General features: G+C 64.5%; 43 protein-coding genes and 1 tRNA gene. 19 read left to right on the top strand and 25 right to left on the bottom strand.

What is annotated here, in order from left to right:
* Both V5A20_RS01610 and V5A20_RS01605 read left to right on the top strand, forming a co-directional pair.
* Positions 1-465 (top strand): gamma carbonic anhydrase family protein (locus V5A20_RS01610; RefSeq protein WP_332314717.1); only part of this gene is annotated, 465 nt, incomplete at its 5' end.
* A 98-nt stretch (positions 466-563) separates the two neighbouring features.
* The gene (locus tag V5A20_RS01605; protein ID WP_332326585.1) at positions 564-1,415 is read left to right on the top strand and encodes an alpha/beta hydrolase; all 852 of its coding nucleotides are present in this window, start codon (positions 564-566) and stop codon (positions 1,413-1,415) included.
* A 26-nt stretch (positions 1,416-1,441) separates the two neighbouring features.
* On the opposite strand, the gene V5A20_RS01600 is transcribed toward V5A20_RS01605, so the two are convergent.
* From V5A20_RS01600 to V5A20_RS01560, 9 genes are all read right to left on the bottom strand, one after another.
* Positions 1,442-1,801, bottom strand: a complete 360-nt coding sequence (locus tag V5A20_RS01600) for a phosphoribosylaminoimidazole carboxylase (RefSeq protein ID WP_332314719.1) — start codon at positions 1,799-1,801, stop codon at positions 1,442-1,444.
* A 24-nt stretch (positions 1,802-1,825) separates the two neighbouring features.
* Positions 1,826-3,271, bottom strand: coding sequence for an ATP-dependent protease ATPase subunit HslU (gene hslU, locus V5A20_RS01595; protein ID WP_332314720.1), 1,446 nt, complete (start codon positions 3,269-3,271; stop codon positions 1,826-1,828).
* Positions 3,272-3,323: 52 nt separating this feature from the next.
* On the bottom strand, positions 3,324-4,412 hold the full coding sequence (locus V5A20_RS01590) for an NYN domain-containing protein (RefSeq protein ID WP_332314721.1): 1,089 nt from the start codon (positions 4,410-4,412) through the stop codon (positions 3,324-3,326).
* Between the two features lie 103 nt (positions 4,413-4,515).
* Positions 4,516-5,079: an ATP-dependent protease subunit HslV gene (gene hslV / locus V5A20_RS01585; protein WP_332314722.1), complete on the bottom strand. Its 564-nt coding sequence runs from the start codon at positions 5,077-5,079 to the stop codon at positions 4,516-4,518.
* A gap of 301 nt (positions 5,080-5,380) precedes the next feature.
* Positions 5,381-6,202, bottom strand: coding sequence for a rod shape-determining protein MreC (gene mreC / locus V5A20_RS01580; RefSeq protein WP_332326584.1), 822 nt, complete (start codon positions 6,200-6,202; stop codon positions 5,381-5,383).
* Positions 6,203-6,256: 54 nt separating this feature from the next.
* Positions 6,257-7,264 (bottom strand): rod shape-determining protein, encoded by a 1,008-nt coding sequence (locus tag V5A20_RS01575; RefSeq protein ID WP_332314724.1) that lies wholly within the window; start codon positions 7,262-7,264, stop codon positions 6,257-6,259.
* A gap of 156 nt (positions 7,265-7,420) precedes the next feature.
* Positions 7,421-9,007 carry a bifunctional phosphoribosylaminoimidazolecarboxamide formyltransferase/IMP cyclohydrolase gene (gene purH / locus V5A20_RS01570; RefSeq protein ID WP_332326583.1) on the bottom strand — a complete coding sequence of 529 codons (1,587 nt, stop codon included), beginning with the start codon at positions 9,005-9,007 and terminating at the stop codon, positions 7,421-7,423.
* A gap of 7 nt (positions 9,008-9,014) precedes the next feature.
* Positions 9,015-9,665 carry a phosphoribosylglycinamide formyltransferase gene (purN, locus tag V5A20_RS01565; RefSeq protein ID WP_332314726.1) on the bottom strand — a complete coding sequence of 217 codons (651 nt, stop codon included), beginning with the start codon at positions 9,663-9,665 and terminating at the stop codon, positions 9,015-9,017.
* A gap of 323 nt (positions 9,666-9,988) precedes the next feature.
* Positions 9,989-10,666 (bottom strand): HAD hydrolase-like protein, encoded by a 678-nt coding sequence (locus tag V5A20_RS01560; RefSeq protein ID WP_332314727.1) that lies wholly within the window; start codon positions 10,664-10,666, stop codon positions 9,989-9,991.
* A 259-nt stretch (positions 10,667-10,925) separates the two neighbouring features.
* On the opposite strand from V5A20_RS01560, the gene polA reads away from it, so the two are divergent.
* From polA to V5A20_RS01545, 3 genes are all read left to right on the top strand, one after another.
* Positions 10,926-13,706, top strand: coding sequence for a DNA polymerase I (gene polA / locus V5A20_RS01555; RefSeq protein ID WP_332326582.1), 2,781 nt, complete (start codon positions 10,926-10,928; stop codon positions 13,704-13,706).
* A gap of 120 nt (positions 13,707-13,826) precedes the next feature.
* Positions 13,827-15,140, top strand: a complete 1,314-nt coding sequence (locus V5A20_RS01550) for a M16 family metallopeptidase (RefSeq protein ID WP_332326581.1) — start codon at positions 13,827-13,829, stop codon at positions 15,138-15,140.
* 82 nt (positions 15,141-15,222) lie between these two features.
* Positions 15,223-16,536: a M16 family metallopeptidase gene (locus V5A20_RS01545; protein WP_332314730.1), complete on the top strand. Its 1,314-nt coding sequence runs from the start codon at positions 15,223-15,225 to the stop codon at positions 16,534-16,536.
* A 10-nt stretch (positions 16,537-16,546) separates the two neighbouring features.
* On the opposite strand, the gene V5A20_RS01540 is transcribed toward V5A20_RS01545, so the two are convergent.
* The gene (locus V5A20_RS01540) at positions 16,547-17,221 is read right to left on the bottom strand and encodes a PspC domain-containing protein (protein ID WP_332314731.1); all 675 of its coding nucleotides are present in this window, start codon (positions 17,219-17,221) and stop codon (positions 16,547-16,549) included.
* A gap of 43 nt (positions 17,222-17,264) precedes the next feature.
* Entirely contained in the window at positions 17,265-17,843 is a 579-nt protein-coding gene (locus V5A20_RS01535; RefSeq protein WP_332314732.1) for a 5-formyltetrahydrofolate cyclo-ligase, read from the bottom strand.
* A gap of 372 nt (positions 17,844-18,215) precedes the next feature.
* Here V5A20_RS01535 and ffh point away from each other — a divergent pair, with 372 nt between their 5' ends.
* The 8 genes from ffh to tyrS all read left to right on the top strand — a co-directional run bounded on the left by ffh (position 18,216) and on the right by tyrS (position 24,937).
* Positions 18,216-19,601 (top strand): signal recognition particle protein, encoded by a 1,386-nt coding sequence (ffh, locus tag V5A20_RS01530; protein WP_332314733.1) that lies wholly within the window; start codon positions 18,216-18,218, stop codon positions 19,599-19,601.
* A gap of 71 nt (positions 19,602-19,672) precedes the next feature.
* Positions 19,673-20,296: a 30S ribosomal protein S16 gene (gene rpsP, locus V5A20_RS01525; RefSeq protein WP_332314734.1), complete on the top strand. Its 624-nt coding sequence runs from the start codon at positions 19,673-19,675 to the stop codon at positions 20,294-20,296.
* A 33-nt stretch (positions 20,297-20,329) separates the two neighbouring features.
* A complete protein-coding gene (rimM, locus tag V5A20_RS01520; protein WP_332314735.1) occupies positions 20,330-20,926 on the top strand; it encodes a ribosome maturation factor RimM in 597 nt (198 codons plus the stop codon).
* Between the two features lie 48 nt (positions 20,927-20,974).
* A complete protein-coding gene (gene trmD / locus V5A20_RS01515; RefSeq protein ID WP_332314736.1) occupies positions 20,975-21,694 on the top strand; it encodes a tRNA (guanosine(37)-N1)-methyltransferase TrmD in 720 nt (239 codons plus the stop codon).
* A gap of 60 nt (positions 21,695-21,754) precedes the next feature.
* Entirely contained in the window at positions 21,755-22,111 is a 357-nt protein-coding gene (gene rplS, locus V5A20_RS01510; protein WP_332314737.1) for a 50S ribosomal protein L19, read from the top strand.
* A 65-nt stretch (positions 22,112-22,176) separates the two neighbouring features.
* Positions 22,177-22,989: an MqnA/MqnD/SBP family protein gene (locus tag V5A20_RS01505; RefSeq protein WP_332314738.1), complete on the top strand. Its 813-nt coding sequence runs from the start codon at positions 22,177-22,179 to the stop codon at positions 22,987-22,989.
* A gap of 177 nt (positions 22,990-23,166) precedes the next feature.
* Positions 23,167-23,631 carry an SsrA-binding protein SmpB gene (gene smpB / locus V5A20_RS01500; RefSeq protein ID WP_332314739.1) on the top strand — a complete coding sequence of 155 codons (465 nt, stop codon included), beginning with the start codon at positions 23,167-23,169 and terminating at the stop codon, positions 23,629-23,631.
* Between the two features lie 70 nt (positions 23,632-23,701).
* Complete coding sequence (tyrS, locus tag V5A20_RS01495; protein WP_332326580.1) at positions 23,702-24,937, top strand: tyrosine--tRNA ligase; 1,236 nt, start codon at positions 23,702-23,704, stop codon at positions 24,935-24,937.
* Positions 24,938-24,961: 24 nt separating this feature from the next.
* Here tyrS and V5A20_RS01490 read toward each other — a convergent pair whose 3' ends face one another.
* From V5A20_RS01490 to V5A20_RS01460, 7 genes are all read right to left on the bottom strand, one after another.
* On the bottom strand, positions 24,962-26,977 hold the full coding sequence (locus V5A20_RS01490) for a trypsin-like peptidase domain-containing protein (RefSeq protein WP_332326579.1): 2,016 nt from the start codon (positions 26,975-26,977) through the stop codon (positions 24,962-24,964).
* A gap of 83 nt (positions 26,978-27,060) precedes the next feature.
* Positions 27,061-27,570: a 5-(carboxyamino)imidazole ribonucleotide mutase gene (purE, locus tag V5A20_RS01485; protein WP_332314742.1), complete on the bottom strand. Its 510-nt coding sequence runs from the start codon at positions 27,568-27,570 to the stop codon at positions 27,061-27,063.
* Between the two features lie 123 nt (positions 27,571-27,693).
* Positions 27,694-28,833 (bottom strand): 5-(carboxyamino)imidazole ribonucleotide synthase, encoded by a 1,140-nt coding sequence (locus tag V5A20_RS01480; protein WP_332314743.1) that lies wholly within the window; start codon positions 28,831-28,833, stop codon positions 27,694-27,696.
* Positions 28,834-28,896: 63 nt separating this feature from the next.
* Positions 28,897-31,611 (bottom strand): FtsK/SpoIIIE family DNA translocase, encoded by a 2,715-nt coding sequence (locus tag V5A20_RS01475; protein WP_332314744.1) that lies wholly within the window; start codon positions 31,609-31,611, stop codon positions 28,897-28,899.
* Positions 31,612-31,790: 179 nt separating this feature from the next.
* The gene (locus V5A20_RS01470) at positions 31,791-32,528 is read right to left on the bottom strand and encodes a 2-phosphosulfolactate phosphatase (protein ID WP_332314745.1); all 738 of its coding nucleotides are present in this window, start codon (positions 32,526-32,528) and stop codon (positions 31,791-31,793) included.
* A 48-nt stretch (positions 32,529-32,576) separates the two neighbouring features.
* Positions 32,577-33,701: a glycine cleavage system aminomethyltransferase GcvT gene (gcvT, locus tag V5A20_RS01465; RefSeq protein WP_332314746.1), complete on the bottom strand. Its 1,125-nt coding sequence runs from the start codon at positions 33,699-33,701 to the stop codon at positions 32,577-32,579.
* Positions 33,702-33,827: 126 nt separating this feature from the next.
* Positions 33,828-34,940: a prephenate dehydrogenase/arogenate dehydrogenase family protein gene (locus V5A20_RS01460; RefSeq protein ID WP_332314747.1), complete on the bottom strand. Its 1,113-nt coding sequence runs from the start codon at positions 34,938-34,940 to the stop codon at positions 33,828-33,830.
* Between the two features lie 347 nt (positions 34,941-35,287).
* Between V5A20_RS01460 and V5A20_RS01455 the strand changes: the two genes are divergently transcribed.
* Positions 35,288-35,587, top strand: a complete 300-nt coding sequence (locus V5A20_RS01455) for an isoamylase early set domain-containing protein (protein ID WP_332314748.1) — start codon at positions 35,288-35,290, stop codon at positions 35,585-35,587.
* A 45-nt stretch (positions 35,588-35,632) separates the two neighbouring features.
* Here the strand turns inward: V5A20_RS01455 and V5A20_RS01450 are convergent, their stop codons facing one another.
* The 4 genes from V5A20_RS01450 to V5A20_RS01435 all read right to left on the bottom strand — a co-directional run bounded on the left by V5A20_RS01450 (position 35,633) and on the right by V5A20_RS01435 (position 39,955).
* Positions 35,633-35,872 (bottom strand): hypothetical protein, encoded by a 240-nt coding sequence (locus V5A20_RS01450; protein ID WP_332314749.1) that lies wholly within the window; start codon positions 35,870-35,872, stop codon positions 35,633-35,635.
* Between the two features lie 108 nt (positions 35,873-35,980).
* On the bottom strand, positions 35,981-37,543 hold the full coding sequence (locus V5A20_RS01445) for a Do family serine endopeptidase (protein ID WP_332314750.1): 1,563 nt from the start codon (positions 37,541-37,543) through the stop codon (positions 35,981-35,983).
* Positions 37,544-37,744: 201 nt separating this feature from the next.
* Positions 37,745-39,151 carry a class II fumarate hydratase gene (locus tag V5A20_RS01440; protein WP_332314751.1) on the bottom strand — a complete coding sequence of 469 codons (1,407 nt, stop codon included), beginning with the start codon at positions 39,149-39,151 and terminating at the stop codon, positions 37,745-37,747.
* Between the two features lie 528 nt (positions 39,152-39,679).
* Positions 39,680-39,955 (bottom strand): hypothetical protein, encoded by a 276-nt coding sequence (locus V5A20_RS01435; protein ID WP_332326578.1) that lies wholly within the window; start codon positions 39,953-39,955, stop codon positions 39,680-39,682.
* 875 nt (positions 39,956-40,830) lie between these two features.
* Here V5A20_RS01435 and V5A20_RS01430 point away from each other — a divergent pair.
* Complete coding sequence (locus V5A20_RS01430) at positions 40,831-41,685, top strand: hypothetical protein (RefSeq protein ID WP_332314753.1); 855 nt, start codon at positions 40,831-40,833, stop codon at positions 41,683-41,685.
* A gap of 201 nt (positions 41,686-41,886) precedes the next feature.
* Here the strand turns inward: V5A20_RS01430 and V5A20_RS01425 are convergent.
* From V5A20_RS01425 to V5A20_RS01415, 3 genes are all read right to left on the bottom strand, one after another.
* Positions 41,887-41,959, bottom strand: a tRNA-Phe gene (locus tag V5A20_RS01425).
* Positions 41,960-42,018: 59 nt separating this feature from the next.
* Positions 42,019-42,963: an NAD(+)/NADH kinase gene (locus V5A20_RS01420; RefSeq protein ID WP_332326577.1), complete on the bottom strand. Its 945-nt coding sequence runs from the start codon at positions 42,961-42,963 to the stop codon at positions 42,019-42,021.
* Between the two features lie 313 nt (positions 42,964-43,276).
* Positions 43,277-43,699, bottom strand: coding sequence for a universal stress protein (locus V5A20_RS01415; RefSeq protein WP_332314755.1), 423 nt, complete (start codon positions 43,697-43,699; stop codon positions 43,277-43,279).
* Positions 43,700-43,841: 142 nt separating this feature from the next.
* Here V5A20_RS01415 and V5A20_RS01410 point away from each other — a divergent pair, with 142 nt between their 5' ends.
* The 4 genes from V5A20_RS01410 to V5A20_RS01395 all read left to right on the top strand — a co-directional run bounded on the left by V5A20_RS01410 (position 43,842) and on the right by V5A20_RS01395 (position 49,796).
* On the top strand, positions 43,842-44,531 hold the full coding sequence (locus V5A20_RS01410) for a hypothetical protein (protein WP_332314756.1): 690 nt from the start codon (positions 43,842-43,844) through the stop codon (positions 44,529-44,531).
* A 197-nt stretch (positions 44,532-44,728) separates the two neighbouring features.
* Positions 44,729-47,446, top strand: a complete 2,718-nt coding sequence (gene mutS / locus V5A20_RS01405; protein ID WP_332326576.1) for a DNA mismatch repair protein MutS — start codon at positions 44,729-44,731, stop codon at positions 47,444-47,446.
* Positions 47,447-47,533: 87 nt separating this feature from the next.
* A complete protein-coding gene (locus V5A20_RS01400; RefSeq protein ID WP_332314758.1) occupies positions 47,534-48,094 on the top strand; it encodes a J domain-containing protein in 561 nt (186 codons plus the stop codon).
* Positions 48,095-48,143: 49 nt separating this feature from the next.
* Entirely contained in the window at positions 48,144-49,796 is a 1,653-nt protein-coding gene (locus V5A20_RS01395) for a M1 family metallopeptidase (protein WP_332326575.1), read from the top strand.
* Positions 49,797-49,803: the final 7 nt, after the last annotated feature.

Below are 49,803 nucleotides of genomic sequence, written 5' to 3'. Positions count from 1 at the left end.
CTGGGGCGCGACGCGAGCATCTGGCACCACTGCACCCTCCGGGGGGACGTGCACTGGATTCGCGTGGGGGCCGAGACCAACGTGCAGGACCACACGGTCGTCCACGTCACGCACGGCACGGCCCCGACCGACATCGGGGCGCGGGTCACAATTGGGCACGGGGCCATTGTACACGGGTGTACGGTCCAGAATGAGGTGCTGGTGGGGATGGGCGCCACCATCCTGGACCACGCCGTGATTGGCCGCCACAGCATCGTGGGGGCCCAGGCGCTCGTGACGAAGGGCACCCGGGTGCCGCCCCGGTCGCTCGTCTTGGGCCAGCCCGCTGAGGTGGTGCGGTCGCTCACCGACGAAGAGGTGGCGGGCATTCGGGACGGCGCCGACAACTATCTGCGCTACAGTGCCGTCCACGCCGGCACGGAGGCCCCGTCCGAAAATCCATGGTACGATTCGGCCTTGTCGTAGAAGAATTACGGCGGGGTTGCATCGACGGGGACCCCCTCCGGACGCATGCCATTCCCCGGGTGCTTCCCTCTCGTCCTTCTGTCGAGCGTCCCAAATCCATGCGTTCCACCCTGCTTCTTCTGGCCGTGTCGGTTGTGCTCGGAGGATGCTCCGCGATCACGATCGATGAGGAGACGGTTTTCCAACCCAAGCCGTCGGTCACGCCCGAAACGTTTTCGGTCGACGACGTTGACCTTTCGGTCCGCAACATTCCGGTCACGGACAGTGCTTCCGTCAATGCCTGGCACCTCACGCAGACCGACGCCGAGACGACTGTGCTCTTTTTCGGGGGCAACGGGTTTTATCTCGTCCAGTCGCAGGGGTATCTGCGGGCCCTGACGCGCCCCCCGGTGAACGCGTTTCTCTGGGACTACCGGGGGTACGGACGGAGCGACGGGACGCCCAGTGCTGCGGCCGTCCGCAACGACGCGCTTGCGGTCTACGACTCTCTGGTCGCGCGTCCGGAGGTCTCGCCGGACGAACTTCTGGTCTGGGGGCATTCGCTGGGCAGCTTCCTCGCCACGCACGTCGCGTCCGAACGCACAGTGGGGGGCGTCGTGCTCGAAAACCCGGCCACCAACGTCGACGACTGGAAGAGCTACCTCTTTCCGTGGTACGTCCGGCTCTTCCTCGGCGTTGAGGTGGATCCGGCCCTGCAGCAGGACGACAACCTGGAGCGGGTTCGGTCCCTGGAGGTGCCCCTACTCGTCGTGGGCGGGAGTGAGGATCAGGTGACGAACCCGGCCATGGCCCGGCGCCTGCACGCCGAGGCGGCGAGCGAGAACCGCCGGCTCGTCATCGTAGACGGAGGGGGCCACAATGACCTTTATGAGGACCCGGACGTGCGGGCGGCGTATCGCGCCCTGGTCGAGGACGTTACGACGGGCGTTCCGGTGTCGTCCACCCCGTAAATCGAGACAATCGGGGGAGAGAAGTGTTAGGTCTCGTCCTCGGGGGACGAGGGCAGTTTCTCGGACGAGGACCGCCAGAACGTGTTGAGCCCGCTAAGGGCAAGGATGCCACCGCCCACCGCCGTTCCGGCGATGGGGAGGGGCAGGCCCACCGCAATTCCGGCCACGAGCCCCTTCCCAATGGCCACCCCTAGGCCGTCCGCGCCGGAGCGACGTTGAATCATGCCGACGCCGAGGCCCGCCACGCTGAACCCGACGATTGCCACGAGGGCCGTGGAGAGGCCGAGGGTCATCGCGTTCTCCGAAAACAGAAGCCAGTCGAGCCCCAGAATGAGCGCCCCACTGGCGGGCTGGAGAATGGTCGAGGAGCCGTCCGTGTCCGACATGCTTGAGGGGCGGCAGGGGACGCGTTACAGAATGTACTGGCTGAGGTCGCGGCTCGAGGCGATCGAGCTGAGGCGGTCCCGCACCCTGTCGGCATCGATGACGACCTTGGAGCCGGGCGAGATTTCTTCGGGGACGTCGAAGAGCAAGTCCTCCAGAAGCGTCGTCAGAACGGTGTGGAGGCGCCGCGCGCCGATGTTTTCCACGTCGGCGTTCACCTCGGCGGCGATCCGAGCGAGCTCACTCACCCCTTCCTTCTCAAATTCGATGGTTACATTTTCGGAGCGAAAGAGGGCGCGGTACTGCTTGACGAGCGCGTTTTTTGGCTTGGTGAGGATCTCGTAGAAGTCGTCCTCGTCGAGGTTGTTGAGCTCCACCCGGATCGGAAACCGACCCTGCAGCTCGGGAATGAGGTCGCTCGGCTTGGCGGCGTGGAAGGCCCCGCTGGCAATAAAGAGGATGTGGTCGGTCTCCACCATGCCGTGCTTGGTGGTCACGGTCGAGCCTTCCACGATGGGAAGGAGGTCTCGCTGCACGCCCTGCCGCGATACGCCGGCGCCCTGGCCGCCCTCGTCGCGGGTGCGGGTGCCGGAGGCGACCTTGTCAATCTCGTCAACGAACACGATGCCGGCCTGCTGCACCCGCTCCAAAGCGTCCTCCTTCACCTGATCCATGTCGATCAGTTTCTGGGCCTCCTCCTGGGTGAGAATTTCGCGGGCCTCCTCCACAGTCACGCGCCGTGTCTTTTGGCTTTGTCCGCCCCCGAGGTTGCCGAAGAGCTCCTCTAGGTTGACGCCCATCTCCTCCATGCCCATGGGGCCGAACATCTGCATCATCGACTGCGAGTCGGACGTCACTTCGATCTCGATCTCCCGGTCGTCGAGGTCGCCCCGCTGGAGCTTGTCCCGAAATTTCTGGCGGGTTCGTTGCCGGAGGCTCGTGTCGTCGCCCTCGGGCCCCGTCTCGTCGGTCTCACGGACCGTGAAGCCCGGTTCGTCGGAGGCTCCATCGCCGGATTGGGACTGTCGGTCGTCTTCCGGCGGGATGAGAATGTCCAGGATGCGCTCCTCGGCCAGCTCCTGCGCCCGGTCTTGAACCGCCTCCTTGTGCTCTTTCTCGACCATGTTCACCGCGATGTCGGTGAGGTCGCGGATCATGCTGTCCACGTCGCGCCCCACGTAGCCGACCTCTGTAAACTTGGAGGCCTCCACCTTGATGAATGGCGCCCGGGCGAGGCGGGCCAGACGGCGGGCGATTTCTGTTTTGCCCACGCCGGTGGGCCCAATCATAATGATGTTGTTCGGCATGATTTCGTCCCGCATCTCTTCCGGCGCGTTTTGACGGCGCCAGCGGTTGCGGAGGGCAATGGCGACGTTCTTCTTCGCGTCGTCCTGCCCGATGATGTACTTGTCAAGCTCCTCGACGATCTGGCGAGGCGTGAGGTCTTCAACGTGCTGGGTGACGTCAGGCATACAGGGGCGGAATCAGCAGTGATCGAAAGGGTGCAAAGGGCGTGGCGCAGGGCTACTCTTCGGCGTTCGCGCGGGACGTCGACTCTTCCTCAGCTTCGTGGGTGACACTGGAGGCCGGGGCGGTGGGGGATTGGACGGCCCCATCCATGTCGTAGGCATCGCCGGTCGCGTCTTCGTCGCCGTCCGGACCGGTGGACGCATCGGCGGCGTCCGAGGGAGCAGTTGCGTCTGAAGAAGACGCGCGGTCGGCCGTTTGGGGAAGGTCTTGAACGTCGGGGTGGTCGTCGTTGACGATGAGGACCGTATAGTTGTACGGGTATCCGTTTCGTTTTTCTAGGCGGGCAGCCCCGGCGGCCTCCAGATCGCTCACGAGGGACTTGGGGTCCGCGTCCGGCCCCATAAGGTCGGAGAGTTTGCGCAGCAGGGGGGTCAGGTAGACCTCGTCGTACTGCCCAAAGTGCTCCTCCGTAATCTTGATGGCCCGGCGGGCCGCAGGGTTGTCGAGCGAGTGAAGCTGCTGCGGGGGCGGCGTGTCGGGCGTTTGGGCCTGGGTGTAGGCGGCGCCGCTCGTGGGGGTGTTCGCCAGTAGGTCCTCTCGCGACTCTTGACTGAGGAGGTTGCGGGCATCGAGGTAGCGACTGTCCTCGGCAAACGAGGGCGTGTCCGCAGTTTGTGGGGGATTGACGGCGGCCACCAAGGGGCGACAGCCCTGCTCCCGAATCCAGCGGACGAGGGGCAGGTACGGGCGATTCCCCGTGACGAGAACCACGGTTTGAAGGTCCGACCGCCGCGTGAGTAGCTGCGTGACATCCAGCGTGAGTCGCACCTCAGAGGAATTGTCTTGCAGGCCTGCAGGTACGTGGACCGGGTGGATGCCTTCCCGATGCAGGGCCGAGGGGACCTGTGCATCCTCATCGTCGAGGAGCGAGTCGAAAGTGCCGTACGCACGACCGTAGATGGTGGGCGTGTCGTCGCCTTCTTCGAGATACCGACGGACTTCTTCAAAAATCTCCTCCGCGTATGCGCTGGCCGAGCGGTCCCGCTCGCTCTGAGACTGCAGGATGGTGTACAGGTTGTCGTAGTCGACAAACATGGCGGCTTGCCGGGGCGCGCCGCCATCGGTCAGAGGCTCGTGGGACATAACTGATTTATGTATGAGGACAATTTATGGGACCATGATGGGGGTTCGGAGACGACCAATCATCAATACGGTCTCCGAAGACAGAAAGAGAGTGGTGGCAGAATTAAGAAGCCTCCGCTTCGATGTCCAAAATGGTGCGTTCGTGATTCGTGTAGATGCAAATGTCTGCCGCGATGGAGAGTCCGTTTTCGACGATGTCACGAGCCGTGAGTCCCTCCGCGTTCTGAAGGAGTGCGCGACTTGCGGCGAGGGCAAACGAGCCGCCGGACCCAATCGCGACGAGGTCGTCGTCGGGCTCGATCACGTCGCCGGCCCCGCTGATGAGAAGCAGCTCACCGGGGGAGGCCACTGCCAGCAAGGCTTCGAGGCGGCGGAGGTACTTGTCGGTGCGCCACTCTTTTGCTAGCTCCACGGCCGCCCTCTTTACGTTGCCCCCGTACTCCTGCAGCTTTTCTTCAAAGCGTTCAAACAAGGTAAACGCATCGGCGGTCGACCCGGCGAAGCCAGCCAGAATGTCTCCATCGTACAGGGATCGAACCTTCTCGGCCTTGTGCTTAACGACCGTCTCGTTCATGGTGGCTTGGCCGTCCGAGCCAAGGGCAATTTGCCCGTCGTGGCGGACGCCAAGGACGGTCGTTCCGTGTGGGGAGTCGGTGTCGGCGGTCATATACGAGGGGGAAATCGGGGTGCGGCGGGTCAGTGAGAGGGCCTCGGGACAACATCTCTGAGCAGGAGGCGTGCTAGGCCCCGGACCGGATCCAAACGTCGAACCGCTCGGCCGGTTGGGGGGAGTCGTTTTCCTCCGCTCACACAGTGCGCTCTGAAAAGACTGTACGACCCACGCCGGAGGCAGTTCGAGTCTGGCCGGCCAGATCGGCACACAGGACGGTTTTCGCCAAACTTTAGACGGCGTGTCCCGGAGCGCAGTGCACGGGACGTGGCAAACCGCCCGGCCTTGGGGGGCAGCGTCAGCGAGCGGGTGGGGACTCCAGGGTGCGTTGCTCCGAAGTGGGCTCCTGAAGAATGACAACTGCGTGGCTAATCTCGTACAGCGACACGGCGGGACGGAGAAAGATGGCAAGTTCACTCCGGCCGGCCGGGGCGGTCACGGAGTCGACAGTGCCAATGCGACGGCCTGGAGGAAAGATGCCACTGTGGCCGCTCGTGACGACCTGCTGGCCCACCTCGACAGGCTCGGTCTCCACGACGTGATCGAGTTGAAGGCGGTCGAGGTGCTCGCCGTCCCACCGCACGATTCCTTCGGCACGGAGGGGCAGGACCGTGCCGGGCACCCGGAAGTCCGTGTTGAGAAATGGCATGACCCGCGCGTAGTGCTCGTTCGTCATCACGACGGTGCCCACAATGCCCCGTTCGTGGACCACCGGCATGCCTTTTTCCACCCCGTCGGCGGCGCCAACATTGAGGACGAGGACGTTGTCCTTCTGAAAGATGTCTTTCGTGACGATGCGAGCGGGACGGAGGGCGGCGTCGCTCGTATCGGTGAGGTTGAGCAGGCGCCGTAGCTCTTCGTTTCGCTGACGTACGGCACGAGTGCGGGCAACCTGGCTGGAGAGTTGAATGTTTTCGCGCCGCAGCTCATTGTTGCGCTCGAGGACCCGGAGATAGCGACCCATCCAGGCGAAGGTGCCTTCGACCTGGGCGGTCCAACTCATCGCCTGCGCCCGCACAGTGCGCACGAGGGGCTGGTTTTGGGTGAGCATGAGGGCCGCCGCCACCAGCAGTACGGCGCCCAGAAGGAGCCAGTCGGTGGGCCGGTTCTGAGACGCCATGAGAAGAACAAACACCTCGGGTCCGGGGAAGGGCCGACGAAATGCCTTGTGGTCTCAGGTCAGAACGCGCTCGTAGTTCTCTAGGTTTTCGAGGACCTCACCGGTGCCCCGTACCACGGCCTTCAGCGGGTCCTCGGCCACGTACACGGGGAGCTCCACACGGTCTCGGAGCATCTGGTCGATGCCTTCGAGCAGGGCGCCCCCACCGGTCATCATGATGCCCCGCTCCAGCACATCCGCCCCCAGCTCCGGAGGAGTGCGCTCAAGGGTGCGGAGCACAGCGGCACTGATCTGTTCGAGGTTGTCGTGGAGCGCCTCCCGCACATTGACCGACGAGATGGTGCGCACCTTGGGAATGCCGCTGACGAGGTCGCGCCCTTTCACCGACAGCTCGAGCTCTGTGTCGAGATCGATTGCACTTCCCACCTCGCACTTGATGCGTTCGGCGGTGCGGGAGCCAATCAACAGGTTGTGATTGCGCTTGAAGTACTGCACGATTGCCTTGTCGAGCTCGGCCCCCCCGACCCGGAGCGACTCATCGAGCACGATGCCGGAGAGGGCGATGACGGCGATCTCGGTGGTCCCGCCGCCAATGTCCACGACCATGTTGCCCACGGCCTCCTGGATGTCGAGCCCGATCCCGATTGCCGCCGCCATGGGCTCGGAGACGAGGTTTACCTTGCGGGCCCCGGCGTGCTCGGCGGAATCGCGTACGGCGCGCTTCTCCACCTCCGTAATGCCGCTCGGCACGCACACAACCATGCTCCGGATGGAGGTGAGCCAGTTGTTTTTGACCTTCCGGAGGAGCCCCTGAATCATTTCTTCGGCGACCTTGAAGTCGGCAATCACCCCGTCCCGCAGCGGCCAGATCGTCTCGATGTCCTGGTGGGTGCGTTCGTGCATCTGGAGGGCCTCGTGGCCGATTTCGCGCACCTCGTTGGTGTCGGTGTCCACCACGACGATGCTCGGCTCATTGAGGACGATGCCCTCGCCGCGAATGTAGACGAGGGTGTTCGCCGTCCCGAGGTCGATGGCGACGTCCTGAGAGAAGTTGAAAAACATCGATCGTGCTGTACGGATGGGGGCCGAGGACGGTCGAAGGACGTGGCGTGGACAGGCCCGGCCGGGTGAGGAGGCGGTGGGGGGGAGAAGTTCAGAAGAATGCCTGCAACGCGTGAGGCGTCGGGGACGGGGTGGGTCGGCCGCCGCGGGGCAAGTCTAATGCCGAAAGTGGCGTCGGCCGGTCAAGATCATGGCCACGTCGTGGGCGTCGGCGGCCTGGGTCACCTCGTCGTCCCGGATCGAGCCGCCGGGCTGGATGGCTGCGCGGGCCCCTTCGTCGGCGGCCGCCACCAGTCCGTCGGCGAACGGGAAGAAGGCATCTGACGCTACCACGGAACCGGTGAGGTCAAGTTCCGACTTCTGGGCCTTGAACACCGCGAGCTCGGAGGCGTCGATGCGGCTCATCTGGCCGGCGCCGACACCGAGGGTTGCCCGGTCACGGGCATACACGATCGCGTTGCTCTTGACGTGCTTCACCACCCGCCAGGCAAAGTCAAGGTCGGCGCGCTCGTCGTCCGTGGGGGGGCGAGCGGTGGGGACCTCCCACTCTTCCGGGGGGGACGACGTGGAGGGAATCACAGGGTCGCGCGTCTGGGCCAGCACTCCGCCCAGAACGGACCGCACGTCCAGCCGATCGGTGGCCCGTGCGCCCTGCTTGGCACGGACCACGCGGCGCCGGTCTTGTTGTGTAAGCACGTCCAGCACCCCGGGGTCGAACTCAGGCGCAATGACGATCTCGGTAAAGATTTCGTCGATCGCCTCTGCGGTGGCTCGGTCGAGGGCCTGGTTCACGACCACGATGCCGCCGTACGGAGACTGGGTGTCGGTGGCGAAGGCCTGGTGCCACGCCTCCTCGAGGGAGTCGGCGGTGGCGACGCCGCAGGGATTGGTGTGCTTGAGGATGGCACAGGTCGGCCCCGCGTCGCGAAATTCGTCGATGAGCGCGAGGGCACTGCTCATGTCGAGCAGGTTGTTGTAGGAGAGGTCCCGGCCGTGCAGCTTCTCGTAGAAGTCAGAAGGGTCCCCATAGAGCGCGCCCTCTTGGTGCGGGTTTTCGCCGTAGCGAAGAGACTGGGCACGGGGCAGTGAGACGGCGTAGGTGGGTTGGAGGGCAGCGTCGTCCTCTCCATCCGTCCCAGTGTGCTGGGAGAGATGGGCGTCAATGTCGTGGTCGTAGGCGGCCGTATGGGCGAAGGCGGCCTCGGCGAGGCTCCGGCGGGTGGGGGCAGAGAGGTGGCCCTCGTTCTGCGCCAGCTCATTGGCGACGGCGTCGTACTGGTCCGGCGCCGAGACCGCGCCGACGTCGAAGTGGTTTTTGGCGGCGGCGCGAAGCATTGTCGGGCCGCCGATGTCGACGTATTCCATGACCGTGTCCGGGGCCGTGTCGGGATCCTGGACCGCTTTGGAGAAGGGATAGAGATTGCCGATCACGAGGTCGATGGGGGCGTAGTCATGCTCCTCTAACGCCGCCATGTCCTCCTCGCGGGAGCGGCGGGCGAGGATGCCGGCGTGGAGGGCCGGGTGGAGGGTCTTGACGCGGCCCTCCAGCACCTCGGGCACGCCCGTTACGTCGGCAACGTTGGTGACCGCAATCCCGGCCTGGCGGAGCGTCTCGGCCGTTCCGCCCGTGGAGATGAGCTCGATGTCGAGGGTGCGGAGGCGCCGGGCGAAGTCGACGATGCCGGTTTTGTCGTAGACGGAGAGGAGGGCGCGGCGGACGGGCGACGGGGCGTTGGTGGGCATGTGGGGGTTAGTCCGAGTCTGTAGGAGAGCGGCGGGGGGCGGCATCTTCGATTCGAATGGTGCGGCCGTCTTGGTGAACCCGATCTTCCGCGAAGAGGCGCAGGGCCTCCGGATACAACTGGTGCTCGACCTCACGTACACGATCGGCGAGGGCATCGGGGGTGTCGTCGGCGTAAACCGGCACCGGTTCTTGCAGGACGATGGGACCGTGGTCGTATTCCTCGTCGACGAGGTGCACGGTGGCACCCGTCCAGTGGACGCCATACTCGAGCACGGCGCGGTGGACGTGCATCCCGTACATGCCCTGCCCGCCAAATGCCGGGAGGAGGGCCGGGTGAATGTTTGTCATGGAGCCACGGTAGGCCTCGACCACGGTCGGGGGAATCTTCTGCATGTAGCCCGCGAGCGCGACAAAGGTAACGTCGTAGGCCCTCAAGGCGTCGAGCAGGGCGTGGCCGAAGGACGCGGCGGTGTCGAACGAGGCGGGGGCGATTACCTCCGTTGGCACGTTGTGGTGCTTCGCACGAGAAAGGGCTCCGGCGTCCGGGGTATTGCTCACACAGCATACCGCCTCGGCGGGGAGCGTGCCTGCATCGATGGCGTCCAAAATGGCCTGAAAGTTGGTCCCTTCCCCAGAGGCAAAGACGGCAAGACGCATCGATGGGTGGACGTTTGGGCGGGCGAGTATTCACCACACCAGGCAAGATGCGGATGGGATACAGCAAATGCCAGCCGCCTCCCGGCAAATTTGCTGTGAGATCATCTGCACGGCCCTTGGGAAAAGCCGTGTTCACGACCGAAAATGTCGTAGAAAAACGTGCCTGGGCCCACGGCATGGCTCTGCCCATACGCTGGTTCGTCGGGGGCAGTCCGCAACTGGCGGACCAAGACATCCCTTGCCTTGGATTCCTCTGCCGGATGCATGGGGCATGCAGCGACAGGGCTCCGCACAGGGAGGCTGGGCCTTCCGCCGCGCCCTCCCTAGAGGGTTTGTCGGAGGAACGCGGAGGGCTCCGAGAGCGAATCGAACAGCAGGTCGGGGTCGTGCTGTGACAGGTCGGCCCGTCCGTAGCGGCCGGTGCAGACCGCCACGGCCCGCGCACCGGCCGCTCGGGCGCACTCAATATCGTGGGCCGTGTCGCCGACGACCACGGCATGCTCGGTGGGCTGAAAGGCATGGCCCGTGTGGTCGGCGGCCCGTTGTGTGGCCAGTTCTGGCAATCGGTTGCGCTCTGCGTGGTCGCTGCCGAAAGCCCCGACGGGAAAATACTGGTCCAGGCCGTGCGCGGAGAGCTTCTCGTACGCGATGGGCTCGACGTTTCCCGTGACCAACCCAAGGCACACGTCGGGCCGGGCATGCAGCTCGGCCAGCAGCTCGGCAACCCCCGGCAGTACCTCCACGTCCGCCGGCGTGAGGACGTTCTGCATCGTCTCCACGTACGTTGCAATCACGTCTTCGATCACCGCGTCGGTCGCGGAAAGGCCGTTGTGCGTCAGCACCGCCTCGACGATGGCCGGGTCTGTGCGACCGGAAAACGTCACGCCGTCCACGGAGATGGGCTGTTCCATGAGCGATGCGAGGGCTTCGTTGACGGCCTCACGGCCGCGTCCGTTCACCCGAACGAGCGTGCCGTCGATGTCGAACAGAAGAAGCGTCATCGGTTGCAGAAGATCGGGAGCGAGAACGATGGGCAAACCACTGTCGCACGTACTGCTCGCGGCAGTTGGGGGATCCCGCCATGGGTTTGGAAGAATTCAGCAACACCGACACACGTACGGCTATTGTCGGAGTGCGCTCGAACCTCGTCCTCTCGTGGAGCATTAGAAAGGCCAGTTTTGCCATCGACTGTCGCCACGTCCTGACGGTCGACGCCCGGCACCGACGCGCCGTTTCTCTTGTCAGTCTGCATCGCCCCGCATGTCCATCCCCGACGCCGCCCCGGACGACAACGCGCTGTACCTCATCGACGCGATGTCGCTGGCCTACCGGGCGCATTACATCTTCATCAGCAGGCCTCTCATTAACTCCAAGGGCCAAAATACCTCTGCGGCGTACGGGTTCACCAACTCCCTGCTCAAGTTGATCGAGGACCACTCCATTGAGCACGCCGCCGTGGTGTTCGACGAGGGGGAGGAGGACACCTTTCGGAAAGAGATGTACGACGACTACAAGGCCAACCGGGATCCGCCGCCGGAGGAACTGCTGGAAAACATTCCCTACATCAAGGAGATCGTACAGGGGCTCGACATTCCGGTCCTGGAGGTGCCGGGCGTGGAGGCCGACGACGTGATCGGCGCGCTCGCGAAGCAGGCGGAGGCCGACGATGCAGACGTCGTGATCGTGTCGCCCGACAAGGACTTCAAGCAGCTCCTTAGCGACAAGGTCTCGATCTACAAGCCCGCCAAAGGGGACCAGGACTTTGAAATCAAGACCGGAGACACCTTCCGGGACGAGTATGGCCTCGATCCCGCCCAATTCGTCGACATGCTGGCCCTGATGGGCGACAGCAGTGACAACGTGCCGGGCGTGTACGGCATCGGCGAGAAGACGGCTCAAAAGCTGTTGCGGGAGTATCACTCCGTGGAAAATCTGATTGACCACGCCGATGAGCTAAGCGGCAAGCGGGCGCGGGAGGGAATGCAAGAGCACGCCGAAGAGGCGCGCCTGAGCAAGCGCCTCGTTCGCATCCGGACCGACCTCGACGTGGGGCTCGACTGGCACCAGCTCCAGCGGCGCGAGCTGGACGAAGAGAGGCTCACGGCCGTCTTCCAAGAGCTGGAGTTCGACTCCTTCGGTGACCGTCTTGGCATCGAAGGAGGGAGTGTCGCCGAAGAGGAGACGGACGAGGAGGACCCGGACCTCGCGTTTGACTTTGGCCCCTACGAGAAGGTTCAAGAACTCGACTCCGAAGCCGTCGACTACGAGGTCGTGGAGACGGACGACGAGCTCCGCGACTTTGCCGACCGGCTGTCTGAGCAGACCCGCTACGCGTTCGACGCGGAGGCAACCTCCCGGGACCCGATGACGGCGGACCTCGTGGGCCTGTCCTTCAGCCAAGAGGCCGAGACGGCCACGTACGTCCCGACCCCGCTCCCCGACGACACCCCGACCAACACGGTCCTCGACGTCCTCCGGCCGGTGCTGGAGCGTGACACCGAGAAGCTCGGGCACAACCTGAAGTACGACCTGCTCCTGCTCAAGCAGCACGGCGTTGAGGTCCGCGGGGCGCTCTTCGACACGATGGTGGCCCACTACCTCGTGGCCCCCGAAGAGAACCACAACCTGGATGACGTGGCGCGGTCGGTGCTCAACTACAAGATGGTCCCCATTGCGGACCTGATTGGGGACGACACCGACCGGGACTCGATGCGCGAGGTCGACGTGGAGACGGCCGCGCCCTACGCCTGCGAGGACGCCGACATTTCGTACCGTCTGGCGGACGAGTTGGAGGGGCGCCTGGAAGAGGGAAATGTGCTTGACGTGGCCCACGACATTGAGTTTCCGCTCGTCCACGTGCTCGCCGCGATGGAGCACACCGGCATTCGGCTCGATACGAACGTGCTCGATGAGATCTCGCAGGGGTTGGAAGAGCGCCTCGGCGCGATCGAAGACGAAGTGTTTGAGCTGGCCGGAGAGGAATTCAACATCAACTCGACCCAGCAGCTTGGGGAGATCCTGTTCGAGAAGCTCGACCTTCCGGTCGTCTCCAAGACGCCGACCGGCAAACCATCGACCAAAGAAAGCGTCCTTCAAGAGCTCTCGACCGAGCACGAGATCCCAGGGCTCGTCCTGGACTGGCGCTCGACCTACAAGCTGAAGAGTACGTACCTCGACAGCCTCGGCGAGCTCGTCCACCCCGAGACGGGGCGCCTTCACACCAGCTTCAACCAGACCCGCACCGCCACGGGGCGCCTCTCCTCGAGCGACCCGAACCTTCAGAACATCCCCATTCGGACCGAGATGGGCCGCCAAATCCGGCGCGCCTTCGTCCCGAAGAACGGGTGGCAGCTTCTGTCTGCCGACTACGCGCAGATTGAGCTCCGCATTCTCGCGTCCATGAGCGGCGACGAAGCCATGCAGGCGACCTTCCGGGAGGGCGGCGACATCCACACGGACGCCGCGGCGCGGGTGTACGGCATCGCCCCCGAGGACGTGACGTCCGAGCAGCGCAGCAAGGCGAAGGAGGTGAACTACGGCATTCCCTACGGCATCTCGCCGTGGGGCCTCGCCCAGCGAATGCGAATGCCGGTCGACGAGGCACAGGACATCATCAAACAATACCGCAAATCGTACCCGGGCGTCTCGCAGCTCCTGAACGAGCTGGTGGAGAAGGCCCAGGACAAGGGCTACGCGGAGACGCTTCTGGGGCGCCGTCGCTACCTGCCCAACATCGACAGCTCGAACAGCAACACCCGCAGCGCCGCCGAGCGGGTGGCCGTCAACATGCCCATCCAGGGGACCCAGGCGGACATGATCAAGATTGCGATGAACCGCATCCACGAGCACCTGGCCCAAGGCGACTGGGCAACGCAGATGTTGCTGCAGGTGCACGACGAGCTCGTCTTCGAGGTGCCGCCGGACGAACTGGACGCCGCGCAGGCCATGATCGACGATGAGATGCGCGACGCCCTGCCGCTCGACGACGTGCCGGTGCTTGTCGACATGGACACCGGGGCCAACTGGCTCGAAGCACATTAAAGTACTGCGTAGTGCGTAGACCGGATTCGCGTTTGTCAGGTTTGCCTACGCAACACGAAATACGCAATCCGCAATCTTCCTCGGCGCTCAAGCACACCACTCACGGCTTAGCTTCATCGTATGACCGAAACCATCTCTGCCCCGCCCCGCGATCTTCCCGCCGCCGTCGAGTTTCAGGAGGCGTCGGACGGCATCGAGTGCTACCGCCTCCCCAAGAATGGGCTTCGTGTTCTCTTGCTCCCGCAGGACGGGGCGCCGGTGGCGACGTCGATGGTAACGTATCACGTGGGCAGCCGAAACGAGCGGACCGGCCACACCGGCGCGACCCACATGCTGGAGCACCTCATGTTCAAGGGCACCGAGCGGTACCACAAGCGGCAGGGCACCTCGATTTTCGAGACGCTCCAGGCCGTGGGGGCGAAGGTGAACGCGTCCACCTGGCTCGACCGCACCAACTACTACGAGATGCTCCCCACCGAGCACCTGCCGCTTGCCCTCGACATCGAGGCCGATCGGATGCGGGGGGCATTGATCGACACCGAGGACGTGGAGGACGAGCGCACCGTTATCCTGAACGAGCGGGACCGGAACCAGAATGATCCGGTGTCGCGCCTGTTCGACGAGGTATGGGGGGCCGCCTTCGTGGCGCATCCCTACCACCACCCCACGATTGGGTGGAAAAGCGACATCGAGCGCATGACCCCGGACGGGCTGCGGGAGTACTACGACACCTTCTACTGGCCCAACAACGCGACGCTCTCGATCGTGGGGCAGTTCGATCGCGGCGAGACGCTGGCCGAGGTGACCGAGCACTTTGGGGAGATCGGCACGGCCCCGCGCGAGATCCCGCAGGTCACCACCGAGGAGCCAGAGCAGTCGGGGCCCCGCCGCGTGACGGTCCGCCAGGATGGCCAGCTGGGGGCAGTTCTTATGGGGTTCAAGTCGCCCCCGGCCCTCGAGGCCGACTCGGATGTGCTCGACGTCGTGGCTCGCATCCTGGCGTCGGGGAAGGGCAGTCGCCTCTTCCAGCGCTGCACCGACCGGGGCCTAACCAGCGACGTCTTCGGCATCAACTTCCGTCTCCGCGACCCCGGGCTTTTCTCGGTGTTTGCGTACCTCGCCCCCGACCAGGACCACCCGACGGTCGAAGACGCCATCCACGAGACGATCGAGGACCTGCAGGAAAATGGCGTCACTCAGGAGGAGCTCGACCGCGCCCGCAGCCAGCTCCGCGCCCAGATCGCGTTCGACCGCGACGGCCCGATGCGCGTCGCCTCGCAGCTCAACGAAGCCCTCGCGGCGGGCGACTGGAAGCTGTATACCCAGTACCTCGATCGCCTCGACGACGTAACGGTAGACGATGTCCAGCGCGTCGCCCAGACGTACCTGCGCCCCGACCGGCTAACCGTCGGTCGGTACGTGCCCACCTCTTGACGCTCGCTCTCGTCCGGGCGTCCTCGGGTGAAGAGTCCGGCTCCGTTTCCCCATCCGTCGCCCTCACGAACGCCAATCGTATATGTCTGATTCCTCTTCTCCGACCCACTCCAGCCCCGCGCTTGCGCCGCAGATTCAAGACCGGACGGCGGGGCCCGGGCGGCTCCTGACGCTCCGCACGTCGGTGGACGACGTCGTGTCCTTTCGGGGCTCGTTCGTGACGAACCCCGACCTCGCCGCCGGGGATGCGCTCCGACAGCAGCTTACGGTGTCACTGCTCGACAAGGGCACGGAGCACCGCGACCGGTTCGAGCTGGCCCGCGTGCTGGAGGCGTGTGGGGCGAAGCTGGATCTGTCGAGCGACGGCCTGTTCGTGGAGATGTCCGGCCGGGCGCTGGTGGACGACCTTCCGCGCGTGATGGCGGTTGCGGCGGAGATGCTGCGGGCCCCGGCGTTCGACCCCGAAGAGTTTCGGAAGGCCCGGGCCCAGGTGGCCGCCGACCTGCAGCGCCGGATGGAAAAGACGTCGGCGCAGGCCTCCACGGCCCTCTCGCAGCGTCTCTTCCCCGAGGGGCACCCCAACTTCTCCCCCCTCCCCGAGACGGTCCTGGAGTGGCTGGAGGGCCTCACGGTGCAGGACGTGCGGGACTACCACGAGGCCCACTTCGGGTCCACCGAGTGGACCCTCGCCGTGGTCGGGGACCTTCAGCACGACGAGGTCGCCTCGGTCGTGGGGGAGACGTTCTCGGGGTGGGCGCCCCACGACGCCCCGGCCGTCCACGACACCGACGCAGCGTCGACGGATGTCGGCCGCACCGCCGTCCCAATGCCCGACAAATCGAACGTGGACGTGCGCCTGGGCCACACCGTCCCCATCCGGCGGGACCACAACGACTATCCCGCCTTGTACGTGGGCAACTACATCCTCGGGGGCAATTTTGCGGCGCGCCTCATGTCCACCGTTCGCGACGAGATGGGACTCACCTACAGCATCCGGTCGAGCCTGTCCGGGGTGAGCACCCGCCACGTCGGGTCGTGGCAGACGAGCGTCACCCTCAGCCACGATGCCGTGGACGAGGGCATCGCGGCGACGAGGGACGTCATCCGCGAGTTCGTGGCGGAAGGGGCGACGGCGGAAGAGCTCGACGCAAAAAAGACGACCATCACCGGCTCGTACTCCGTCGGCCTGGCCACCACCGAACGCCTCGCCCAGTCGATACTCACCAACGCCGAGCGGGGCTTCGACGTCTCCTACCTCGACACCTTTCCGGAGGAGATCCGGGCGCTTACGTTGGACGAGGTGAACGCCGCCGTGCAGGACTACCTCGATCCAGAATCGATACAGGAGGCGCTCGCAGGCACCCGGCCGCGCTCCATGGAGGCCGCGGCGGCGTAGAGGGACACGGCTACGACTCGTCCGCTTCGTCCCGGATGATTGAGAGCCGTTCTTCGGGAGAGAGGGGAGACTCCTTCGGCATGATGAAGGCCAGGGCGAAGTAGCCGAGCACGAAGGGGCCGCCGGACCCGATGACCCCGACGACGAACGCGATGCGAACGAGGGTGGGGTCCAGATTCAGGTACTCCGCGATGCCGCCGCACACGCCCATCAGCTTTTTGTCCGTGCGGGAGCGCGTTAGTTTTTTCTTGTCAGACTTCTCTGGCTCCTCCACCACCTTGGTCTGACCGGTTTCCGCCTCCACGGCCTTTTTCTTGGCAGAGTCGTCCTCCGCCCCGTCCGATGATCGCCACGTGAGAAGGCCGAACCCGAGCAGTATGACCCCGATTCCGACCAACCAGGGCAGAATCAGGCTGGAAAAGGCCATCCCCGTCCACGCCCCGAGCTCGCTCAGCAGATAAATGGTCCCGGCGAGGATGAGGGTCAGGCCCGTAACGGTGGGCAGGGTGAAAAGGCTCGCCCCGTCCGCCTCATCGTCCTCGAAATACAGGGCATCGAGCTCCTCCTCAGAAATGTCGTCAAGGTCGAGCGTGGTTTCCCCGACCTCCAAGGGCGACGGTTGCTCAAACGATTCGTCGGTTGTGTCCGAGGATCGTTGGGACCGGGAGCGTTCACGAGGTGACATGGCGGAAGAGCGGGTGTGTGGAAGAGGGAGTAGGCGTCGGCACCTACGGATTCAAGACACGCTGCTCAGTGACGATCGTCGTCACGGGCACGTCGTGAGACGTGTTCGGCAGGGAGGAGGCCACGCAGGCCTCATATGCCAGTGCAACGCGGGGACTCGCAACCGATTGGAGGAAGGCGTCGTAGTATCCCGACCCATGCCCGATTCGATGGCCGTTTTTCCCCACCCCCAGGGCCGGCACGACGATCACATCAATGAGGTCGGGAGACACCAACTCAGTCTGTACGGGTTCTTGAATGGCCCACCGGTTGGGGGCCAGCGACTGTGGGCCGCCGTAGCGGCGATGTTCGAGGGTCGGCGTGTCGGGGTCAAAACTTGTAACGACCGGCAGCACCACCTCCGCGTGCCGCCCCCGAAGCGCTGCGATGAGCGGGCGCGTATCCACTTCGCGCTGGGCTGTGAGGGGCCAGTATGTGTGCACGACCTGTGCCCCGGCCCGGGCCAGCACCCCAAGGGCGCGGTGGACAATCAAGCTGCTCCGGGCCCGATACGAGCGGAGCGACAGCGAGCGACGATAGGCCCGAAACTGGTGCCGCCATTGGTCTTTGGACTGAGAGGGCATAAAGCCGGAAACCAAGAGAACGCCGACGGTGCGTCATGGTACCAAGGGTGGCTTCGTTGTATCAATGCGCCGCCATCTCAAAACGATCCGTGTCCATCGCACTGAGAAGCGTCTGCCGGAGGAAAAATGTTACAGCGGTCTCGGCGGCCCGTAGATGGGGGTGGCGAATTATGGATGAACACCTCCATCCCAATGGATCGAATCGTTGCGCTCAATCCGTATAGGAATCGGTTGAGTTGCTGATTCAGAACACAGTTTCCTCCGACAGGTTAATCTCCGTCTGCCCCCCGCAAGGCGTGGCTGAGCCTGCCGTCGTACTCCCACGAAGAGCCCCGGTCTCGACACTGACGAGACGAGTTGACGCACACCGCCATGTTTGAAGGATTGTCCCAAAAGCTCGAGAGTGCCCTGCAGTCCGTTACGGGCCAGGGCCGTATCGATGAGGTCAACGTTGCCGAGACGATGCGGGAAATTCGGCGTGCGTTGCTAAACGCAGACGTCAATTATCAGGTTGCGAAGGAATTCACCGCAAACGTCAAAGAGGAGGCCACGGGAGAAGATGTTCTGACGTCCGTGACGCCGGGGGAGCAGTTGACGAAGATCATGCACGACGAGTTGACCCGGGTGCTGGGAGGTGAGCACGAGGGCATCGAGATGGCGGAGACGCCGCCCACCGTGATTTTGGTTGCTGGCCTTCAGGGCTCCGGGAAGACCACCTTCTGTGCGAAATTGGCCCGCCACTTTCGCAAGGAAGGGCATGCGCCGCTTCTGGCTGCGTCGGATGTCTACCGCCCCGCCGCGGTCGACCAGCTCAAGACGCTGGCCGATCAGGTCAACGCGCCCGTCTACTCGGTCGAAGAGAACGGCGAGATTGTCGAGGATGCCGTGCGCGTCGCGGACGAGGCAGTCACGGAGGCTCAGAACACCGCCCGCGACGTCGTCATCATCGACACGGCGGGACGCATGCACATCGACGAGGCGATGATGCAGGAGGTGGAAGACATCAAGACAACCGTGGAGCCGAACGAAACCCTGTTCGTCGTCGACAGCATGACCGGCCAGGACGCGGTGAACACGGCCAAAGAGTTTAACGAGCGCATTGACTACGACGGGGTCGTCCTCTCAAAACTCGACGGGGACACGCGTGGCGGCGCGGCCCTCTCGATCCGGACGGTGGTCGACAAGCCGATCAAGTTTGCCTCCACCGGCGAGAAGCTCGACGCGCTCACGCCGTTCTACCCGGACCGCATGGCCCAGCGCATTCTGGGCATGGGCGACGTGGTCTCGTTCGTGGAGCGCGCCCAGGAGCAGTACGACGAGCAGGAGGCCGAGCGCCTGCAAGAGAAGATTCGCTCCGAAGAGTTTGACCTCCAGGACTTTTACGATCAGCTCCAGCGGATCCAAAAGATGGGCTCCATCAAGGAGCTCATGGGCATGATCCCGGGCGTCGGATCTAAGATCCGAGACCTCGACATCGACGAGGAGGCCTTCACGCACATTGAGGCCATCATTCAGTCGATGACCCCGGAAGAGCGAGCCCACCCGGACATTCTGAACGGCACCCGCCGGCGTCGCATCGCACGGGGCAGCGGCAATGAGGTCCGGGACGTAAACCAGCTGGTCAGCCAGTTCGAAGAGATGAAGGACATGATGAAGACGATGCAGAAGATGACGAGCAAGGGGCAGGATGTGGACATCTCGAGCCTTATGGATCAGATTACCGGCGGCGACGGGGGCCAGCGCCGCAGCCCACGCTAGGGAGGGACGTATGGATACGGCCGCTTGCGCACCTTTCACGATTGTTGAACTGAACACACCCGAACGAACACGTGTCTGTTAAGCTTCGACTGCGCCGCATTGGGCGCAAAAAGGTTCCGGTCTATTCGATCGTCGCCGCCGACCAGCGCAATGCGCGGGACGGCCGCTACATCGAAGACATCGGCCGCTATTTTCCGCTTCGCGAACCCGCTGAGGTGCGACTGGAGGAAGACCGCGCCCTCTACTGGCTCGAAAATGGGGCGCAGCCGAGCGATACGGTGCGCTCCATTCTGCGCCGCCGGGGCCTTCTGCTCCACCACCACCTGAAGAAGAAGGGCGAGTCGCCGGACAAGATCGAGACGGCCGTCGAAGAATTTCGGGAGCGCATGGCCGAAAAGGGCGAAGAGGTCAAGATTGCCGTGGGGGCGCGCGGAAAAGACCCCCTGGAGCGCGAGCGCGAGCGGGCCGAAGAGATCGACGAAGAAGCCCAGCTTCGCGCCCAGGCCACGCCCTTGTCGGTCGTGCAGGAAGAAGCTGAGGCCGAACAGGGCGAAGACACATCCGCTGAAGGAGACGACACAGAAGCCGAGGCGGAGGCCCCTGACGCGGACGCGTCCGAACCGGAAGAGCCGGAGGCTGCGGCCGACGATTCCGACGAAGCGGACGAGGACGACGAAGAACCCAAAGACGAGTAGCCTCACGTAGGGGCCCGAGCGCCCCCCTGTACCATGCCGCCCTCGACGGCTTCCACACCGGACGACCCGGCAGACCCGGACCCGAAGTTTGCGGACGTTTCGCCAACCGACCTCGTGAAGGTCGGCTTCGTCTTCCGGCCCCACGGCCTGGAGGGGGAGCTCAAGGTCGACCCCTCGGCGACGGACGACCCGGCCCGGTTTGAAACGCTGCCTGCGGTCTTTCTGGGGGCCCAGCCCCACCGGGTTACGCGGCACGCCGTCCTTTCGGTGCGCTACCAGCAGACCAAGCGCGGCACGACGGTCATCTTGGGGCTGGAGGGCATCGCGGACCGGGATGCTGCCGAGACGGTGGCCAAGATGGACGTGTTCGCAACCGAGGCGGCCCTGGGACTGGAGGACGATGAGCTTTTTGCCGATGATTTGGTGGGCTGGACGGTTGTGACGGAGGACGGGTCGGTGCAGGGCACCGTCGCCAATTTTATGGAGATGCCCGCGCAAGACCTCTTCGTGGTCCGGACCCCCGGCGACGCGGAGGCAATGATCCCAGCCATCGACGACTTCATTGTCGAGATTGACGAAGAGGCGGAGCGGATCGTCGTCCGTCCCATCGACGGACTGATGGATGCGTAGGCCGCCGCCTTGCTGCCAGCACGTGTTGACGACCGACGCAGACCGGATATGCCCGGGGCCATTCGTATTGACATAGTGACTGCTCTGCCGGCGCTCGTGGAGGAGCCTCTGCAGCACAGCATCCTCAAGCGGGCGCAGGAGGCGGAGGTGGCAACCCTCCACGTGCACGATCTTCGCGGGTACGCCACCGGCAAACACCGTCAGATTGACGATCGTCCGTACGGCGGAGGCGGCGGCATGGTGCTGAAGCCCGAGCCGCTGTTTCGGGCCGTGGAGGCGATCGAAGAGGACGTCGGGGCGGCCGATGACATCATTTATCTCACGCCCGACGGCGACCGGCTCGATCAGCCGATGGCGAACGGCTTCTCCATGCAGGATCATCTCATCCTGATTGCGGGACACTACAAAGGGATCGATCAGCGGGTTCGAGACGCTCTGGTCTCGCGTGAGGTGTCAATCGGTGATGTCGTGCTCAGCGGGGGGGAGTTGCCGGCACTGATGCTGGTCGATGCGATTGTCCGCCTTGTGCCGGGCGCCCTCGGCGACAGCGCCTCGGCCCTCACGGATGCCTTTCAGGACGGCCTGCTCGGCGCCCCCGTGTACACGCGCCCGGCAGAGTTTCGGGGGCGAGAGGTGCCGTCGGTGCTTCGTTCGGGAGACCATCGGGCCATTGCACGCTGGCGAGACGAGAAGCGGCTTGAAAAGACCCGTGACCGACGGCCCGACCTCCTTCCGGACACTACAGATTCTCTCGAGGCGTCCTCGTAGTACCTGCACGTCTCTCGTTTTGACCGACCATTTTGTTTCACCCAACAACAGACCTTTGCCATGGCTACTGATCTCATGAGCGTCGTCGAGGCGACGCAACTTCGCGACGACGTGCCAGACTTTGATGCCGGCGACACCGTTAACGTCCACCTGCGCGTGGTCGAGGGCGAGAAGGAGCGCATCCAGCAGTTTGAAGGGGTATGCCTCTCGCGCCGCGGCTCCGGCCCGAACGAGACCTTCACGGCCCGCAAGGTGTCCGAAGGTGTGGGGGTCGAGCGCATTTTCCCAGTTCACTCCCCGCGGGTGGCCAAGATTGAGGTCGTCCGCCGCGGGTCCGTGAACCGGTCGAAGCTCTTTTACCTGCGGGGCCTCTCGGGAAAGGACGCCCGGATTCAGGAGCAGATTCGGGACGAGTAGACACGCGGCGTGGGGCCCTTCGCGCACACCCGCCTTCGTAGCTCTCGGATTGAGCCTTCGACCTCATGGACCTTGCGATTTGGGACTATCCCCCCGCGGAGTTTTTGGTGTCGGGCTTTACGTCCGGCGCCGTGACGAACCCGTTCCGTATCACGCGGCATCGTCCTGAGCAGTGCGCGGCGATGCTGGTCGAAGACGAGGTGGACGTGGCCTTGATGCCTACGATGCTGGCCCTGCAAGCCAGTAAGGCCATCGATGTGCTCCCGAGTGTGGGCCTCGTTTCGTGGCGCTACCCGTATGCACGGCTCGTGTGGAAGGGCGGGCTGCACGACTTTCCGAAGACGATTGCCTACGACCGGCGCGTCGCACAAGAGCGCATCGCCACCCGGATCGTTCTGCATGAGCATTACCAGGTGGATCCCACGTTTGTCCCCTACGACGACCGTTCCCCGCAGGCGCTGCTCGATACTGACGAGGACGCGGCGCTGCTCGTTGGCCCCAACATCCCGTCGCTCCAGCCGGATCCTTTCACGATGGACATCGGGCGCGAGTGGTACGAACTGTCCAACTACCCGATGGTGTGGGGGCTGTACGTTACCAAGCGGGATCAGTCAACGGACGAGATGATTGAGGCTCTCATTGCCTCGGGCGAGGCGGCCGACGAAAACCGCGACGTATGGGTGCAGGCGCAGGAGACGACCGCCTCACTGAATGAGTTTTATCGTGAGGACCTCCGCACGGGACTCGACAAGCTCGCCATTGCGAGCCTAACGGAGTTTCGAAAGTATCTCTTCTACTACGACGTGACAGAAGACGTCCCCGACCTGCCGCTCGTGTACCTCGACGAAGACGAAGAAGAAGAGGAAGAAGAGCATTGATTCATTGTCTCATTGGGTCATTGGACACTTCGTTCAGCGGCGTGTGGTTGTTGGGCGGATTCAGTCAGGTATAGGTCACTGCAGCCCCGATTCCCAAGCTGCTCAACCTGTTTGAACGTGTGCACCGTGGCCCCAATGCATAAATCACCCAATGCCTCACTGCATCAATGACCCGCCATGGCTGAAGGCACCGAGGTTGTTGTGCGCAATAAGAAGGCGCAGTTCGAGTACGACATCGAGGAGACGCTGGAGGCAGGTCTTGTCCTGGAAGGCTCCGAGGTGAAGTCGGTGCGTCAGGGCAAGGCGAGCCTGGACGGGGCGTACTGCCAGGTCGACCGCGAGGGGGAGATGAAGATCCACGGGATGTACATCAAGCCATATGAGGAGGCCGGGCCGTTTGGGCACGAGCCCCGGCGCACCCGGAAGCTCCTGCTTCACGACCAACAGATCCGCAAATGGGGCCAGATGGCCGATCAGGAGGGCTACACGATCGTCCCGCTGTCGCTCTACTTCCGCGACGGATGGGCGAAGCTAAAGATTGGGATCGCGAAGGGTCGCCAGAGGCACGACAAGCGTCAGGTCATCAAGGAGCGAGAGATGGAGCGTCGGTTGGAGCAAGAGCAGAGCGACTACAACTTCTAGGGACGGATTTTAGGGACGGAAGCAGGGGAGAGAGACAGCGCGTTGTATCATTGACGAAGAGCAAGGACACATGGCATTTCCGCCGGTCGACGAGCAGATGACGGTCCTCCGCCGCGGGGCAGAAGAGATTGTCCCGGAGGACGAGCTGGCCGACAAGCTACAGTCATCTCGGGAGGCGGATACGCCCCTGACGGTGAAGCTCGGGTGCGATCCCAGTCGTCCTGATCTTCACCTCGGGCACACGGTCGTCCTCCGCAAGCTGCGGCAGTTTCAGGACTTTGGCCACCGGGCCATTCTCATCGTGGGGGACTTTACGGGCATGATTGGCGATCCGTCCGGCCGCTCCAAGACGCGTCCTCAGCTCACCCTCGAAGAGACGCGCGAGCACGGCCAGAGCTATTACGAGCAGGCAACCCGCGTGCTCGACCCCGACAAGACGGAGATCCGGTACAACTCGGAGTGGCTCGACGAGATGCGCTTCAGCGACGTCGTCGAGCTGGCGGCCCAGCAGACGGTTGCGCAGATGCTGAAGCGAGACGATTTCAAGCAGCGTTATGAGGCCGGTCAGCCCATCAGCCTGCACGAGTTTCTGTACCCGTTGGCGCAGGCGCGCGACTCGGTCCACATCGGCGCCGACGTGGAGCTGGGCGGCACGGATCAACGCTTCAACCTGCTTCTGGCGCGCCGCCTTCAGGAGGCCAATGACCAAGAGGCGCAGGTCTGCATGATGCTCCCGCTTCTAGAGGGCACCGACGGGTCCGACAAGATGTCGAAGTCCCTCGACAACGCGATTGGCATCGCCGAGGCGCCGGCGGACATGTACGGCAAGACCATGTCGGTGCCCGACGACTTGATCTACCGGTATGTGGAGTTGGTCACCGACCTCCCGACCGAACAGCTTCCGAAGATCAAGCAGTTTGCCGAGGACAATCCGCGGCAGGCCAAGGCCCAACTTGCCCGCCGCATCGTGGAGATGTACCACGGCGAAGAGGCCGCGGACCGGGCCGAGGAGCACTTCGAGCAGACCGTGGTGGAGGGGGGGGTGCCGGACGACATGCCGGAGTACACGCCGGCGCCGGAGGACGGGGAGGAGGTCGGCCTTCTGAACCTGATGCGTCACGCCGACCTCACGGACTCCAACAGCGAGGGCCGCCGCATGATCGAGCAGGGGGCCGTCACGATCGATGGGGAGAAAGTCACCGACACCGGTCGCTACATCGATGTGTCGGCGGAGGCGCCGTTCGTGCTCCAGGTGGGCAAGCGCCGCTTTGCCCGCATTCTCTCGCCGGAAGAAACGGCGGCGTAGGCACCGGTTGGTGCAGACACTAGGTCACTTCACCACGACGATCTTCCGAGTGGCTGCGAAGCGATCGCCTGTAAAGCGCAGGAAGTAGGGGCCGCTAGAGAGTGAGCCCGTCGGCACCTGGAGGCGCTGCTCGAACCCCTCTGGCACCTTCCTGTCGTCGAGCAGCACCCGCACGCGGCGCCCAAGCATGTCGTAGAGCACGACCCGGATCTCCTGGGACTCGTTGAGGACGAACCGGGCTTCGGAGGGCGAGGCGTTTCCGCCCGTGGCAACGCCCCCCGTCTCAATCTTGATGTCATTGGTGAGGACCGCCTTCCGCTGAGGCGTGGCAATGGGAGAGCGATTGCCCGCATCGTCCTCCGCAACCACCGCAAAATAGTAACTACGTCCTGAGCGGAGCCCATCCAGCTTGTCGACCACCGCCGTTTCGGCCTGGCCGGCTTTGGACGGGAGGGGGGGAGACTCGACGCGTTGGGCCTGTCTGAGGTCGTCGGGCGTCTCGATGCGTGTCGTGTCGAAGCGGAGGTCGTACCGCTGAGCCGTTCCGGAGCGATCATCATCGCCCGTGGCTTTCCACATCAGGGTGACCTCCTGGTCGCGAGTACGCACCCTGCTGATGCGAACGTTCTCGATCGGAGCGGGGGGCGTGGCGTCGACCTGATCCGTTTGGGCGCGGCCGTCGAGCGTCTCCTGACCCGTGTTTCGGGGGTCCAGCACGTCGGCGAGCGTCGCGCCCTCAAAGTCGCCGCGCTCGAAGCCCAGGGCGAGGCGCCCGTACCAGTCGGGTTCGTCGTTGTCTTCGCCGGGGCTCCCGATTCCACACCCCGCCAGTCCTCCCGAGAGAACGCCGACAATGCGCTGTTCAGCATTGTAAAGCGGGCCCCCGGACGAGCCCCCTTCAGTCGTGCCGAGTTCCCAGTCGCCAATTCGAAGGTGGGTGTCCCCTCCGAGTTCGTCCCCGAAGCCCGTGACGCGGGGCGCATCTTCATCAAAGCTGATTCGCTTTCCGTGCCCCTGCGGATGGTGAATTGTGACGCTTTCCGTTGACGCCATCTGGGCCCGGCTCCACCCGCTGAAATAGAGGTTGTAGGCATCGGGAATTTCGTCGTCGATCTCGACAAGCGTGAGGTCTGGCTTTCCGTCAATCTGTCGCTCGTCGTGCCAGTTGCCGGAGCGCACCCGGAGGACCGCGCCGGAAGACGTTTGGTCGCCCGGGTCGTCCTCCGTGACGGTGCCGTTCTCGGCGCTGCCCAGGGAGCGGCAGGTTCGGTTCTGATAGTTCCAGTAGAAGACCATCGTGGTGGCCTCCTCCGGGGTGGAGACGCAGTGCTCGGCCGTCATGAAGTACGGCGTCCTGTCCTCCGCGGTGTTGTTGACGAGGGCCCCGGAGCACACAAAGGTCGCACCGTCCGATTCAAACGTGTACCGGCCGACCGACCGCACCTGTTCGCGCCAGGGATCGGCCTCCTCGCAGGCCACGTCGAGGTTGCAGCTTCCCGATTTGGCAGGAGCGGTGTCTCCGCGGCCGGGCAGCGAGCGGTACCCACGCACGACCTTCCCAACTCGCAGCCGCACGGCCTGTCGGCGGGCGGCGGGCACCTCCAGTTCCACGATGAGGGTCTCTCCCCGCACGAGGGGCGTCCAGTGCTGTTCTTCCGTGGCGTCGGCAGCGGTGTACGGACCGTGGACTGCCGACTCGCCTGGAGCGTGCAGATAGAGGGCGGCCCCGTCCGGAAGCTGGAACTGAGTAAAGCCAAGGCTCAAAGAGACCGCGTCCCGCGATCGGATGCGGAGGCGCCACAGCCACGCACCCGACGAGAGTCGTTCCCAGGTTCCGTGGCGCTCCGGAGAAAAGCTGGCGTCCACGGTCTTGCCGTAGCGGTACGGGCCGACTTGACCGGAGCGTGTCTGATCTTCGGCCCGAAGGGCCGCCGCGTCGACGGCCGGCACCGTTTCCATTGCGACGGCCTGAAGTGCCTGCACAGAAGCGCTCCGCTGAGAAGGGAGAATGGACCGCTCTTGGGCAAAGGCCGACGGCATTGTCCACACCGCTGCGAAGAGTGCAGCAAGCAGGAGCGTCGCTGGATGTAGGCATTTCGGCACGCTCATCCGAGGAACAGAATCTAATCTATGTTCGACTGCTCGCGCACGCGCTCATCCATGCCTGCCACCTTCTCGGCGAGATCGTCTTTGTACGCTGCCATTTGGGCACGCAGTTCCGGGTCGCCGGTGCTAAGGATCTGGACGGCCAGCAGCGCGGCGTTGTCGGCGGCGTTGATGGCGACGGACCCGACCGGCACGCCGCCCGGCATCTGGACGATGGAGAGGAGCGAGTCGATCCCGCTCATGGTACTGGTCTGTACGGGCACGCCGATGACGGGCAGGGGCGTGCTGGCGGCGAGCATGCCGGGCAGGTGGGCCGCCCCGCCGGCCCCGGCGATAATCACCTCGACGCCGCGCTCGTGGGCGGTCTCGGCGTACTCTTTCATGATGCCGGGGGTGCGGTGGGCGGAAAGCACGCGCATCTCATAGGACACGTCGAACCGGTCGAGTACCTCGGCGGCCTCCTCCATGACGGGCAGATCAGAGTCGCTGCCCATGGCAATGCCGACGGGGGGGGCTGAGGAAGGCATGTGGAGGGTGGAAGGATCGGTGTTCGAGTGAAAAGGAGTGGAGGCGTAATACGCTCTTGGCGCTAACAGTCGGCAGGACCCTCAAAGGCGTCGGGGCGGATCGGGGGGAGCAGTCATAGAGGGCTACAATTCAATCGCACTCGCCGCCATTTCGGCCCGCTTTCGCGTGTCGGCGCGGTCGGTGCCGAGGGCGGTCACGTGCCCCATCTTGCGGCCGGGGCGGACGTCGGGCTTGCCGTAGATGTGCGGGGTCACGCCCTCAGTGTCGAGGGCACGCGGGAGGCCGGTCGTTCGTGGGGGCGTGCCCTCGCGGCGGCCCAGCACATTTACCATCACGGCCACCGGGGTCCGCAGGGAGGCATCGCCCAGCGGCCAGTCCAGAACGGCCCGCACGTGGTTTTCGAACTGGGAGGTGGCGGCGCCCTCGATCGAGTAGTGCCCGGTATTGTGGGGACGGGGGGCGAGTTCGTTGACGAGGACACGTCCATCCGGCATTTCAAAGAGCTCCACGGCGATGAGCCCCACCCCTTCGACCGCATCGACGGCCTTTTGTGCGATGTGTCGGGCCTTCTCGGCGACGTCCTCGTCGATGTCTGCCGGGACCTCGACGGCGTGGCACCGGTGGTCGCGCTGCTCGGTATACGCCACCGGATACACGACCTGGTTCCCGCCGGGCCGCCGGGCCACCTGAACGGCAAGCTCGCAGGCGAAGTCCGCAAATGCCTCGACCATCGCGCCGTCCTCGGCGGCCAGGTCGGGCCAGGCCGCCCGGAGCTCCTCCTCGGAGGCGACCGTGGCGTTGCCGTAGCCGTCGTAGGCCTCGCGATACTGTTTGAGGAGTACCGGATAGCCGAGCGCGACCGCGGCGTCGAGGGCCTCGTCGAGGGTCTCACAGCGTGCGAACTCGGGCACCGGGCACCCGGCGTCGGCCAGGTGCTGTTTCTGCACGCCCTTGTCCTTGATGAGGGACAGGGTCTTGGTTGAGGGCCAGAGGGCCGTGTCGTCCGGCAATACCTCGGCGGCGGCGTCGGCAGGAGCCCACTCGCTCTCGACCGTCACCACGTCGCAGTCGGCTGTAAAGGGACGGAGGACGTCCGGGTCGGTCCAGTCGCCGACCTGGGTGTCGGCGTAGGGCTGCATGGGGCCGGCCTCCTTCGGGGACAACAGCCGGACATCTACACTCATGCGAACGGCCTCGGCCGCCATCATCTTGCCGAGTTGTCCACCGCCAAGGATGCCGATTGTTGGAAAGGGAGAACTCATACGAAGAAATCCGGTCGGGGCAGTCGTAGGGGGCAGGTGTGAATTGGAGGCAGGCCGCAGACGCTACGCCTCCTCCGGGTCGGTCTCTTCGGTGTCGTCCTCGCCGTGTAGAAGCTCGTCGAGGTCCTGCTCGTCGTCCACGAGCACGTCGCGAGCCTTGGTGCCATTGAACGGGCCCACGATGCCGGCCTCCTCCAGCTGATCAACAATGCGAGCGGCACGAGTGTAGCCGACCGCCAGCTTGCGCTGGAGGAGCGACACGGAGCCCTGTTGCCGCCGCACGATGACCCGGGCGGCCTCCTCAAATTTCTCGTCGGTGTCCTCCACGCCCAGGGTCTCGTCCGGGCCGTGCCCGGCGTCCTGCAGCGAGGGCAACGTGTAGGCCGTGACGCCGGGTTGATCGGCCACGTAGTCCACGACCGTCTCGACCTCCTCCACGCTCACGAACGGGCCCTGAAGGCGATCCAGATTGCTGCCACTCAGGAAGAGCATGTCTCCGTTCCCGACGAGGTCCTCGGCGCCGCCCTGGTCCAGTATGGTGCGTGAGTCGACCTGGGAGGCCACCTCGAAGGCGATGCGAGATGGAAAGTTGGCCTTGATGACGCCCGTCACCACATCGACCGACGGCCGTTGGGTGGCCAGAATCAGATGGATGCCGACGGCACGGGCCATCTGGGCGAGGCGCGAGATTGGGCCCTCCACGTCCTCGCCGGCCGCCATCATGAGATCGGCCAGCTCGTCGACGACCACCACGAGGTAGGGCATGTGGCGGTGCCCCTCGGTGGGATCCAGTTCCCCCGCCTGAAACTTCTCATTGTACCCGGTGATGTTGCGCACGCTGGCGTCCGAAAGGAGGTCGTACCGGGTTTCCATTTCTCGCTCCACGCTCTTGAGAACGCCGGAGGCCTCGTCGACGTCGGTAATGACGGTCTGGTCGATGTCCTCCGGCACCGCCACGAACTGCGTTTCGAGCCGCGTGTACTGCTGCAGCTCGATCTTCTTGGGGTCGATGATCACGAACCGCAGGTTGGCCGGATGACAGGCGTAGATAAGGCCGGTAATGATGGCGTTGAGACCTACAGATTTGCCGGAGCCCGTGGCACCGGCAATGAGCAGATGCGGCATGGTCGTCAGGTCCCCCACGTGGACCTCGCCCTCAATGGTTTTGCCAAGGGGCAGGGGCAGCTTGAGGTCGGTGTCCTGGAATTTTCGGGTCCCGATCACATCGCGGAGGCGCACCAGCTCCCGGTTTCGGTTGGGAATTTCCACACCCACGGCGGACTTGCCCGGAATGGGGGCGATCATGCGGATGCCGGGCGCCGCCATCGCCATTGCAAGGTCGTCTTCGAGCGACTTGATGCGGCTGACCTTCACGCCGGGGGCGGGGGTGAGCTCGTACCGCGTGACGGTGGGCCCCACCACGGCGTTGATCTCCTCGATCTCGATGTTGTACATGTCGAGCTTGTCGAGAAGCACCCGTTTGTTCTCTTCTAGCTCTTCACGGTCGATGGTGGGGTCGGTGTCCACCGATGCGTCGAGGAGGTCGAGCGAGGGTGGGTCGTACTGGAAGTCCTCGGGCAGCTCTGCAGTTCGCTCAATTTCGTCGGTCGTCTCCTCTTCGACCTGCTCTTGAATCGTCATCGAGACATCGTCGCCGGGCTCGTCGTGCTCCGGAGCGGCTTCTTCGACCCCGGAAGGCGTTGACTCGTCGGGAGAAGACGGGTCCGGGGCCGAAGAGGATGGGGCTGTCTTCGAGGGCGTGGTTCCGGGGTCGGGGGGGTCTGCAGACGCCGCCTCGGATGTGCCTTCGATCGGATCGTCGGACGCTTGGGTGGGGGAGCCGGACGTCGGGGCTGGAGAGCCTGCATCGTCTTTGGCGGCAGGACGGGCGGACTCGCCTCCCGGGCGAAACAGGTCGTTCCGACGAACGGACGGGCCTTCTGCCACGGCGTCGTCGGGGCGGCTTGGCGGCGACGCAGCGGGGGGCGAGGAGGGAGGGGCGGGTCGGTCCGAAACGGCTCCTGCGGCGGGGTCGGACGAAGCGGGCGGGGCAGACGCGGCAGAATCGGGCCCCGAAGAGGACTCCGTTGGTGTGGTGCGGGCCCGGGCTTGCACCCACTGGTCTTTGACGTAGGCCCCGGCGGCGGAGACGCCCGCCACGAGTGCGTGAGCGGCTTCGATGACGCGGTCTACGGTGCGCTGAATGTCGTGGTCGACCACGAGCAGGAGCAGGACCGCTCCGGCGAGGAGGAGGAGGATGAAGGAGCCGACCTGACCAAGCATGTTCTGCATCCAGCCGGCCGTGCCGATCCCGACGTATCCGGCCCAGGCCTGGAGGGGGGCGTCGCCCGAGTGGTGGACCCACCCGACGAAGCAGGAAAGTACGAAGGCGGACAGGACTGTGAGGAGGGACGGGTAGAGAAGCCGACGCAGCGATGCATGGCGAAAGATTGCGTAGCCCCACACCATGAGCAGGCCGCTCAAGAGAAGCACGCCGTAGCCGATGAAGCCGGGCACGAAGGCCTCTGCGAGGTGGGCGCCAAGGAGCCCAAGCACGTTCTGGACAGGCCCGTTGGACTGAGTGCTCTGGGGATTGAGAACGACTTCGGACCACTCCGCTGAACGAAGGACAACGGTGTCGTCGGGGTGGTAGCTGGCAAAGGCGAGCGACACCAACAAGGCGAGCACCATCAGCACCAGCCCAAATATCTCCACCTTCCGACGCGGAGAGATCAGAAAGGCCTCCTCCGCACTCGTGTCGGAGTTCGAGGCAGCCATACGACTGAACAGACTAGGTGCAGAAAAGGAGACGCGTCGCCCTGAGTAGGATCCTCACATGTGTATCCACTGTCTAGACAGGGCACATGTTCGTAAGGTGGGCCCAACGCGGTACAAATGCAACGAAAAGAGACGCAGGGGGCGCGGGGGCCAGACAGCGGGAACCGAGGCAGGAGGGCCTATGCCGACACGGCGTCCTCGTACAAAAGGAGCCGGTTGTCCGTGTAGTAGGGCAGGACCGGCAGGGAGTCGACCCGGAAGCAGTAGTCGAGGTCTGCCGTCCGGTCTTGCTGCGCGAGCCATTCGGCGTGGTTGGCGCCGCGGAGGGCACTGTTGAGGTCGTTCCGATCGGTGTGGTAAAGCGTATAGGCGGTATGGGCCGAGTCGGTAACCGGGTACGGCTCATCCCCGTCCCAGAGGCGATCGAGAAGGAGGCCCGCGCACAGCGTGTCTTCCAGGGCGAGGCGGTTCTGGCGTCCTGCGCAGACGATGGTCACGGCCTCTGCCGTTTGTCGGACGAAATCGACGACGCGGCCCGCGTTCAAGAAGCAGGCCGCCACGAGGGTGTCGGCCTTCTTGGCCTGTTCGAGGGCTTGGGTTCCGTTGGAGGTGTTCAGGATGACGTCGCGTCCCTCAACGGCCTCGCGCGTGTACTCCGATGGGGAGTTGCCCAGGTGGTATCCCTCAATCTTTTCCCCGTTGCGCTCGCCCCCAAGGCGGTATACGTCCGGGTCCAGATTGCTGGCGATTTTGCCGGCCTGAGCCATGTCCGGAACGGGCATCACCGCTCGGGCCCCCCGGTCGAGGGCCGTCACGATGGTGGAGCAGGCGCGCAACACATCGATCACCACGACCGTCCGGTCCTGCACGTCGCCCTCCGAAATGTTCGAGTGTGTCAAGAAGACTTCGGCGTCCATCGGAACAGCGGATCGGGTGAACAACGGGAGCGAGGTGGAGGGGTGGGGCTAGTCCTTTTCGTAAAACGGGGGGTCCGTCACCTCCACGTCAAAGGTGCGGCGCCGGCTCGCAACCTGCAGGGGGCGTCCCGGCTCGGTGTAGGCGGGTTCATTGGGCACGTAACCCAGGCCGATGCCGGTGTCGAGGAGGGGCGATTGGGTGCCGCTGGTCACGATCCCGATGGCACGTCCCTCCGCGGCCCGGAGAATGTCGTCGTGGCGAGGAATGCCCCGCTCAGTCGCCACAAAGCCTACGAGCGTACGCTCCGGGCCGTGCTCGTGGACCTCGCGCAGGGCGTCCCGCCCGATGAAGGTGCCCTTGTCCAACTTTACCAGCCAGCCCAACCCCGCCTCGTAGGGATTGGTCTCTTCCGTGATGTCGTTGCCGTGCAGGCACAGGCCCGCCTCGAGGCGGAGTGTGTCTCGGGCCCCAAGCCCCGCGGGCTTTAATCCGCGATCCGCGCCCGCTTCGAGAAGGGTGGTCCACACGTGCCGGGCGCGGTCGGCGGGGACATACAGTTCGAGGCCGGGCTCGCCCGTATACCCGGTGCGGGAGATGAGGGCCGTATCGCAGCCGAGAAAAGCCCCGTCGGTTCGCTCCCAGAAGTGATAGAATGAGAGGGCGTCCAGGTCATCGTCAAGAAACGGCTGAGCGATGGCGAGCGCCTCCGGGCCCTGCAGGGCGAGGAGAGCGGTCTCCGCGGAGATGTCCCGGAGCGTCGCGTCCGTGGGATTCTGATCGTGCATCCACGCCAGATCTCGCTCCCGATTGGCGGCGTTGAGGACCATCAAGTACTCGTCTTCGGCACGGCGGTACACGATGCCGTCGTCAATGATGCCGCCGTCGGGCGTGCACATGACGGTATACATCGCCCGCCCGTCGTATAGGTTTGCGGCGTCGTTGGTCACCAGGTGCTGCACAAGGTCGAGGGCCCGATCGCCCTGGATGAGCACCTCGCCCATGTGGCTGACGTCAAACAGGCCGGCGTCGTTGCGGACGGCCATGTGCTCCTCGATGATGCTATCGTACTGCACAGGCATCTCGAAGCCCCCGAACGCCATCATGCGGGCGTCGAGGTCGTCGTGGACGCCGTGCAGCGGGGTGGTGTGGAGGGACGAGGCAGAATCGGCCATCGGAAGAGAAATGAAACTACAAGAGGGCAGCGACAGGCCTGGAGGACGTCACCAGCCTGCAGATCCCCATGATACCCGATGGCGCTAGTTTAGTCAACGAAGGGGAAATGATTTTGCGAGCCGTGGCTACGGCCGTCGGGCCTCGTAGCCGGCCTCCGACAGGACCGCGACTGCCCGTTCGGCGTCTGCTGCCTCCGCGAACGCGAGCCGGAAGGTGCCCCCGGTTCCCTCCCGAATGGTTTGGAGCTCGATGTCCTTGATGTTGAGGTCCGCGTCGAGAAGGTGGCCCGAGAGCTCGTGGATGACGCCCTCCTCATCGGGGGCCCGCACGTGAACGGCGGACAGGGGGTGGAGGAAGCCTTTCTGGTCGCGGGGCATCGCGTCCCGGGCCGTACGTGCCTCCTCGAAGGCGTCTTCGAGCGCATCCAGATCCTCCTCGATAAGCCGGTTTCGGAGGGTGCGCAGCCCCCGTCGGAGACGGCTCAGCGCCTCGTGAATTTCGCGCTCATTGCCCACCAGTACGTCCCGCCACATGTCGAAAGGGGACGATGCGATGCGGGTCATGTCGTGGAACCCGCCCCCGGCGAGCTGGAGAGCCAGGTCTTGGTCTTCCTCATCTTCGGTATTGGCGACGAGGTTGACGAGGGCCACGGACAGAAGCTGTGGAACGTGGCTCGTGGCGGCGACGAGGCGGTCGTGGCGAGAGGCATCCAGCACGAGCGGCCGACCGCCAGTGGCCTCGACCAACTCGACGACCGGCGCCAGGGGCCCGTCCAGGGCCGACGCGTTGGCATTTGCCGGGAGGCACAGGCTGTAAACGGCGTTCTCAAAGAGCAGCGGGTCTGCGTGGTCGATGCCGCTGTGCTCGGCGCCGGCCATGGGGTGGCCGCCCAGGAATGTAGCATGGTCGGGAAGAACGTCCGTGGCCTGCTCGAGGACGGGCTCCTTTACGGAGGCGACATCGGTCACGAAACAGCCGTCCGGAAGCGCGTCGGCGATGGTGTCGAGCAGCCGAACGGTCGTGGCGAGGGGCGTCGCGAGCACGACGAGGTCCGCGCCCTGCACGGCGGACACAGGGTCGGCCGCTTTCTTGTCGATGGCCCCACGCTCCTCGGCCCGCTCCAGGACCTCCGGCCGGTCGTGTCCGATGATCGTGAGCTCCGGCTGTCGCTGAGCCCAGGCAAGCCCGAGCGAGCCGCCGATGAGACCCGTTCCGATGATGGTAAGGCGTTTGATCATGCGCGGTGGGGACAAAAGCGAAAAGAGAAAACATTTCTGTTGGACCGCCTGCAGGGGGCCAGCCCGGGAAGTGAATGCACGCTGGGGCCACAGCGGATGTTCGGCGGGGAGGAAGGAAGGGGGACGAAATACAGGTTACCAGCCGCCCGATGAGAAGAGCCCCCTGCGGTGGAGGCAACCCACGAAAAACAGGCGAAGGAAGCGCTTTTTGTCTCTAAAAAACGCCACAAAGAGGGTCCGGTGGCGTACGTTTGATCCCTCGTCATCTGGCGGGAACGCCCCAAGTCCTCTCAGTGGACTTGGGGACAGATTTTACGCACCCAGCGACTAAGCTGCCACCCCATTTTATGATCAAGAAAGTAGACAAGCAGTCCAGCGATCGCGTCAAGGTCACGTTTGTCCTTCCGGAAGACCATCCGTACGGAGACGAAGTCTCGGTCGTGGGAGACTTCAACGACTGGACGCCGGGCGAGCACCGCTTTGTTCGCCGCAGCAACCAAACCTACAGTACGAATGTTCTGCTCCCCGAAAATGGGCACTACGCCTTTCGCTACTACAGCGAGGAGAGCGGGTGGATCAATGAGGAGGAGGCCGATCACTTCGAGGCCAGTGGCTTTGGGACGACAAACTGCGTGGTGGCCACGTAGTCCTCATCGTGTCTCGGCATAGGCGGCTCCTCCCTCGCAGAGGCCTCACTGTCGGAGGGCGGAGGCGATGTCTTTCGCCGTCACGGAGGGATTAAATGAGTCCTCACGCAGATTTTTCAGTACGACACAGGTGCCGCGCGGGGAGACAACAAACCGCTTGGGCTCGTCGCCGGCGTCTGGAAACGTGACCTCGATCGAGCGGTCCTCCTCGGCGGCCTGCTCACGCAGGTCCGCGACCTGATCGGCGTCGGGCGGAGCGTCGAGGGAAGGGGCGGAGTCGGTCATACGAGAGAGAAGAACGGTTTGCAAGAATGGAAGTGGCAAGAATCGTGAGCCCCACGCGAACGCCTCCCCCCCGGAAAAAGGCGCTCATGAGACGGAATTGAGCCCTCCTTATTCGGTCTCGGCGGGACGCCGGAGGCTCGTCACGAAGACAAATCCGTCGGGATTTCGAACGGCCATCCGGAATGCATCTCCGGGCTCAACCCGCTGGTACACCTCCATGAAGGCATCCATGTCCGAAATTTGCTCGCCGGCCATCTTAAAGATGATCTGACGCGGCTGGAGGCCCGAGTCTCGAATCATCCGGCTGGACTGGTCCACGCCCGTGATGACAACCCCCCGGGCCTCATCGAGCCCGAGGCGCCGGGCAATCTCGGGCGTGACGTCCTCGAGCTGTAGGCCCAACTCCTCCTGAAGGGCCTCGGCGGAAGAAGCCCCCCCCTCACCGCCGCTATTGCCCTCGGACGACGCCGTCATGCTCTCGCCACGGGCCCCCAGGGTAACCGTGAGAGTGCGTGCCTCTCCGTCGCGGTTAATCTGGAGGGCCGCCTCCTCCCCGGGCCGCATGCTGGCAATCTGGTTGCCCAGCTGGAGGTAGTTTTCCAGCGGGTTTCCGTTGATGCCCGTAATGATATCGCCGGCCTCAAGCCCGGCTTCGGCCGCAGGGGCGTCCTCTTCCACCTGCGAGACGATCGCCGAGCCCTTCGGTAGGTTTTCGTTTTCGACGAGCGTCTCTGGGGCCTTGCGGTAGCGAACCCCGAGGTAGGCCCGCCGCACGCTCCCTTCTTCAATAATCTGGGTGGCAATGCGCTCGACAGTGTTGGACGGAACGGCGAATCCGATGCCCTGATTGCCGCCGGACCGGGACACGATGGCCGTATTGATGCCGACGAGTTGTCCCTGCAAGTTGACGAGAGGACCGCCGGAGTTCCCAGGGTTGATGGCTGCGTCGGTTTGGATGAAGTTCTGCACCCCGCTGCCCTGGTTGGAGCCCCGGCCCCGCTGCGGGCTTGCCTGGAGACGCCCGAGGGCACTGATGATGCCGGCCGTAACGCTGTTGTTCAGCTGCGGATCGAGCGGCGAGCCGAATGCCATCACCCATTGCCCAACGCTAAGCTGCTCCGAGCTGCCGAAGCTAATGGCCGTCAGGTCGGAGGCGTCCACCTTCAGCACGGCCAGGTCCTTGTACTGGTCGGTCCCTACGACTTCCGCCTCGTACTGCTCCCCGTCCAGCGTCTGGACGCTCAGCTGCTCGGCGTCCTGAATCACGTGGTTGTTGGTCACGATGTGCCCGTCGGAGCGCACGACGACCCCGGAGCCAAGCCCCTGCCGGACCTCGGGCTCCGATGGTCCGCGCTGGCCAAAGAACTGCTCGAACGGGGTGCCCTCGAACGGGCTGCGCCGTCGGCGGTCCACCACCTTTGCGGCCCGAATCTGGACGACGGCCGGGTTGACGGATGCGGCGACCTCCGAGAAGGCCGTCTCGAATCCATTGGGCGTGGAAGGAGCAGCCTGCTCAACCTGTGTCGATCCATCGAGGTTGGCGGCTTGGCTGGACGTGCCGACGGCGTCGCCCACCCCGAACAGGTTGGCGCCCGCGGTGGCGAAGAGGATGCCGGCCAGGAACGCACCCCCAACAACAACGGCGAGGGAGACTTTGCCTTGCGTGCTCATTAAACGTGCGGAAGGTCGTAGGGAAAGAACGTGATGAAGAAGAGGCTCTCTTCGGGCTACACGAAGGGTCGTGCCCGCACCTCCTACGTTTCACAAACGAACGCCCCCCGGATGTTCGTACCGCCTTTCGTGTAGGACGTGTAACAACGCGGACCGTCGGGGAAAGTGCCATCGGAAGGCGGGGGAGGATGGCTCGGGGCGCTACTTGTCTCCGGGCACGCCCGGCTCTGTCATGCGCCGGATGTCCAGGTATTCATCAAGTTCGTCCTCGTCGAGCAGTCCCATCCGCTTTACGACTGTCCGGACGCTCTCGCGGTTCTTGGCGGCCGTCTTCGCCACCTCGCTGGCCTTGTCGTAGCCGATGGCCGTGTTGAGAGCAGTCGCCACGGAGGGATTCAGCTCCAAAAGCTCGCGGCAGCGCTCGCGGTCCGCCTCAATGCCTTCAACGCACTTGGTGCGAAAGGCGTCCACGCTGTTGGCAAGCAGATCGATGCTCTGTAGCATCGCGTGGGCCATCACCGGCATCATCACGTTGAGCTCAAAGTTGCCGTGGGTGTTGGCGACCGTGAGGGTGTGGTGATTGCCCGTGACCTGCGTGGCCACCATCATGACCTGTTCGCTCTGGACGGGGTTTACCTTGCCGGGCATGATGGAGGAGCCGGGCTGGATGACCGGAAGCTCGATCTCGCCGATGCCGCTCGTGGGGCCGCTGGAGAGGAGGCGCAGGTCGTTCGCAATCTTGAGCAAGGCCGTGGCGAGGGTGTTCAGCGCCCCGTGGGCGTCCACGTACAGTTCCTTGCCGGCCTGCTGGGCGAAGTGGTTGCCCGTCTTGTAAAACGAGAGGTTCGTGGCGTCGGTGAGGTGCCGGAGGGCCGTCTCAGGGAAGTTCTCCGGACAGTTGAGCCCCGTGCCGGTGGCCGTGCCCCCGAGGGTGACCTCCGAGAGGCGGTTCGAGGCCAGTTCGATCTGCTGGATTGCGTGTTCGAGCTGGGCCGCGTACCCGCCAAACTCCTGGCCCAGTCGCACCGGCGTGGCGTCCATCAGATGGGTCCGGCCGCTTTTGAGCACGTCGTCGAAGGCGTCCGCCTTTTCCTCAAACGCGGTCTGAAGGGCCTCCAGGGCCGGCAGGAGATCGTGCTCGAGGCCCATTCGGGCGGCGACGTGCAGGGTGGTTGGAATGGTGTCGTTCGACGACTGCGACATGTTGACGTCGTCGTTCGGGTGGACGGCCTTGCTGCCGCGGTCGGCCCCGAGGAGGACGGACGCCCGGTTGGCGATCACCTCGTTGGCGTTCATGTTCGTGGAGGTGCCACTGCCGGTCTGGAAAATATCGAGCACGAATTCCTCGTCGTGCGTGCCATCGATGACTTCCTCGGCGGCCTCGACGATCGCCCCGGCGGTCTCGTCCCCGAGGAGGTTGAGCTCCTGATTCGCCCGGGCGGCCGCCCGCTTCACGTGGCCCAGGGCCTCGATGAAGCGGCGGGAGAACCGAAGATCGCTGACCGGAAAGTTTTCTTTGGCCCGCTGGGTCTGCGCACCATACAGTGCGTCCACTGGGACCCGTACATCGCCGAGGGAGTCGCTTTCGGTTCGGTAGTCGGAACTCATTGCTTCGGGCAGGGGACTAGCGAGAAGAGAACGAGGACAGAATACAACCTCGTAACCGAGAGAGGAAGGGTCAACAAAGAGCGTCCGTTCTACTCCTTTGCCGAAGAGACTCTCACGGAATTGAATATTGACTGTGAGCCCACGGTGGACAGCCCTGATAAGCGCATATTTTTCAAGCGAGCGGACCGATTTTCAGTCTGAGGGCCGGCATGTTTTTCTGGAGACAGGTCCGAACCGCACCGCTGCCCCGGGGCGCGGCAATGTCGCTGTCGTCTCCTTCACCCCCAAGCCTTCCAGTGCCGATGCACTGCGTGGGAGGAAGTCATCCTCCACCGGTAGTAGGAGGTGGATCTTCTTTTGGGCGTTCCGGTGATTGGGACACCGACTGGCATGAACATTCTCCGGTTGCAGCAAAGAAGGATTCGTATGCTTGACGAACCTCGGACAGGACCTCTTTCACCAGGTCCGTACTTCAGTTCATCCTTGTGGCTCCGTGCGCAAATAGATTGGCAGGCGGTGGCATGGCAGCTATAGCGCCTTTGCACTCACGTCGTACTTTTTGAGCGTGGACTTCGTCAGGTTCTTCATTCTTCCCACCGCGCCGATTGCTTTTTCTCGTTCGAAGTCGGACAGTTCGTCCCAGTCCTCGTACGTGTTCTTGATTGCCTGTACGCCCGCGATGAGGACGTTCGTGTCCTTTCGGATCTCCTCTTTGTCCGTCTCCTGACCAATGAGCTCGAACTGCTTTTGAATGGATTCAAAGTCTGGGTGTCTGTCTCCATACGTTTCTTCAATGAGGTCCAAGAGGTCTTGACGTGTCGGGGACATAGACATAGTTCGGGTCGAACCTTAACGTGCTAGTAGTTGACGTGGGGGTCAAGCCAGGTTGCGCGAGGCTACCTCATCGGACAATGCCCAACCGTCTTGGGCCCGTGCGGGGACGTCCGGGCCAGTCGTCACGCCCGAATGATCTGCGCGAGAGCGAAAGGAAAGCAGGTACCTGAGCAGCAGAAGCCAACAGCCTGTACGAGGGCGACTCTCTCGTCGTGCCAAGCCTGTCCCGCTCAGGGTAGCTCCGACGGTCAGTGAGGGTTCATCATTCACTTCGGTGTGCTCCATCTCACGTCTGGTGCAGCGGAGCGCGTTTCCAGAGTTGAGATTAGGGTTGCTGGGGACGCTGAGCAGAAAGGGATTCAAACATCAAGTTGAGCAAAAACTACTCCGAGTAGATCGCGGAGGGAAGAGAGATCCCATCCGGAATGCTCAGAGACGACGGGCTTCTCTTCTAGAGGGGGCCGTTTCGGCGCAAGAAAGACATGATCACTAAAGACGTGCTGTCATCGGCGTCAACCGTTGTGTCTGGAGATCCTTTTTCTTGTATGTCCGTTTCAAAAAGTAAGTGTGTTGGATAGTTGTGTTATGGTGACGGGCCTCGAGACGGTGGGACCGGTCCTCATTTTGGGAGAAGGGGCCATCGGAACCGAGGGAAAGTGCTTCCGGCGCGAAGTTTGTCCATTGAACCACATACATTCGGGTGTTTTCTGCTCACTGGTTACTCTTCTTTAGCAATGGGACTTGCTCAGACACTCTCAACACTTAGGGACCGCGCTGAAGATCAAGGTCCGGCCCTGAACACTAAGGAAAAAACCAAGAATGCTCTCCTGCTTCCGTTCTTCCAGATGCTCGGGTACGATCCCTTCGACGTTCGAGAGGTCGAGCCCGGCCCGACCGTTGAACTGGGCGACGGCAGCTCAGAAGCGGTGGACTACGCTGTGAACATCGATGGGGCGCCGGCCATGCTTTTTCAGTGTGAAGACGCGACTGTCGGCCGGGAGGCCCTCAAAGACGCGCCGCTGCTTCGGCGTCTCGAGACCCTGGAGGCAACTGTCGTTGGGCTCACCAATGGCCTCAGCTACTGGTTCTACACGAAGGTTGCAGCGATGGGGGGGACGAACCTACTCCCTTTTCTCAAGCTGGACCTTTTCGGGTACGAGTCCCAGCAGGTCACTGACTTGAGGCGGCTCACCAAGTCCAACTTCGACACCGAGGAGATTCTGTCCCTCGCCTTCGAGCGCCAGCACACCCACTTGTTGCAGAACTACTTCGCCGAACAGAAAGAAAACCCCGACGAGCACCTCGTACGATTCTTGGCGGCCCAGATTCACGAGGGCGGCGTGTCGGACGATGTCCTCGGACGACTCCAGCCGGTCGTACAGACGTTCCTGGAAGACGTGAAGGTCGACCGTGAAACGTCCCTTCCGGATCAGAACGTGAGTGAACCCTCTTCTTCGTTAAACGAAGCAGATCTTGAGAGCGAGGAGGTGTCCACTGACGGAAATAATCAGACGCAGGCGAGCGACCAGTCTGCGAGCGCCGTGGGTCCGGCAGAATCAAATGACTCTTCCACGCAGAATCGTTCGGACCAGGAGAGCGTCGATGAAGAGGACTCGTCGGAAGAATCGCCAGAAAATGAGGATCTTCAGCAAGAGACCAACATCGGCAAAGAGCTCGCCCGCAAGGTGATCGGGGAGTAATGGTGAGCCGGACCGCTCAGGGACGAGTCACTGATCCTGGCGGGGCAGGAGAAGGAGAGATTGACGGCCGGAAGTGGCATTGAGAAGGTCTTCAGGCGGGGATTGTGCCAGTGCTGCCACGGAGACCTTCCCTGCGTGCGGCTATACCATAGACACAGAAATCCCGCAATTCCCCGAGAAGCAGGAAATTGCGGGAAGACGTGGTCAGGGGCGGATTCGAACCGCCGACACACGGCTTTTCAGGCCGTTGCTCTACCACCTGAGCTACCTGACCCAGAACGCACATGAACCTACCGGTTCCGCCCATGTCTGTCAATGATGGCGCCCCTCGTTTCATCCCCCATTCAACGGGGGCCGACCGTGATCCCCTGATGGGCCCTCGTTCCTATATTTAGGTTCTCGCGAACGGCCCACGCCCCACATCAGTTTCGACCGAAGCGTGTGGAAAAAGTGTTGGCCGGGAAGCTTCACGAGGTTGACCGTGTGGGTGGCCCGCTCCACGCTGAACTCCAGGTTGTGCTCGTCGAACATCGTGCTCTGCCCGTCCGCCGCGAAGACGTAGGGCTGGTCGTTTTCGCGAACCTGGCACGTGATGCGGGCGTCGGCCGGCAGGACGATCGGGCGCACCGTCAGGGTATGCGGGGCGATGGGCGTCAAAATAATCGCGTCCACCCCGGGCGCAATGATGGGCCCGCCGGTGGAGAGGGAATAGGCGGTGGAGCCCGTCGGGGTGCTGATGATGAGGCCGTCGGCCCAGTAGGTGTTCAACGGGGTCTCGTCCACGGCGACCTCAATCTCGATGAGGCCGGCCGCGCCGCTGCGGTCGAGCACAAACTCGTTGAGGGCCCATTCTGTATCGAGCCCCGATCCGGATTCCAGGTCTGCCTGCAGAACCAGCCGTTCCTCAAGTCGATAGTCCCCCGCTTCGAGGGCGTCGATTGCGCTGTGAATCTGTCCGATCTCGATGTCGGCGAGGAACCCCAGGCGGCCGACGTTGACCCCCAAGAGCGGCGTGTCGTTGGGGCCGGTGCGGTGGGCGGTGCGCAGAAGGGTCCCGTCCCCGCCAAAGGAGAGCACGATGTCCCCGGCCTCGGCCACGTCGTCGACGGCGTGATCGTCGCAGACGTCTGGGCCGAAGAGGCCGTGTTCTTCGAGGCCGTCGGCGATGGGTTTGTGGATCCGGAAGGGCAGTCCGTCGTCCAGGAGGCGATCGATAAGGGTGGCCAACGGGTCCCAGAGGGCGTCTTTGGTGGGGTTGCCGGTGATGCCGTAGACCATGTAGGGGGCGCTCAGAGCATTGGGGAAAAGGCCGGCCGCGGCCGTGTGCGACAGTCGCCTCAAAGCCCGGGGGCGAAAGAACGTTCCAAGGAAGGACCGTACATGAGTCCACAAAATTTTTGTTGCCAAACATTGTGTTCGCCGCGAGGTCGCCGTACAGTGGGACTTACCCTCGGAGTGCGGTATGGGCTCACCTACACGTCGATCACCGTGGAGGGAGTCGTCACGGGGCGAAAGGGGACGGATGTTGACGGGGGACCGTCGGAGCCGTCGGGGGAGTCCGGCGGGGCTCCCTCTGGCCGCGGTCCGCGACCTACGGCCGCACCAGGTGGACGGAGCAAGGGGCGAAGACGGCCACCTGGTGGCTCACCGTGCCGACGGGGCTGTCCGGGTCGTCCCGGTCGACGCGGTGAGAGCGCATCACGAGAAGGTCTGCGTCCTGCTCTTCGGCTACGCGGGTGATCTCAGGGCCCCGTTCCCCGTAGGTGATCAGGGATTCGACGTCGAACCCGTCGTCGGCCAGGTCGCTTGTCCAGGCGTTGAGGGTCTCCTCGGCGTCCTCCCGGAGCTCGTCGTAGAAGTCGTCCATCTCGCCGGGCTCTTCGTCCTGGAGCGTTTCGATGGCGTGGTGAAGCACCAGGCGGGTCTGGTCCGGGGCCGCGAGGGCCCGGGCCGTGTCCAGGACGTGTTCGTTGGTGCTGGAAAGGTCGACCGGGATCAGAAGCACGTCGTACATGTGACAAGGAGGGTAGCGGAGAAGAAGGGCGGAACGGGGGCCGTGATCGGCGGTCCCCGCTTCAGGCGTTGGATCTCGGCTCTGTATTGTACCATTTAAGCACCGAAGAGAAAAGCCGCGACACGAGCTCTTGACCGCCGACATGGCACATTCCGATCTCGAATCGTTGCGACGGTCCCTGGCGCGTCGTCTCCAAGAGAAGGCGGAGCTGGAGCGGAAGGTCCGCGCGGCCCACTCGCGATTTGAGGAGGAAGTAGCGCCGCTGCAGGAAGAGGTCCTTCGGCTTCAGATGGAGCGCCTGAAGGAGGCGGCCCAGGCACGCATGCGGAATGCACGCCTCCGCAACGCCTACCACGATGCCCAGGAGGCCTACGACGCGTTCCGATCTCAGGGCACACCGAATGCCCCCAGCACGGCCGAATCCGACTCGGACCTGAAGGCGACCTACCGACGGGCCACGAAGCGCTGTCACCCGGACGCCGTGCCCGACTCCTACCGGGCCGAGGCGGCCGGCACCTTTCGGGCCCTCGAGTCGGCGTTCGAGTCCGACCATCCGGACGCGGTGCGCGCCATCGCGGATGCTCTGGAGACGTGGGGCTTCCCGCGGCCCCCCACAGCCCCGCCGGAGTCGTCGCCGGCCGCCGCGGAGGAGGCCCTCGAGCGGGCCGTATCGGAGCTCGGGGCCTCCGTGGAACGCCTCCGCGCGTCGGCGGTCCACGACGTCCTGACCGCCTCCGGCGATGTTGACCTGACGTCGGCCGTTGGGGCCCGCAAGCGGGCACTGTGGGACCGCCTGCAGGAGCTTAAGCGCCGGCAACCGCCCCACGTCTAAAAAGCCGTGGAGGATCGGTGCGGGGCCGGGCCGCCCCATTGTGATTTGGGGGATGGACGACTACGTTGTACCGGCGTTGCCCCGTTGGCCTCCTGAACCGGCCGGCCCCCTCGCCTCGAAACGGGCCACCCTGGATCGTCGAGGCGCGTAGCGGGGCCCCACTCTCAAGTTCGACGCGTCGACCCTACCGCACCTCCATGGCTCAGTCCAGCACCCAGCAGCGCGGGCGCACGCCCCTGATGCGGCAGTACTATAAGATCAAGGAGCGCCACCCGAAGGCGATCCTGCTGTTTCGCATGGGCGACTTCTACGAGTCGTTCGACGACGACGCGAAGACGGTGAGCCGGCTGCTCGGGATCACGCTCACCGAACGCAACAACGGCGACGCCGACGACGTGCCGATGGCGGGGTTCCCGCACCACGCCCTCGACAGCCACCTGCCCAAGCTCATCCGGTCCGGCCTCCGCGTGGCCATCTGCGAGCAAGTGGAGGACGCCGACGACTCGAGCGGAAAGGTGGTGGACCGGGACGTGGTGGAGGTCGTGACGCCGGGCGTGTCGTTCCACGACCAACTGCTGAGCCCGAAGCAGTCGAACTTCCTGGCGGCCCTCCACTTCGGCACCGGCCGCGACAAGGACCGCATCGGGTTTGCCTTCATCGACGCGACCACCGGCGAGTTCAGCGTCACCGAGGCCGGCCTCGACCAGCTCCAGGACCTCATCCAGACCGTGGCCCCCTCGGAGGTGATCGTGGACAAGCGCAAGGAAGAGCGTCTCCAGCAGCGCCTCCGCGAGGTGCCGTTTACCGTCACCGAGCAGGAGGACTGGGTCTTCAAGTACGACTTCGCCTACCAGACCCTCCTGGAGCACTTCGGGACCCACTCGCTGAAGGGGTTCGGGGTCGACGACCTGGACCTGGGCGTGGTGGCGTCGGGCGCGGCGCTTCACTACCTGGGCGAGACGCAGAAGGGCACGCTGCCCCACGTCCGCAAGATCAAGCGCTACTCGAAGGACGAGCACATCGCGCTCGACCCGGAGACGAAGCGCAACCTGGAGCTCGTCCAGTCCATCCAGGACGACGGGCACGAAGGGACGCTCGTGAGTATCCTCGACGAGACGGAGACGCCGATGGGGGGACGCCGCCTCCGGGCCTGGCTGGTGCGCCCCCTCCGCGACGTGGGCCGCATCCGGCACCGCCTCGACGCCGTCGACGCCTTCGTCGACGCCCGCTCCCTGCGCGAAGAGGTGCGCGAGGAGCTGAACCAGATGGGCGACCTGGAGCGGCTGGCGGGCAAGGTGGCCACGGGCCGCGCCGCCCCCGGCGACCTCATCGCGATCAAGCACACGCTCCGCCGCCTCCCGAACGTGCTGGGGCTGCTCGGGGACGCCGACTCGGACGCCCTGGGCGCCATCGAGGACGACCTACGGCCTTGTCCCGACATGGTCGATCAGATCCAGAATGCCCTCGTGGACGACCCGCCCGCGAAGATCAGTGAGGGCGGCCTGATACGGGACGGCTACTCCGAGGAGCTCGACGAGCTGCGGACCATCGCGCAGGAGGGGAAGGACTGGGTGGCCAACCTGGAGAAAGAAGAGAGCGAGCGCACCGACATTCCGTCCCTCAAGGTCGGCTTCAACAAGGTGTTCGGGTACTACATCGAGGTGACCAACACCCACGCCGACAAGGTGCCCGAGGACTACATCCGCAAGCAGACGCTCGTGGACTCGGAGCGGTACGTGACGCCGGAGCTGAAGGAGATGGAGGAGAAGATCCTGACGGCGGAGGAGAAGATCGAGACCCTCGAGCAGGAGCTGTTCAACGAGCTCCGCGACCAAATCGCCCAGCAAACGGGACTCCTGCAGGAGAACGCGGAACTCCTGGCGCACCTCGACTGCTTCGCGGGGCTGGCCGAGGTGGCCGAGCAGCACGATTATACGCGGCCGTCGGTGGACGACGGGCTCACCATCGACATCGAGGAGGGCCGGCACCCGGTGGTGGAGCAGACGCTCCCGCCCGGCGACCCCTTCATCCCCAACGACATGTCCCTCGACCCGGACGACGAGCAGGTGCTCATCATCACCGGGCCCAACATGGCCGGGAAGAGCGTCGCCCTGCGGCAGGTGGGCCTCATCGTGCTGCTCGCGCAGGTCGGTTCGTTCGTGCCCGCCGAGGCGGCCCAGATCGGGGTGGTGGACCGCATCTTTACCCGCGTCGGGGCCTCCGACAACCTCGCGGCGGGGGAGAGCACGTTCCTCGTCGAGATGAACGAGGCGGCCAACATCCTCAACAACGCCACGGCCCGGTCCCTCATTCTGTTCGACGAGGTGGGGCGCGGGACGTCCACGTTCGACGGCCTCTCCATCGCGTGGGCCATCGTGGAGTACCTGCACGAACGGCCCGAGGTGGCGGCGCGGACCCTCTTCGCCACCCACTACCACGAGCTCAACGCCATGGCCGACCGCCTGGAGCGGGTGCACAACTACCGCATCCAGGTGAGCGAGCATGAGGGCGAGATCGTCTTCCTCCGCAAGCTCATTCCGGGGGGCGCGGACCACTCCTACGGCATCGAGGTGGCCAAGATGGCCGGCCTGCCGGACGGGGTGATCGCCCGGGCCCGGGAGGTCCTCCAGAACCTGGAGAGCCAGCACCTGGAGGTGGGGGGCGATGGTGAGATGAGCGACGGCGCCGACCCGTCCCAACAGCGGTCGGGGGACGGCATGCGGGCGAAGAAGGGGGACGCCGAGGCGGTGCCCGACCTGGAGGACAGTCAGGCCAACCAGATGCACCTCTTTGGGCAGCCCGACCCGGCCGCGGAGGAGATCAAGGAGATGCTCGGCGAGATTGACCCGAACCGCATTACCCCGGTCGAGGCGCTCATGAAGCTGGCGGAGATGAAGGAGAAGCTGGCGGACTGACGAGGCCGCAACAGACGGCCCCCGGACGGGTTCAACGGACCCGAAGGACACACACGTCCGGTCCGTTGCATCCGGCCTCGTGGCGCCATGAGCACGTACCACGACATTTTGGGCATCAATCCGGGGGCGTCCCAGGAAGAAATCAAGCACGCGTTCCGCCGGCGCGCGCTGGAGTGTCACCCCGACCAGGCCGACGAGGGGGACAAGGAGGCGGCCCAGCGCGAGTTCCTGCGGGTGCGGGAAGCCTTCGAGAACCTGAGCGAGTCGGAGGCCGGGCGCTGGTCGCGGGGGAACCGCAACGGCGACACGTCGGACGCGGAGGAGGGGAGCGGACGGGGCCGGCGCCGATCGTTCGCGGAGCAGTGGCGTAGCGCAGGGAAGGTGCGCGTGAGCAAAGACATTGTCGATCGCGTGCAGGGGCTGTCCAGGGAGTACCGGCTCATCCGCCAGAAGAACAGGATCACGATTCCGGTCTGTGCGGTCCTGACGGTCTCGCTTTTTCTCTACGACCCCCACACGATGCACGGGACGGGGCTCTATCTCTTCGACATGCTGCTCGTGGGGCTCATCGGGAGTGCCTGCGGGTTTGCCGTGGGCAGCACGTGGGCGTACCTGGAAATCTTCCTGGTCGGTGGCGAGGGGGCGTGAGCGGGTGGGGGCGGTCCGGTGTCAGTTTCCCTTCATCCTCAGTCCCCACATGGTCCGTTGCTGTACGTCCTCGCTCCTGGTCCTGCTCGTGCTCTCGTGGGCGTTCGCGGGGTGCTCGTCTACGCCGGCACAGGACTCGGGCGGGCCGCTGCCCCCCGAGCAGGCGGCCTACGACGTACTTCACTACGACCTGGACGTGACGGTGACCCCGGCCCGTGAGCGCATCGAGGGGGAGGTCGCGGTCCGGGCGGCGGTCGAGGACACGCTCGGGGTTCTGGTGCTCAACCTCGACCGTCGACTGTCCGTGCGGCAGGCCTGGGAGGGGGGAGAAGACGGGGCGGTACGGCGTCTCGTGGAGCGCAGGAACGGGCAGAATGAGCTCTGGATCGACCTGGGGCGGTCGTACGTGCCCGGCGACACCCTCCGCGCGAGGGTGGCGTACGCCGGAAGCCCCCGCGTTGCCCCGAACCCGCCCTGGGACGGCGGCCTGACGTGGGACGAGACCCCGACGGGCGCGCCCTGGGTTGCGACGTCGTGCCAGACGGAAGGGGCCGACCTCTGGTGGCCGGTCAAGGACCATCCGTCCGACGAGCCGGACTCGATGGACCTGGCGTTCACGGTGCCCGACTCGCTCGTCGCCGCCTCCAATGGCCGTCTGCGTTCGGTGGAGCGGGCGTCGGACTCGACGAAGACCTACCGGTGGCACGTGTCGACCCCGATCAACACGTACAACGTTGCCCTCAACGCCGCGCCGTACGTGTCCCTCGACACCACCTACACCAGCACCAGCGGCGACGCCGTGCCGGTCTCGGCCTACGTGCTGCCGTCGGACTCGGCCCGGGCCGCCCGGGCCCTGCCGGCATTCCTCGATCAGGTGCGCTTCCTGGAGGACACGCTCGGGCCCTATCCCCCACGGGCGGACAAATACGGGCTTGCCCAGTCGCCCTTCCTGGGCATGGAGCACCAGTCCCTGATCGCCTACGGACACGACTTTACGCCCGGGGGCCTCGGGCACGGCGCCCCCTTCGACGCGCTCCACTTCCACGAGCTGGCCCACGAGTGGTACGGCAACCTCGTGACGGTGCGGGACTGGAAGGACTTCTGGCTCCACGAGGGACCAGCCACGTACCTCGAAGCCCTGTACGCGGAAGAGCGTCAAGGGGACAGCGCCTACCACGGGCGCATCGACCGCTTCCGGCAGGCGATGACCGGGGGGGCGCCAATTGCGCGTCGCGGGCCCACCACGGCGGGGGAGATCTACCACGGCGACGTGTACTACCGCGGGGCCCTCATCCTCCACACGCTTCGGCACGTCATTGGGGAGGAGGCCCTGCGCACCCTCCTGCGCCGATTTGCGTATCCGGACGGCCCCGTACGGGACGGAGAAACGCCCTTTCGCCACGTCACGACCGGCGAGTTCATGCGTCTGGCCGAGTCGGTCTCGGGCCGATCCCTCGACGCGTTCTTCGAGGTGTATCTGTACCGGGACACACTGCCGGTTCTGGAGACGAGCCGGGCCGACGGACGCCTTCAACTGCGCTGGACACACACGGGAGAGGCGACGTTCGAGGTGCCCGTGCCGGTGCGCGTCGCGGATTCAACGCGACGGGTGTCCATGACCGGCGGGGAGGGGCGCCTTTCGGTCCCGGCGGACGCGGACGTGGAGGTGGACCCGGCGGGCTGGGTGCTCCGCCGACAGTAGCCGTCGA

The organism is Salinibacter sp. (genome assembly GCF_036626415.1).
Taxonomy (GTDB): Bacteria; Bacteroidota; Rhodothermia; order Rhodothermales; family Salinibacteraceae; genus Salinibacter.
This window is presented reverse-complemented; position numbering and strand designations above follow the sequence as displayed.

What these genes read in the sequence shown, in the direction of transcription:
- V5A20_RS01490 (WP_332326579.1), bottom strand. Translation starts at nt 26,977, where the DNA reads ATGCCGTCGGCCTTTGCCCAAGAGCGGTCCATTCTCCCTTCTCAGCGG.
- hslU (WP_332314720.1), bottom strand. Translation starts at nt 3,271, where the DNA reads ATGCCTGACGTCACCCAGCACGTTGAAGACCTCACGCCTCGCCAGATC.
- V5A20_RS01430 (WP_332314753.1), top strand. Translation starts at nt 40,831, where the DNA reads ATGCTCGGGTACGATCCCTTCGACGTTCGAGAGGTCGAGCCCGGCCCG.
- V5A20_RS01550 (WP_332326581.1), top strand. Translation starts at nt 13,827, where the DNA reads ATGACCGAAACCATCTCTGCCCCGCCCCGCGATCTTCCCGCCGCCGTC.
- V5A20_RS01410 (WP_332314756.1), top strand. Translation starts at nt 43,842, where the DNA reads ATGGCACATTCCGATCTCGAATCGTTGCGACGGTCCCTGGCGCGTCGT.
- V5A20_RS01475 (WP_332314744.1), bottom strand. Translation starts at nt 31,611, where the DNA reads ATGGCTGCCTCGAACTCCGACACGAGTGCGGAGGAGGCCTTTCTGATC.
- V5A20_RS01600 (WP_332314719.1), bottom strand. Translation starts at nt 1,801, where the DNA reads ATGTCGGACACGGACGGCTCCTCGACCATTCTCCAGCCCGCCAGTGGG.
- ffh (WP_332314733.1), top strand. Translation starts at nt 18,216, where the DNA reads ATGTTTGAAGGATTGTCCCAAAAGCTCGAGAGTGCCCTGCAGTCCGTT.
- smpB (WP_332314739.1), top strand. Translation starts at nt 23,167, where the DNA reads ATGGCTGAAGGCACCGAGGTTGTTGTGCGCAATAAGAAGGCGCAGTTC.
- mutS (WP_332326576.1), top strand. Translation starts at nt 44,729, where the DNA reads ATGGCTCAGTCCAGCACCCAGCAGCGCGGGCGCACGCCCCTGATGCGG.
- purE (WP_332314742.1), bottom strand. Translation starts at nt 27,570, where the DNA reads ATGCCTTCCTCAGCCCCCCCCGTCGGCATTGCCATGGGCAGCGACTCT.
- V5A20_RS01535 (WP_332314732.1), bottom strand. Translation starts at nt 17,843, where the DNA reads ATGCCCTCTCAGTCCAAAGACCAATGGCGGCACCAGTTTCGGGCCTAT.
- V5A20_RS01450 (WP_332314749.1), bottom strand. Translation starts at nt 35,872, where the DNA reads ATGACCGACTCCGCCCCTTCCCTCGACGCTCCGCCCGACGCCGATCAG.
- V5A20_RS01470 (WP_332314745.1), bottom strand. Translation starts at nt 32,528, where the DNA reads ATGGACGCCGAAGTCTTCTTGACACACTCGAACATTTCGGAGGGCGAC.
- purN (WP_332314726.1), bottom strand. Translation starts at nt 9,665, where the DNA reads ATGCGTCTTGCCGTCTTTGCCTCTGGGGAAGGGACCAACTTTCAGGCC.
- V5A20_RS01460 (WP_332314747.1), bottom strand. Translation starts at nt 34,940, where the DNA reads ATGATCAAACGCCTTACCATCATCGGAACGGGTCTCATCGGCGGCTCG.
- hslV (WP_332314722.1), bottom strand. Translation starts at nt 5,079, where the DNA reads ATGACCGCCGACACCGACTCCCCACACGGAACGACCGTCCTTGGCGTC.
- V5A20_RS01440 (WP_332314751.1), bottom strand. Translation starts at nt 39,151, where the DNA reads ATGAGTTCCGACTACCGAACCGAAAGCGACTCCCTCGGCGATGTACGG.
- polA (WP_332326582.1), top strand. Translation starts at nt 10,926, where the DNA reads ATGTCCATCCCCGACGCCGCCCCGGACGACAACGCGCTGTACCTCATC.
- V5A20_RS01420 (WP_332326577.1), bottom strand. Translation starts at nt 42,963, where the DNA reads ATGGTCTACGGCATCACCGGCAACCCCACCAAAGACGCCCTCTGGGAC.
- gcvT (WP_332314746.1), bottom strand. Translation starts at nt 33,701, where the DNA reads ATGGCCGATTCTGCCTCGTCCCTCCACACCACCCCGCTGCACGGCGTC.
- V5A20_RS01540 (WP_332314731.1), bottom strand. Translation starts at nt 17,221, where the DNA reads ATGTCACCTCGTGAACGCTCCCGGTCCCAACGATCCTCGGACACAACC.
- V5A20_RS01415 (WP_332314755.1), bottom strand. Translation starts at nt 43,699, where the DNA reads ATGTACGACGTGCTTCTGATCCCGGTCGACCTTTCCAGCACCAACGAA.
- V5A20_RS01545 (WP_332314730.1), top strand. Translation starts at nt 15,223, where the DNA reads ATGTCTGATTCCTCTTCTCCGACCCACTCCAGCCCCGCGCTTGCGCCG.
- trmD (WP_332314736.1), top strand. Translation starts at nt 20,975, where the DNA reads ATGCCCGGGGCCATTCGTATTGACATAGTGACTGCTCTGCCGGCGCTC.
- V5A20_RS01590 (WP_332314721.1), bottom strand. Translation starts at nt 4,412, where the DNA reads ATGTCCCACGAGCCTCTGACCGATGGCGGCGCGCCCCGGCAAGCCGCC.
- rplS (WP_332314737.1), top strand. Translation starts at nt 21,755, where the DNA reads ATGGCTACTGATCTCATGAGCGTCGTCGAGGCGACGCAACTTCGCGAC.
- mreC (WP_332326584.1), bottom strand. Translation starts at nt 6,202, where the DNA reads ATGGCGTCTCAGAACCGGCCCACCGACTGGCTCCTTCTGGGCGCCGTA.
- V5A20_RS01605 (WP_332326585.1), top strand. Translation starts at nt 564, where the DNA reads ATGCGTTCCACCCTGCTTCTTCTGGCCGTGTCGGTTGTGCTCGGAGGA.
- V5A20_RS01480 (WP_332314743.1), bottom strand. Translation starts at nt 28,833, where the DNA reads ATGAGTTCTCCCTTTCCAACAATCGGCATCCTTGGCGGTGGACAACTC.
- V5A20_RS01505 (WP_332314738.1), top strand. Translation starts at nt 22,177, where the DNA reads ATGGACCTTGCGATTTGGGACTATCCCCCCGCGGAGTTTTTGGTGTCG.
- V5A20_RS01560 (WP_332314727.1), bottom strand. Translation starts at nt 10,666, where the DNA reads ATGACGCTTCTTCTGTTCGACATCGACGGCACGCTCGTTCGGGTGAAC.
- V5A20_RS01575 (WP_332314724.1), bottom strand. Translation starts at nt 7,264, where the DNA reads ATGTTTTTCAACTTCTCTCAGGACGTCGCCATCGACCTCGGGACGGCG.
- V5A20_RS01445 (WP_332314750.1), bottom strand. Translation starts at nt 37,543, where the DNA reads ATGAGCACGCAAGGCAAAGTCTCCCTCGCCGTTGTTGTTGGGGGTGCG.
- rimM (WP_332314735.1), top strand. Translation starts at nt 20,330, where the DNA reads ATGCCGCCCTCGACGGCTTCCACACCGGACGACCCGGCAGACCCGGAC.
- V5A20_RS01400 (WP_332314758.1), top strand. Translation starts at nt 47,534, where the DNA reads ATGAGCACGTACCACGACATTTTGGGCATCAATCCGGGGGCGTCCCAG.
- tyrS (WP_332326580.1), top strand. Translation starts at nt 23,702, where the DNA reads ATGGCATTTCCGCCGGTCGACGAGCAGATGACGGTCCTCCGCCGCGGG.
- V5A20_RS01455 (WP_332314748.1), top strand. Translation starts at nt 35,288, where the DNA reads ATGATCAAGAAAGTAGACAAGCAGTCCAGCGATCGCGTCAAGGTCACG.
- V5A20_RS01395 (WP_332326575.1), top strand. Translation starts at nt 48,144, where the DNA reads ATGGTCCGTTGCTGTACGTCCTCGCTCCTGGTCCTGCTCGTGCTCTCG.
- purH (WP_332326583.1), bottom strand. Translation starts at nt 9,007, where the DNA reads ATGCCCACCAACGCCCCGTCGCCCGTCCGCCGCGCCCTCCTCTCCGTC.